The organism is Nostoc sp. 'Peltigera membranacea cyanobiont' 213, assembly GCF_002245975.1.
In the GTDB taxonomy this organism is placed as follows: Bacteria; Cyanobacteriota; Cyanobacteriia; order Cyanobacteriales; family Nostocaceae; genus Nostoc.
Genome location: NZ_NOLI01000070.1, coordinates 1 through 40741, shown reverse-complemented (window position 1 = coordinate 40741; position 40741 = coordinate 1). Strand labels below are relative to the sequence as shown.

30 protein-coding genes are annotated in these 40741 nt (G+C 41.8%); 12 read left to right on the top strand and 18 right to left on the bottom strand.

Going from position 1 to position 40741, the window contains the following annotated elements; translation table 11 throughout:
* Positions 1 to 131 precede the first annotated feature (131 nt).
* The 5 genes from CDG77_RS19270 to CDG77_RS19250 all read right to left on the bottom strand — a co-directional run bounded on the left by CDG77_RS19270 (position 132) and on the right by CDG77_RS19250 (position 7443).
* Positions 132 to 2414, bottom strand: coding sequence for an EAL domain-containing protein (locus tag CDG77_RS19270; RefSeq protein WP_094330948.1), 2283 nt, complete (start codon positions 2412 to 2414; stop codon positions 132 to 134).
* A 254-nt stretch (positions 2415 to 2668) separates the two neighbouring features.
* Positions 2669 to 3247 (bottom strand): tetratricopeptide repeat protein, encoded by a 579-nt coding sequence (locus CDG77_RS19265; protein WP_094330947.1) that lies wholly within the window; start codon positions 3245 to 3247, stop codon positions 2669 to 2671.
* Positions 3248 to 3809: 562 nt separating this feature from the next.
* On the bottom strand, positions 3810 to 4115 hold the full coding sequence (locus CDG77_RS19260) for a hypothetical protein (protein ID WP_094330946.1): 306 nt from the start codon (positions 4113 to 4115) through the stop codon (positions 3810 to 3812).
* Positions 4116 to 4401: 286 nt separating this feature from the next.
* Positions 4402 to 6624: a CHASE2 domain-containing protein gene (locus CDG77_RS19255; RefSeq protein WP_094330945.1), complete on the bottom strand. Its 2223-nt coding sequence runs from the start codon at positions 6622 to 6624 to the stop codon at positions 4402 to 4404.
* Positions 6625 to 6675: 51 nt separating this feature from the next.
* Complete coding sequence (locus tag CDG77_RS19250; RefSeq protein ID WP_094330944.1) at positions 6676 to 7443, bottom strand: DUF928 domain-containing protein; 768 nt, start codon at positions 7441 to 7443, stop codon at positions 6676 to 6678.
* Positions 7444 to 7673: 230 nt separating this feature from the next.
* On the opposite strand from CDG77_RS19250, the gene aroA reads away from it, so the two are divergent.
* From aroA to CDG77_RS19235, 3 genes are all read left to right on the top strand, one after another.
* Positions 7674 to 8954 (top strand): 3-phosphoshikimate 1-carboxyvinyltransferase, encoded by a 1281-nt coding sequence (gene aroA / locus CDG77_RS19245; protein ID WP_094330943.1) that lies wholly within the window; start codon positions 7674 to 7676, stop codon positions 8952 to 8954.
* Between the two features lie 382 nt (positions 8955 to 9336).
* Positions 9337 to 9888, top strand: a complete 552-nt coding sequence (locus CDG77_RS19240; RefSeq protein WP_223269879.1) for a PEP-CTERM sorting domain-containing protein — start codon at positions 9337 to 9339, stop codon at positions 9886 to 9888.
* 225 nt (positions 9889 to 10113) lie between these two features.
* The gene (locus tag CDG77_RS19235; protein ID WP_094330941.1) at positions 10114 to 11691 is read left to right on the top strand and encodes an alkaline phosphatase D family protein; all 1578 of its coding nucleotides are present in this window, start codon (positions 10114 to 10116) and stop codon (positions 11689 to 11691) included.
* Positions 11692 to 12022: 331 nt separating this feature from the next.
* On the opposite strand, the gene CDG77_RS19225 is transcribed toward CDG77_RS19235, so the two are convergent.
* The 5 genes from CDG77_RS19225 to CDG77_RS19205 form a co-directional block, all read right to left on the bottom strand.
* Complete coding sequence (locus tag CDG77_RS19225) at positions 12023 to 13543, bottom strand: NB-ARC domain-containing protein (protein WP_094330939.1); 1521 nt, start codon at positions 13541 to 13543, stop codon at positions 12023 to 12025.
* 202 nt (positions 13544 to 13745) lie between these two features.
* Complete coding sequence (locus CDG77_RS19220) at positions 13746 to 13952, bottom strand: hypothetical protein (protein WP_094330938.1); 207 nt, start codon at positions 13950 to 13952, stop codon at positions 13746 to 13748.
* Positions 13953 to 14100: 148 nt separating this feature from the next.
* Positions 14101 to 14550, bottom strand: a complete 450-nt coding sequence (locus CDG77_RS19215) for an HNH endonuclease (RefSeq protein ID WP_094330937.1) — start codon at positions 14548 to 14550, stop codon at positions 14101 to 14103.
* 11 nt (positions 14551 to 14561) lie between these two features.
* Entirely contained in the window at positions 14562 to 15002 is a 441-nt protein-coding gene (locus CDG77_RS19210; RefSeq protein WP_190234007.1) for a hypothetical protein, read from the bottom strand.
* A gap of 11 nt (positions 15003 to 15013) precedes the next feature.
* Entirely contained in the window at positions 15014 to 15547 is a 534-nt protein-coding gene (locus CDG77_RS19205) for a hypothetical protein (protein ID WP_094330936.1), read from the bottom strand.
* 212 nt (positions 15548 to 15759) lie between these two features.
* On the opposite strand from CDG77_RS19205, the gene CDG77_RS19200 reads away from it, so the two are divergent.
* A complete protein-coding gene (locus CDG77_RS19200) occupies positions 15760 to 18204 on the top strand; it encodes a VIT domain-containing protein (protein ID WP_094330935.1) in 2445 nt (814 codons plus the stop codon).
* Positions 18205 to 18257: 53 nt separating this feature from the next.
* On the opposite strand, the gene CDG77_RS19195 is transcribed toward CDG77_RS19200, so the two are convergent.
* The 4 genes from CDG77_RS19195 to CDG77_RS19180 form a co-directional block, all read right to left on the bottom strand.
* Entirely contained in the window at positions 18258 to 20321 is a 2064-nt protein-coding gene (locus CDG77_RS19195; protein ID WP_094330934.1) for a VWA domain-containing protein, read from the bottom strand.
* A 271-nt stretch (positions 20322 to 20592) separates the two neighbouring features.
* On the bottom strand, positions 20593 to 21015 hold the full coding sequence (locus CDG77_RS19190; RefSeq protein WP_094330933.1) for a hypothetical protein: 423 nt from the start codon (positions 21013 to 21015) through the stop codon (positions 20593 to 20595).
* Between the two features lie 133 nt (positions 21016 to 21148).
* Positions 21149 to 22834 (bottom strand): DUF262 domain-containing protein, encoded by a 1686-nt coding sequence (locus CDG77_RS19185; protein ID WP_094330932.1) that lies wholly within the window; start codon positions 22832 to 22834, stop codon positions 21149 to 21151.
* Positions 22835 to 23303: 469 nt separating this feature from the next.
* On the bottom strand, positions 23304 to 24380 hold the full coding sequence (locus tag CDG77_RS19180) for an alpha/beta hydrolase (protein ID WP_094330950.1): 1077 nt from the start codon (positions 24378 to 24380) through the stop codon (positions 23304 to 23306).
* 241 nt (positions 24381 to 24621) lie between these two features.
* On the opposite strand from CDG77_RS19180, the gene CDG77_RS19175 reads away from it, so the two are divergent.
* The 3 genes from CDG77_RS19175 to CDG77_RS19165 all read left to right on the top strand — a co-directional run bounded on the left by CDG77_RS19175 (position 24622) and on the right by CDG77_RS19165 (position 28394).
* Entirely contained in the window at positions 24622 to 25545 is a 924-nt protein-coding gene (locus CDG77_RS19175; protein ID WP_094330931.1) for an AraC family transcriptional regulator, read from the top strand.
* A gap of 207 nt (positions 25546 to 25752) precedes the next feature.
* Positions 25753 to 25932 carry a chlorophyll a/b-binding protein gene (locus CDG77_RS19170; RefSeq protein ID WP_094330930.1) on the top strand — a complete coding sequence of 60 codons (180 nt, stop codon included), beginning with the start codon at positions 25753 to 25755 and terminating at the stop codon, positions 25930 to 25932.
* Between the two features lie 185 nt (positions 25933 to 26117).
* The gene (locus CDG77_RS19165) at positions 26118 to 28394 is read left to right on the top strand and encodes an FUSC family protein (RefSeq protein WP_094330929.1); all 2277 of its coding nucleotides are present in this window, start codon (positions 26118 to 26120) and stop codon (positions 28392 to 28394) included.
* Positions 28395 to 28942: 548 nt separating this feature from the next.
* Here CDG77_RS19165 and CDG77_RS19160 read toward each other — a convergent pair.
* A complete protein-coding gene (locus tag CDG77_RS19160; protein ID WP_094330928.1) occupies positions 28943 to 29350 on the bottom strand; it encodes a peptidoglycan-binding domain-containing protein in 408 nt (135 codons plus the stop codon).
* Between the two features lie 257 nt (positions 29351 to 29607).
* Entirely contained in the window at positions 29608 to 31125 is a 1518-nt protein-coding gene (locus CDG77_RS19155) for a DUF3131 domain-containing protein (protein ID WP_190234006.1), read from the bottom strand.
* A 149-nt stretch (positions 31126 to 31274) separates the two neighbouring features.
* On the opposite strand from CDG77_RS19155, the gene CDG77_RS19150 reads away from it, so the two are divergent.
* Entirely contained in the window at positions 31275 to 31850 is a 576-nt protein-coding gene (locus CDG77_RS19150; protein WP_094330927.1) for a TIGR04376 family protein, read from the top strand.
* A 309-nt stretch (positions 31851 to 32159) separates the two neighbouring features.
* Here the strand turns inward: CDG77_RS19150 and CDG77_RS19145 are convergent, their stop codons facing one another.
* Positions 32160 to 32942 (bottom strand): hypothetical protein, encoded by a 783-nt coding sequence (locus tag CDG77_RS19145; RefSeq protein ID WP_094330926.1) that lies wholly within the window; start codon positions 32940 to 32942, stop codon positions 32160 to 32162.
* Positions 32943 to 34048: 1106 nt separating this feature from the next.
* On the opposite strand from CDG77_RS19145, the gene CDG77_RS19140 reads away from it, so the two are divergent.
* On the top strand, positions 34049 to 34609 hold the full coding sequence (locus CDG77_RS19140; RefSeq protein ID WP_094330925.1) for a nitrate transporter: 561 nt from the start codon (positions 34049 to 34051) through the stop codon (positions 34607 to 34609).
* 3 nt (positions 34610 to 34612) lie between these two features.
* Here the strand turns inward: CDG77_RS19140 and CDG77_RS19135 are convergent, their stop codons facing one another.
* Positions 34613 to 36010, bottom strand: a complete 1398-nt coding sequence (locus CDG77_RS19135; protein WP_094330924.1) for a hypothetical protein — start codon at positions 36008 to 36010, stop codon at positions 34613 to 34615.
* A gap of 632 nt (positions 36011 to 36642) precedes the next feature.
* Between CDG77_RS19135 and CDG77_RS19130 the strand changes: the two genes are divergently transcribed.
* Genes CDG77_RS19130 through CDG77_RS19120 form a run of 3 tightly spaced genes read left to right on the top strand, consistent with a single transcriptional unit; the run spans position 36643 to position 40446 of the window.
* Positions 36643 to 37266 (top strand): (2Fe-2S)-binding protein, encoded by a 624-nt coding sequence (locus CDG77_RS19130; protein WP_094330923.1) that lies wholly within the window; start codon positions 36643 to 36645, stop codon positions 37264 to 37266.
* Entirely contained in the window at positions 37253 to 38236 is a 984-nt protein-coding gene (locus CDG77_RS19125) for an FAD binding domain-containing protein (protein WP_094330922.1), read from the top strand. The genes CDG77_RS19130 and CDG77_RS19125 overlap by 14 nt, the downstream gene beginning before the upstream one ends.
* Positions 38233 to 40446, top strand: a complete 2214-nt coding sequence (locus CDG77_RS19120) for a xanthine dehydrogenase family protein molybdopterin-binding subunit (protein WP_094330921.1) — start codon at positions 38233 to 38235, stop codon at positions 40444 to 40446. Before CDG77_RS19125 ends, CDG77_RS19120 begins: the two co-directional genes overlap by 4 nt.
* Positions 40447 to 40741: the final 295 nt, after the last annotated feature.

Below are 40741 nucleotides of genomic sequence, written 5' to 3'. Positions count from 1 at the left end.
GGCTGGGGGTGGGGTGCAATGACTGTGGAAATCATAGGTTTAGTAAGTAATCAAGCGGACATGATATTAAAGGTTTTTTCTTTCCCCTCGCCCCTTATCCCCAGAAGGGGCCCCACCTTCCCCTTTTCCCCTTAACCGACAAGTATTGACCCCAATGGGCGAGGCATTCCAATGCCATATCCCTGTGCGTAATCAATTCCTAGTGCCGTAATTCGCTCTAAAATTGCGTCATTTTCTACAAACTCAGCAATCGTCTTAATACCCATCACATTGCTAATGTGTGTGATTGCTGTCACGATCGCATTATCCACAGGATTCTCGATCATGTTACGAATAAAGCTCCCGTCAATTTTGAGGTAATCTACAGGCAGAGACTTGAGATAAGCAAACGACGACATCCCCACCCCAAAATCGTCTAACGCAAAGCGACAGCCCATCTGTTGAAGTGACTGAATGAACTGTCTGGCTTTGCTCAAGTTGGCGATCGCCACAGTCTCGGTAATTTCAAAGCAAATGCACTGGGGTGAGATGGAGTGTAGGGTAAACTGCTCATACAGAAAGTCAATAAACCGATCGTCGTTGATGCTAGAGCCAGAAAGGTTAATCGCATAGATGCTTTGTTTATCGCCAACAATCCTTGTCCAATTACTGAACAGAGTCCGAATTACCCATCGATCGATCAGGTGCATCAAGTGGTAACGTTCTGCTGCTGGAATAAACGTCATCGGCAGCACTAAATTTCCCTGCTCATCGTGGAGCCGCAGCAGCACTTCATAATAGTCGCCGTTTTCAGCCACCGGAGTGGTAGAGGCAATGGGTTGAACATAGAGACAAAACCAATCACTTTCCAAGGCATGAGAAATGCAGTTAGCCCACTCCATCTCCCCGCGCTGTTGCAGTCGCTCCCGATCGTCAGTCTGAGCAAAGTACACGCGATTGCGCCCCCGGTTCTTCGCGGTATAGCAAGCTGCGTCAGCCGTCTTGATAATCTCTGCAAGGCTCTCGCTATTCGCGTCAATACCCACTAAGCCGATACTTACTCCAATTGAGAATACATGCTCTTGCCAAACAAACCGGAACTCTTGAATACATTCAAGCAGATCGTTGGCAACTCGTAAAGCTTGCTCCGGCAGACACTGACTGAGCAATAGGCCAAATTCATCGCCCCCTAACCGTGCCAGTGTGTCAGTTTTCCGAATCTTCTCCTGCAATAGGATAGTAATTTGACGCAGTAATTCGTCTCCAGCCAGATGGCCACAGGTATCATTTACAATTTTGAAGTGATCGAGATCCAAATAGCACAGCGCATGAATCTGGTAGTCAAATTTGGCAAGATGCAATGCTTGTTCAATTTGCTGCTCAAACTCCTGGCGATTCACCAATCCGGTTAAGGCATCATGACTTGCCTGCCAGGATAGCTGACGCGAAAGCAAGCGGTTCTGAGTCACGTCCCGAAACACCATAACCGCGCCAATCACTTCTCCCTGACGATTGCGAATGGGCGCGGCTGAATCTTGAATCGCAATTTCTTGATTGTTCTGATTAATTAAGACGGTATGGTTTGCTAAACTCACGGTTTGATTTTCCTTTAATGCTTGCTCAATTGGGTTCTTAACTGTCTCCCGTGTCGCTTCATGGACAATTCCAAAGACTTCTTCTAACGGCAACCCTTCTGCGGATGTTTCACTACATCCAAGCAGAGATTTTGCAACCGGATTGAGGTATTTAATCCTGCCAAACCCATCTGTGGTAAGAACTGCATCTCCGATCGATTGCAACGTCACCTGGGCTAATTCTTTTTCTTGAAAAAGTGTTTCTTCAATTTGCTTGAATTCTGTGATATCGTATCCCACCGATTGAAATTCCAGAAAGCATCCTTGCTCGTCAAATATCATTCGGTTATGCCACTTAGTCCAACGCACCTCACCTGCCACAACCACGCGATTCTCAATAATCACAACGGGATTATCAGCACTAATTAAAGCTACAAATTCAGCAACTCGCTCCCGATCTGCCTCCAAGATAATCGGCCGATCGTGGCTGCCGAGCAGTTCATCTGGCGATCGCCCAAAATAAAGCGCAAAAGCTTTGTTGAAAAACGTGAGTCTGCCGTCTGGTAAATATCGGGCAATCATTTCAGTCTGATCTTCTACAATGGCACGGTAGCGAATCTCGCTTTGTTCGATCGCAATTTCTTCCTGCTTGAGCAAGCGATCGCGTAGCGTCTCGTAGAGAAGTTCGTCGTAGACATCGCTAATTTCCCGCTTCAGTTTTCGGTTGGCTGCCGCCAGTCGTGCAGAACTGAAGAGAGTAAGTGCCTTTAGTATCAACTCTCTCAACGCAATATCTGTGTACAGTGTTCTTAAAGCCGTGATGGCTTTGAGCCAACTACTTAGCCAATGTTTATAAGCCAATATCTTTGCCCAAAAAAAGTATGAAGAGAGAGGGCTAAACCTAATACTGCTCGGTTAAGGGGAAAAGGTGAAGGGGAAAGTGGCAAGAAAAAACTTTTACCCTAAACCCAGTAACCTTTTCCCAAAACCCGATTCCGAATTAAAAATGCTTAACCGAGAAGTATTGGGGCTGAACCTGACTATACCGCTTGACTAGTCCCCTGCATGGATTAGAAGTTTTCTCTATCTTTGCAATTCGGGAACTTCAGACTAAATTAACATTCTGGATAAGTCTCCAGCAGGTGTTTAAACACTGCTAAAGCTTGCAGATACAGCCGCTCGGCTTCGTCGTAGCGTTTTTGAAAATCATAAAGTGACGCTAGGTTGTTCAGGTTGGTGACGATAGAAGGATGTTCTTCTCCTAGCAGCCGTTTTTTCTCTCCTAAAGCTTCCACTAACAACTCTTCCTCCTGGTCAGAGCATCCTTGAGAATGGTATACTATGTTGTTCGGGCTGGCGACGATAGAAGGATGTTCTTCTCCTAGTAGCCGTTTTTTCTCTCCTAAAGCTTCCACTAACAACTCTTCCTCCTGGTCATAGCGTCCTTGAGAATAGTAGACTGCTAGGTTGTTTCGCCTGGTGGTGACAAAAGGATGTTTTTTTTTCAGCAGCCGTTTTTTCTGTTCTAAAGCTTCCACTAACAATTCTTCGGCTTGGTCATAACGTCCTTGATAATAGTAGAGTCTTGCTAGCTCCTTTAGGCTGGCGACGATAGAAGGATGTTTTTCTTCCAGAAGCCATTTTCTCTGTCCTAAAGCTTGCAGAAAAAGTACTCCGCGGTTATGCCTGGTCATGGTTATAGCTTCCCCAATAATAGTAAGTAGGCTGCTAGCTTCTTCAGGCTGGAGGCAAGAGAGGAATATTCTTCTCTGAAAGGGGTTTGCAGTGTTATAAATTGTGCTTAGGGAACTCCAAGAAATAAATTATCCAATATTGTGGGGTGGGCATCTTGCCCGCCATATAGACTGGGCGGGCGAGATGCCCACCCCACAGGAGTTAATTGGATATTTTTTTATTTGGAAGTCCCTTATCCCAAACTGCTACGATCGGCGCTTAAGTCACATACGCATACAGTTATCTACTTGCCCTTAAGTCCTATCATTGAGATGTATAATTTTGAGTATATAAAGTTTGAGTTAATTACAAATAGTTAAAAATCTTAGAATACTTTAACTTTGTTTACGGTGGGCTAACTGCTATGTATCGTTCTATATAATTAATAAAAGAAGGGATTAATTCTTTCTTATTTTTCTTTCAACAGATAATATTTTATAAATCTTTAAAGCAGTGGTTGAAATAAAAATCCCTGCCACAGATAGTTGACAGGGATAGCAGTTTTTAGCTATGGCTTGTCTCTTAGCTAACAAAATCTTTGTGGGCAGCGACAAGCATTTGAGCTTGTCTTAAAACGTTTCCGAATAAATAAAAAGGAATTTGCCAAGCTGCAACGGTAACTTCTTTGACTATATCTTGTACGCTAATTGCAATTAATTCATGCTCTGGCGGTTCTCCCTCAACAGTACCAGACCAAGTAAAAGCTAATAAGAAATCATCGTCTCCAGGCAAGGTTGCAATCAAACATTCTTCTGGTGTTGGTTCGCAAATAATTCCATAATCATTTGCAAGTTCGACTAATCTTTGAAATTTGTTTCCGTTTGTCATTTGTTCTTGGATGTAATTGAATCTCAGTTTTAGAAGAAATCATATTTTTAACTCCAGAACTCAAGTGAGTTGCTTCATAGCAGAACTTACGAATTATTAATTATTCGTTGAAAATTATGAGTTATTGGAGTTATATCGGGCTTAAGTCCAAAATCTTACCGCGATCGCCTGGTTCTATCAGCAACAATTGTTACTGTTTTAGAAAAAACTAGACTACCTAATTTTTCGGTTTACTCTATTTACATCCACCTCCCTTTGTTACCATTTCAAGATTGATGCCTTAATCTCACCCCAGCTGACGCAGTGCATTGAGAATTGCGATCGCTTTTGGGGGAACAGCTGTAAACCGAAGCAAGAAAAGATGCTCGTCAACTTTAGACTGTTGGATCGTCTTGGCATAGATATGTTCTTCTTCTGTAGCTAGTTCTGTTTCAATCAATAGCTTGAGTTTGAGATTACTCAAGAGTTCTAAAGAATGTGGCGATCGCAATTGCGCCCCTTTTTCTGAGAGGCTAATCAATGCTCCGATAAATACTGTTCCCACTGCATGTTTTCCCTGCAAAATGGTATATTCCACAGGTACTTCTTGAGGGAGAATGACTATTTTTTCATCATCTTGAGGCAAGAATAAATTATATTTTCCGCCAATGCCACGAATTTCACAAATTGTCACAGGATATTTAATTCCTTTCGGTTCTATTCTTATTTGTCCAGCAATTTGGAGGTCAATATTGGCATCTTTACAGGTATTTTCGGAAATTAAAATCTGTCCTCCCACGGTATAAGACTCAATTCGGGCAGCCAAATTAACATGGCTGCCAATAACTGTATATTGAGCGCGTTTTTGAGAACCAACATTTCCAGCCACAACTTCACCCGTATTCATCCCAATTCCCATTTCGAGAATTGGAAAATTCATTTGCCGATTTTGTTCGTTTACTTGTTGCATTGCCAATTGCATGGCAATAGCACAGGCGATCGCTCTTTGAGAATCATCTATGCGACTAATTGGCGCACCAAATATCACAAAAATGCCATCACCCATAAACTCATTAATCGTGCCTTTATACTGGTTAATTACATCTGTCATTGTTCCCAGATAAAGATTCAAAATTTTGACTACTTCTTCCGGGGGCAATTGTTCAGAAATAGCCGAGAATCCTCTTAAATCAGACACGAGAACCGTAACTTTTCGGCGTTCTCCCCCTAGCTTTAACCCAGAAGGAGTTTCGAGGATATTGGCGACAATTTCATCAGTTAAATAGCGGCCGAGGGTTTTTCGCATCTCGGTAGCACTTTGAGCAATATACTGAGTAAGTGCGATCGCAGAACCTGCAAATGCCATCAATGAAGGAACAACAGGAATCCACCAACCAGCCAAAAATGCCAAAAAACTACCACCAATTAAACCGCCACCCGCGATAAAAATGCTAACAGCCATGAGAGTTTTCTGGTTGCTACTGTGGCGTTGCAGCCAACACAAACTAGCACCAATAATTGACCAAATTAAAATTGATAGCCATTCTACCGGATCGGGTAAACACTTGAGCAACGGGCGACCTTCCATTGCTGTACTTAAAACTTGACTAATTAAATTAGCGTGAATTGTCACACCCGCCATCCGTTCCGGCTCAGTCAAGACATTACTGCTGTAAGGCGTATAGAATAAATCCTTTAAACTCTCGGCGGTAGCACCAATTAATACCACCTTGTCTCGCATTAAGTCTGGTGGAATGAGGTTCTCTTGCACTTGGGAGAGAGAGACTTTAGTAAACTGCTGTATCCGTCCTCGATAGTTCAACAGCACTTGATAACTCCCCGCATCTGCTCGGACATAACCCCCATCATTAGGTTCAAAAATCGGGAAAATACCCCGATTTAACTGCAAAAAATTAGAGTTAGTTGTTGCTGGTTTGGCAGTAATACCTTCAGGTTTCAAGTACAACAATGCTAGTTTTAGAGCAAAGCTTTCGAGAACATCGCCATTATTTAAATTTACGTACAATAATGCTCGCCGAATTTTGCCATCCCCATCTATAGGTAAATCATTCGATCCAATTTGATTAAGTTTCTTCAATTCTGGAGATGAATCAACCGCAGAACTATCAACAGTATCAGAAATTTTTTGTACTCCAATCAAATTGGGAGTAGAATTAAAAACTTTAAGTAAAGCTTGATGACCGGGATTGACAGGTAAATCACGATAAATATCTAAACCAATGGCTCTGGGTTTTTGCTGTTTGATTTTCTCTAGCAAACTGGCAAGTTTTCCATCAGGAATAGGCCATTGTCCCTGCTTGCGGATATCTGCCTCATTAATCTCAACGATAACGATGCGGGTATCAGCCGCCTCTCGTGGACGAAGGAGAAAAAATTGATCGAGTGCTGCCAATTCCAACAATTGCAGTAATCCAGTAAAGCGGATTGCAATTATCAGGGCTGTAATATTGGGAACAGCAAGTAAAACACCACGCCATTGCCAGATTTGCGGTTTCAGCTTTGCCCACATAAGATTTAGTGAGGAGTTAGGAGTTAAGAGTTAGGGGTTGGAAATTTTTCCTCATCTCAATGACCCATGCCTTTCTCTTCTAGATGTGCAACAATCGAGCAATGGTTCTGATGCGATCGCACTCAAACCTACAGACTTGAAAAATTGTCTCCAATCCAGCCTCGCTTTAAAATTATTCGGCTCAGTCTGGCGTAGCTGCACCAAACTAGTCAGCGCTTCATGCCAAATCCCAGCTTCTGCATAGATGGTGGGCAATTTGTACAAATTTGCCTTTGCTAAAGCCTCCGATAAGGATGCTCCTGGTTGAGTGCGTTCCACCCAACCATCTACAGTCGGATTTCCACTGGAGTCTTGAGCATTACAAACAACTGTTAGATACCAATGATAAGTTTTACCTACAGTAAGTGCAGGGGAACTCTCAGGAAGTTTGAAGCTAATAATTCCGGGTTTATCGGGAAGTGTAAAAGATGTTTCATAAAATATGTCTTGGTCTTCAGCTAGCAGCACAAACTTAGCTGTTTTAACTTGAGATGGAGGCACATACCAGAAAAATGTTGGACGTTGAGCAAATGTCAGCCCTAATTTATCTGGAGGTATTAAGGAAGTTATTAATTTTTTTCCTATTAAGCAAGAGCCGCCGCGAGTAGAACCACCAGCACTTGCAGGAGGTTTTCCCCGTTGTGGGGGCTTAAATGTTTGACTAATTTGCCAAGTTTTGTTGGGATACGATTGAGCTTGTACCTGTGCTGTTAAAGCAGAAAGCAAACCTAAAGGTAAGGAAAAGGCTAAAAAATATAGGGATGGTTGAATCCACTTCATATTGATAATGCCTGGGTTCTAGATTAGTCAGGTGAATAAATCAAGTATTCCCAAAAGCAGAATTAGATTTTGCACTCAAGAACTATTGGGTATGGGGAATTGGGAATTGAGCATGGGGGACAATTAAAAATTACCTCTTTCCCCCTGCTCCCCTCATCTTCCTTTGCCCCTTTTGGTCACAATATGGCAATATATAAAGTTGTAGCTAACCGCCTACGTAGAGGTTTAACGTGGATACCATTGCAATTCCTGCTCTAAATCGGCCAGTGGATGCCACGGTAGAAATTCCTGGTTCTAAAAGTCTTACTAATCGGGCGTTGCTTGTGGCTGCTTTGGCACAAGGTGACTCCATTTTAGAAAATGCCTTATTTAGTGAAGACAGCGAATATTTTGTCAAATGCGTAGAGCAATTGGGCATTCCCATTACTTTGAATCCTCATCAGGCAGTAATCCAAGTGGCGGGAAGAGGAGGCGACATTCCCGCTAAACAGGCAGATTTATTTGTGGGTTTGGCAGGCACAGCAGCACGGTTTATTTCGGCGCTGGTAGCACTGGGTAACGGTGAATATCGTCTAGATGGCGTTCCCCGGATGCGAGAACGACCAATGGGTGACATGTTGACGGTGCTGCAAACGGGGGGAGCAACCGTTAACTTTGAGGGAAACTCTGGGTTTATGCCCTATACCGTCTATAGTCAAGGATTCGCTGGCGGAAATTTTAGTTTGAAAGCGAACCAAACAAGTCAGCAACTTTCGGCATTGCTGATGATTGCGCCTTACGCTCAACAAGATACGAGTATTGAAGTTGAAGGAACGTTAGTTTCTCAATCTTACGTTAAGATGACCTGCCGTTTGATGGCAGATTTTGGCGTTGAGGTGAATCAAATCGGCGATAATCAATTTCAAATTAAAGCGGGTCAACGTTACCAAGGCAGAAATTACACAGTAGAACCCGATGCGTCAAATGCTTCTTACTTTTTTGCCGCCGCCGCCGTTACAGGTGGACGGGTGCGCGTCAAACATTTGACGAAACAATCTTGTCAGGGTGATATTCTCTGGCTGAATGTCTTAGAACAGATGGGTTGTGAGATTAAAGATTCGGATGATTACACCGAAGTGACGGGGCCGAAGCAATTGCAAGGCATCGACATTGATATGAATGATATATCAGATTTGGTGCAAACATTAGCTGCGATCGCGCCCTTTGCCAGTTCACCGATTACTATTCGTAATGTGGAACATATTCGATATAAGGAAACCGACCGAATTCGAGCAGTTGTAACAGAGTTACGTCGGCTAGGGGTTCAGGTTGAAGAATTTCCCGATAGACTAAAAATTGAGCCTGGCCCTATTACCCCGGCAGAGATTGAAACCTATCACGATCATCGCATGGCAATGGCTTTTGCTGTCACTGGTTTGAAGGTTCCAGGAATTGTTATTAAAGATCCTGGCTGTACAGCGAAAACCTTTCCAGATTACTTTACTCGATTCTTCAAAATGTTAGAAGAATAAGAGATTGAGCAAATATACCAGGCCATTAGAAATCGCGGCTACACAAACGAAGTCCGCCTGCGCGGACTCTAAGAATTTGAAACCCACGGAAGTAGGTTTTGTTTGTATAGCCGCGTTCGCCTTTGGCGTGCCGGAGGCATCATTAATTTAATGTTATTTTACCTCTAATTAAAGTCTGCTTAAACTCACGATTTTAATATAAGGTGCATCCAATTATTTGGAGGCTTATTTCTCTTTATTAAAAATGGAGAAATCATTGATTTATATCACTGTTCTAATCAGGGATAAATCCTTGTTGGGGAAATAAGGGAGTTAGGCACAAACTATTTCTATAACTTTGAGTGTGCATTGCTTACAAAAGTTTATTGTGAGGGAAATTGAGATGAAAATAGGTTCAAAATTAGCGCTTGCTGCTGCTAGTCTAACTTTAGGTTTTGCTATTGTAGATGCACAATCTGTATCTGCTGCAATTATTAATTACGCTTTCACAGTTGATAGTTCTGCAACTAAGGGGAATGGCTTTTTTAGCTTTGATGACTCAACTTTGAGTAACGATTATACCCCCGAAGCTACGATTAAGTCACTCTCTTTCCAATTTGACGGTGATTCTACCGTCTACACAGAACAAGATGACAACAACTATCCAGACTTCCCTGTTGTATTTCAAACCACATCTTTAACAGGACAAACATCTTTTGCATTAGATTATCTCTTCAACGATAAATCTAATTCTGGCAGTTCTCTAAGTTACGAAATCGTCGGTGAAGATTTTACAGTTTTCTCTGGAACTTCTTCAGATGTTGTACCCATCTCAGGTAGTGTTTCATATAGACAAGTACCTGAATCTACGCCTTTAGTTGGCGCTCTCTTTGCTTGTGGTTTGGGCTTGATGATGAAGCGAAAAGTAGCATCAATCAAAAAGGTTGAAGTCTAACTTAGTTAAGTTGATATTAACGCTTTCTTTGCCAAGAATTAATCTATTCTTAGTAGACTTTTCTGTATAAACATGACATCTAACACATTGATACCAAGAGAAAAGTTAGGAATTAAAACCTGATTGTGGTAAGGAAATTAATTACTAATTTTGCCTACGATTACCTTGCCTTCTTTGTGTTAGCTGTTGCTGTGCTTTAACTTACCTGTTACTCAGGAGAGAAAAATGGTAGATTATCGGAATTTTGAGCGCTTCCTGCATAGTCGAATAAAACGACGCAACTTAATTATCGGTGCTGGAGCATTGTCTGGTTTAGCGATCGCTAACCAATTTTCTCATCAAACAGCGATCGCCAAAACTAGATTTTCTAATTATCCTTTTACTTTAGGTGTCGCATCGGGCGATCCCGATTCTAGCAGCGTAGTGATTTGGACTCGTCTCGCTCCCGAACCCTTAGAGGGAGGTGGAATGCCACCTGTGAATGTACCAATTCGCTGGGAAGTAGCAACCGATCCTGATATGAGGCGCATTGTCTCTAGAGGTACAGTACTTGCAACCCCAGAATTAGCTCACTCAGTGCGAGTTGTAGTAGAAGGATTGCAATCTAATACTTTGTACTGGTATCGCTTTCTTGTTGGTCAAGATGCTAGCCCTATTGGTCGCACTCGTACAGCACCTTTAGCAAATAGCTATTTGAACAAATTGAACTTTGCCCTTGTTTCTTGCCAAAACTATCAGCAGGGATTCTTTACCGCCTACAAATATCTAGCACAGGACGACCTCGATTTAGTAGTGCATGTTGGCGATTACATCTATGAAGGCGGAGTCTCAACCACTAGTCCCAGACAACACAATAGTTCAGAAATTCTCACTTTAGAAGATTACCGCAATCGTCACGCCCTTTATAAAACTGATACCAATCTGCAAGCAGCCCATGCAGCATTTCCTTGGATTGTTACCTGGGATGACCACGAAGTAGAAAACAACTACGCCAACGATATTTCAGAAATTGATACTGAACCAGATCGAGATCCGGCAATCTTCCTCCAACGGCGGGCTGTTGCTTATCAGGCTTACTACGAACACATGCCACTGCGCCCCTTCTCGCGTCCTGTTGGCCCCGATATGCAACTTTACCGTCGGCTCTCCTTTGGTAACTTAGCCACCTTCCATGTCTTAGATACCCGCCAATATCGCACCGATCAGCCATGTGGTGATGGTACTAAAGCACGTCCTTGTGGAGAAGATCCGAATGGAACCATTACTGGTAAAGCACAGGAGGATTGGCTATATAATGGCTTAGATAAATCACAGGCTAAGTGGAACGTTTTAGCTCAACAAGTTATAGTTGCTCAGATAGACAGAACTGAAGGGCCAGGCGCAACCTATAGTATGGATAAGTGGGATGGTTATGTGGCTTCGCGCGATCGCCTCATGCGTTTCTTAGAACAGCGCAAACCATCTAATCCAGTAGTATTATCAGGCGATGTCCATTCCAACTGGGCAATAAATTTAAAGGCTGACTTTAATAACCCAGAATCTGCTACGGTGGGCAGTGAATTCGTCTGTACCTCAATAACCTCTGGAGGAAATGGCTCAGACACTATCCCCAATTACATATCAGAGAACCCACAGGTTAAATTTTACAACAATAGACGGGGATATGTTCGCTGTGCTGTGACTCCCACAACCTGGAAGACAGATTATCTTGTGATGTCAGAGGTGGAAACTCCATTTGGCACCATTAGCAAAAAGGCTTCATTTGTAGTTACAGATGGTAATCCAGAAATACAACCAGCCTAATCGTTTAATTCCCAGGTATCGACACTAGAAAATCACAGATAGAAATAGATAAATCATTAGTGTTTGTCTATTTCTATCTGAAAATGGCGAATATCATTATTCTGCACAACTTGATATAGCGTTTCTTAATCACATGAGTTACATCATAGCCCCCTCCTCGCTTGCGGGGAGGGGGTTGGGGGTGGGGTTCTTGTATCTCACCAGACTGGGAAACGCTATAAATCTCTTGAGCAGTATGTTTCACTAATTCATCTGTTACCCCAAGTGGCTCAAATTGCTGTTTGAGAATCACACGCAAGCGATCGCACTTACAGCCGCCATTGCGGAAAATTTATTCTTTGGAAGTCTCTAACGAGTCTATTCCTGAAAGGATGGCTAAATTACCGCCGATGTAACCCATTGCCAAAGGAGATTGATCCTTTAATAACAACAGAATCTGATTAAGCATTTGTGGAAGAGTTGCACCATACAACTGCCAGAGCTTTTTCCAAAGTTGAGTTAAAATGCGATCGCCTGCAATATCGTCAGTACCCGGTCGTAGCAACCAATGGGTTCGCAATATTTGAAAATGACGAATATCATGACTCTGCACAACTCGATGAATCTCTTGAGCAGTATGTTCTACCAATTCATCTGTAACCACTTTCATTATCAGGGGTTGCAATGTAAATGAGGCTTCATAATTGCCGATCCATTTTTCTAAAAGCGATCGCCTTTCTAACGCTACAATGCCCTCTAAAACCATCGCTGGATCGACAGATATCAGCAAATGGGTTTGCAATCGAGAGAATGAGACAGGTTCCTGCCAAATAGCCAACCAGTAGAGAATATCTTGCTCTAAGCCGGAAAGTTGCTCAAATTGCTGTTTGAGAATTACACGCAAGCGATCGCCTACAATTAGAGTATGCTGACTCAAAAAAGCAGCAACATTCCCAGCAAATACAGACTGAATCAATGGTGTTACCAGTTTCAGCGCCAAGGGATTACCGCGATAAAGTTGAATTAAAACTGATAACCCCAGTTCTTTGCCTGTCAATCCCCTTGATTGTAATAATTCTACAGCCTCTGTTTTTTGCAATCCTTTGAGATTTAAACAGCGAAATGTTTTGCTATTAATTTCACCAGTGTTTATCTGTTCGCGGCTGCTAATCAGAATACAACTTTGATGCCGTTCTCGACTTAGTTGTTGGATAAACTGACTATAGCTGAGGTTCTCTGACTGTGAGAAAATAGCCTCTAATCCATCCAATACCAACAGACAGCGACGTTTTTGTAACTGCTGTATAAGCTGTGCCGTACCTTGTTGAATATTCTGCACAACGCTTTGCTCAAAGGAGTTTAGCAAGCTATTCAGCAGGGAAATGAGAGATGGGGAAGTTTGCAGAGACTTCCAAATTAAACAATCAAATTTTGACTGAATGCGGTCTACTAAAGCTAGTGCTAGGGTGGTTTTGCCAATACCAGCAATACCGTTAATGGTGATTAATTTACAGTTTTGGCTAGTTATCCATTCTTCTAACTGCGCCAATTCCTGATTTCGTCCATAGAAGCTTTCGATATCAGGTGCTTCATTGTAGTCTAAGTAAGGCGTAGTGATATCTGCAATAGATTCTAAGTCTGCGTTGGGTAGTTCTGCGATCGCTTCCCAGTTGACAATACCAACAGCTTGACAGATAGCGATGAAGATTTCTCGCTGAATGCGATCGCCTTGCCAAAATCGGCGTAAAGTAGCTTTAGAGGTATGGGCATCTTGCCACCAACGCGCCGTGCTAGTTTTTGTCCAACCTAAACGTTGACGGGATTTGTCTACAATTGCTAGTCCTGCTGTTGATGCTTTCAGCGAGTTTGACATACATCTATGGTTTAGATTCCGACTTATGAGATAAGTAAGGTATCTGGGAATGAGTTTCAAACAATTCTAATAAACCAATTGTACCTACAAAGAAGTATAAATCCGATATTGGAGCGGCAAATAATTTTTCTTTAATATAATTTAATTTCATTTTATTTTATTTTTTCAAATATTTTGCTTTAGCATAGTATTCTTATTTTTATTAAAATGGATTTTCATAACGGTAAGGCTGTGTATCGTGCAAAGGATAAAGATTTGTATCTGATTGAGATTCTAGGGATACTTGGTTATCTGGAGTTTTTGCTTCCAGAATAATCACTTCCACAGCATTCCCTGCATGAAAAGGTAAACCCTGTAGCGTCAGAGTTCCATCTTCAGTTAACACAATTTCTATCTTGTGAGCATTCATATTTAAACTCCTAAATTATTTTAAATAATTATAATAACCCAATTGTAGCTACAAAAAAAGCATAAATTCCATATTGGATTGGCTGATGCTTTTTCGCAGGTACATAACAAGTAGCAATTATTTATTCAACGAAATCAGCCGAGGTTTTTTACTCTTTGAGAGACTGAAGCAAGTGACTAGGACGTGCAACTTTTACACCAATATAAAAATTAGGATAGCGAACAAATATATAATGCTCATACTCATACCAATGCATCTCGCCCTTTTGTTGGTTACACATCAGACAAATTACCCAAAAATTCTTGAATTCCATTGATAACCAGGGATACTGGGATCTAGGAAGCTTATGATCTATTGTTTTACCACCCTTTTCAGAATACTTGTCCCCACAAATTGGACAGTAATAGTCTGAATTATCTCTCACCCAAGTTTTACTTTCTTGTGTTGTACCGCACTCATAATCACCATTAACATATCGCCAGTAATCGAATTTTCTATAATTTTCAAAATCTTGATGAGTTAGTTTATGATAACGCTTGCTGCCAATTTTATCTGCAATTTTAAATAATTCATTTAGTTCTTTTTCTTCAAGGTTCATTGGACTTTCCTCTAATATTTGACAGTTCTGTATGACTTTTGATTATTTTGCTTCCTATATGTCTTTTTTGTTTTATTACTAAAATCAATAAATTCTATTTCTGTATCAGGAAACTGCTTATCGATCTCTTCTGCAATTTCATTCACTTCTTTAGCTAACCTCTGATTACTTTCTTGTGTTTCTTGAGCAGTAAGATATTTATTTCCAATTCGGTCTGCTTCTAAAAATAATTCTTCAAGTGTCAAATCATCGAATTGATATTTATCTAAAAAATCCTTTATTTTATGATAGAGGCTGATAACGTTGTTCCATCCAACATTCTTGTAACCTTCTGTTTTTAGCAAGTGTATATCTTCTTGCTTCAGTTTGGTTCTATTTTTTGAGTTAACACGTTGAGTATCGCGGTAGCTCATACCATTGAAGATTGTTTTTTTAGTTTTATGCTCAGTCATAGACTTGTTTTTTAACCTAGTGTAGATTTAAATAAGTGAATGACTGCTTTCCGAATTTCGCTGTCTTCATACTGGATAATTTTCTTGGTATTTATAGCTAATTTCAGTCTGATTTCATCAATTAAATTTTTTAAGGTTTTATTGTCTTTCATTAGTTGCTCATTTACAACTATCAAATCTTTATTTTGAGAGGTTATAGCTTTGAGCCTATCTTCTACAAGATTACTTTTGCCGTATAAGTTTTGAATTTCAGCTTCGCGTTTATCCTTTTCCTCTCTTTGAGAATTTATAAGCCGATCAATTTTCGCAGCATATTCTTTTTCTTTCCGCTCAAGCTCGTTTGTTTTCTTCGTTACCAAACCTTTCTGAGCAGCTTGAAGACGCTGACGATTGATTAATTCAGAACCAGCAAAATGTGAAATAGCTCTACGAATAGTAATTTCGTCAGGATTAATATTAAAGTCAATTTTTTCTAATGCACGTTTAGCATCTGCTGTTGTCCATCCTTCACCTTCAAGTAGCTTAATAGCCTGTGACTTATTCACTGTTATAAATTTATAAGGTATGGTTAATGTAATTTAGGTTACTTTTTATTAGTATAAAACACGTATACAGTAACTAGACTGGCAATTTTACCGAAAATCATTATTTACAAGTGAACCTACTACTGAGCATCAAGTGAGCATAAAACTGAGCATATCTCTCAGAAAAACACACCTACGCTAGAGACAGCAAACAAAAGCGTCAGGTAAATATTATGACTCAAACCCTAGAACAACAAACCAGTGGCTTATATCTGCAAAACTCTAGCCAACAGATTGCTTTTCCCCTCAAACACACCGAAGTAAAAGCCAAAATTGCCGGCAACATCTCACGTGTGGAAGTTACCCAAAGCTTTGAAAATCCCTTTACCACAACCCTAGAAGCCCTTTATATCTTCCCCTTACCCGATGAAGCCGCCGTTGATGATATGCTGATTCGTATAGGCGATCGCACAATTCAAGGCAGCATCAAAAAACGTCAAGAAGCTTTAGCCATCTACGAACAAGCCAGAAAACAAGGACAGACAGCCGGACTTCTCGAACAAGAACGAGACAATATCTTCACCCAATCTCTGGCAAACATCAAACCAGGCGAACAAATCGATGTGATTATTCGCTACAGCGACAGCCTAAAATTTGAGGGGGGAAATTATGAATTTGTTTTCCCAATGGTTGTTGGCCCCCGTTACATTCCCGGAATCACCATCGAAGAAAATGCTGTCGGGGGTGGTTCAGCCATTGCACCCATGACTTTAAATCAAGATACCGATTTAGTTCCAGATGCTTCCCGTTTAAACGCTCCCATTTTGCCAGGAGGAATGCGATCGCGTCATGATATTAATGTCACTATAGAAATTAATGCTGGCGTTGAAATTCAAGATATTAATTCACCCTCTCACCAAATCCAAATCATCCGTGAAGGACAGTTAGTGAATGCCAAGTTAGGTGGTGGAGACACAATACCCAACAAAGACCTAATTTTACGCTACCAAGTTAGCAGTAATAACATCCAAACAACTACGCTGACTCAAGCCGATGAACGGGGTGGACACTTTGCACTATACCTGATTCCCGCCTTTGAATATCGTCCTGATGAGATTGTCGCCAAAGATATGGTGTTTCTCATCGACTCCTCCGGTTCTCAAAGTGGCGAACCACTGATGCAATGTCAGGAATTGATGCGTCGTTTTATCAATGAACTCAATCCCGATGACACCTTTAGCATTATTGATTTTTCCGATACCACACAGCAACTTTCACCCGTTCCTCTTCCTAATACTTCCCAAAATCGTTTATTAGCAATCAACTATATCAATCGGTTAAATGCTGGTGGCGGAACAGAGATGTTAGGTGGTATTCGCACCGTCTTAAATTTAAAAGCCACAAATCCGGGACGCTTACGAAATATTGTTTTGCTAACTGATGGCTATATCGGCAACGAAAACCAAATTTTAGCAGAAGTTAAACAGCGTCTCCAGCCAGGAACCCGCCTCCATAGCTTTGGTGCAGGTAGTTCGGTGAATCGGTTCTTACTCAATCGGATTGCAGAATTAGGACGGGGTATTGCTCGGATTATTCGCCACGATGAACCTGTAGATGAAGTGGTAGAAAAATTCTTCCGCCAAATCAATAATCCAGTCCTCGCCAATATTCAATTGCAATGGGAAGGTGATGGTGAATCTCCAATCATGTATCCCTCGACACCACCAGATTTATTTGCAGAGCAGCCGTTAGTGCTATTTGGACGCAAACCAGACGCGCATTCTGGAAAGTTGCACGTTACTGGCATTGCTGCGGGTGGTAGGCGTTATCAGCAGAGTTTTCATCTGGATTTTCCCCAAACAGGTAATCCTGCGATTGCTCAAATTTGGGGACGTTCCCGCATCAAGGATTTAATGAATCAAATGGTTAGTGGCGACACAAAGGGAGGTGTAGAAGCGGTGACAGATACGGCTCTGACTTATCAACTGTTATCGCAATATACCGCTTTTGTTGCCGTCAGTGATGATATCAGAGTCAATCCCAACCAGGATTTTATATCTGTGCAAGTACCTGTGGAAATACCTGAAGCTATCAGCCATGAGGGTATTTTTAGTAACGTTTCTTTTGGTGCGGCTCCTAGGGGTGGAATGGCAAGGAGTCGCCAGGAATCAAAGAAACAATCTGCACCATCTCCAATGTCTGTATTACCACCACCATCCCCAATGTCTGCGCCAGCAAAACCAATGCAACGGTTTGAAGAGATGGAGTCATTGTCAGAAATTGAACTTGGATATGCTGATGATTTTAGTAATCTTGATAGCCTGTTATCAGTTTCCGAAAGCTCAATGCCACAATTGGAAGATTTAAAAGCCTTACGGAAAAAAGAATCCTCTGTCCCTCATTTACAGGTTGTGAGCGTGACGGGATTGAATCAGCAGATGATTTCTCTGCTGACTCAATACTTGCAAGCAATTCAACTCCCTAGAGGTTTCGGTGGTGATTTGGTGTTTGAATTCCAACTGAACCAGGGACGGGTGAGACAGTTGCTGCTGGATGAACAGGCTTCATCCTTGAAGGAACAGACTGTGATTGAATTAGTTAAGCGATCGCTTTTAACTTGGCTACCCTCCCAGACTCTCACTAGTACGGTGGTGTTAACACTTCGAATTCAACCGTAATAGCTCCTTTAAGCGATCGCCTGCGGTATACTGTTGGCGATCGCTCTTTAAAATTATTTCCTCGTAATCAACCCCCTAGATTGTTCCACCAAGCGAATAAACTCATCCCGATAGCCCTCTTGGTCTTCTCCCTTCGCCTGAGTAGCCAATTTCATCACCAAATCATAGTTAGCATTCCCCTTATACTCAGAGTCACGCAGCACCATCCCAAAAGTAGCCACCGCAGCAGCAAATCTCAGGTTTGTAGAGGGTATCTGGTCGCTTCTCAAATCATCATCTTGAATGGTTTGGGTAATTAATTGACTGGTGCTATCCTGGGGCAATTTATAGCGTAGTTTCACCTGCATCAACTCATTGCCAGCAGCATCAAGCGCAGTTTCACCAGAACGCTGATACCGCAACGGGTCTACCTCCGGTAGTTTCACATCACTCTTCGTCCCAGTAGGAATTATTTCATAAAGCGCTGTCACAGAATGACCAGCCCCAATATCTCCTGCATCTTTCTTATCGTCATTGAAATCCTGGTTTTGCAGCAGGCGGTTTTCGTAGCCAATCAAGCGATATGCCTGAACTTTCGCCGGATTAAACTCCACCTGAATTTTCACATCTTTGGCAATGGTAAATAGAGTTCCCCTCAAATCGTTAACTAAAACCTTTTTGGCTTCCAATAGGGTATCGATGTAAGCGTAATTGCCGTTACCCTTATCAGCCAACTGTTCCATTTTCCCGTCCTTATAATTACCAGTGCCAAATCCCAACACCGTCAGGAAAATTCCCTGTTCTCGCTTCTGTTCAATTAATCGCGTCAGTTCGCCATCGCTGGAAACCCCGACATTAAAATCTCCATCGGTAGCTAAAATTACTCTATTATTACCAGACTTGAGGAAGTTTTGTTTAGCTATCTTGTAAGCTAGTTCAATGCCCTGACCCCCAGCAGTTGAGCCTCCAGCCTCCAAGCGGTCAATCGCTGCCAGAATTTTGGATTTCTGACTACCAGGTGTAGCAGGTAACACCACTCCAGCATTCCCAGCATAGACTACTAAACTTACCCGATCTTCAGGACGCAGTTTATTTACCAGCAATTTCAGTGACTGTTGCACCAACGGCAATTTGTTGGGGTCATTCATAGAACCGGAGACATCAATCAGAAATACTAGATTACTGGGTGGTAAGGTTTCACTCTCTAGGCGTTTACCTTGCAAACCCACCTGTACCAGCTTGTGTTGAGGATTCCAGGGAGCAGCAGCAACTTCAGTGGTGACAGAAAAAGGGCGTTGACCTTTTGGTTGGGGATAATTATAGGTAAAATAGTTAATAAGTTCTTCAATTCGCACTGCATCCTTGGGTGGTAATTGCCCTTGAGTAATAAATCGTCGCATGTTGCTGTAGGATGCTGTATCTACATCAATGGAAAAGGTGGAAAGAGGGTCATTACCAACGCGATGGAAGGGATTATCCTCAATCGGGTTGTAGTTCTCCGTATTGAATCTGCGATCGGTTTGTGGCTCAGGGGCAATCCTTCCACTAGTTCCACCAGCTTGTCGGATTTTAGGGGTATATGCACGGTCAACAACTTGATTCTGCACAGATGAACCAGACGGAATACTAAGGGATGGAGCCGTAGGTAAGGGTTGAGTCTTTCGGGTAGACTCGGCTTGAGTACGTTCTCTGGGAGCCTGAGTCGGAGTAGAATCTTGCAATTCATCTATCTGACTTCTTAGGGTTGCTAACTCTGGTGCGAATTCGGACTGCAACCGTTGCAGAGTTTTCATATCCGCTTCGGTCACTATCTTGGGGTCAGTCGCTATTAGCTCATTGCTCCGATTCATACAGGCATTCAAGACTGTGGCAAACTCAGTCCGGGTTATCGGAACAGTACCAAAGTTTTGAACGGAGACGACACAACTATACTTTTGTACCAATGCCTGGAGTGCTTTGTAGTCAGGGTGATTGGGTAAAATGGAGGTTGTTGGAGTAGAACTGAGAAGAGTCTGATTGCCTGGAACCGCAACTGTAGCAGACTGACGTAAAACAGCAATTCCTACTGACGGTATTAATAATAACAGTGTTACAATACTGACTCGTTGCCACATTTTGGACGGAATCGGGTAAGACATGGCTAAATCCTCACACTAAATTTGTGTATCAGTTCAAAACCTTTTGGTATGTGTGGAAGCCCTGTCTCTTCAGACGGGGTTGCTAACATTTGAAGTTTCCACTTACCCAGAATAGTCTTGAACAGCCTCGGATCTCATGACTGTTGCAGTTTTGGTAACTGTAGCGGATACAATACTAAACATTCCTGTCTAGCATTTAAGGAATATTGGGAGTTACAAAAATACAATATCTTAACCCGAACTCAGGTTAAGTTAAGTCCCTAATAGGGTTTCAAGAGAAATGATACAAAACATTTCCCTCTTCATTGACTTCAAAAGCAGCATTAAGTTCCTTGGCTTTATCATCTAAATATTGTTTAGCTAACTGGGTTGATATTTCAGCATTTTTCGCCAGTTGCAATACCGTTACTCTGCCACTATTTTGCTCAATCAATTCTAATAACGCTAACTGAAGACGCTTTTGTTCTGATTCTATAAGTAATGCTTTTTCCTTTCGATTCTGCTGCACTAAAGACCAACTCAACCAGCCTCCTACAATGGTTGAAGGAATAGTAAAAATAGTTAAGGCAGTCACATAATTTTCCTTTTCTTTAGCGGGAGTTTTGGGACTAAGAAGTTCTAGAATTATCACCGCAGACAATGGAATGCCAAATAATAGAAAACATACTGCTAAAAATTTTTTAACTAGTTTCATATAGCCTTGTTCAACTCTTAAAAAATAATTTGAAAACCCTATTATACAGTGTATAATAACGTTCGGGATAAGGAAAGGGACAGGTAGTAAGCTTAAAATAACTTCAAATTCAGCACCTGTCCAGCGATCGCACTTACAGCCGCCATATTTTTCTCAGGCTTTCCAAACAATCCTTTTGTCGCTGTTCAATAACTGCTGGAGTCCATTCAGATTGTTGTAAAACTTGGGTTGTCAATACAAAAGGCACAATATTTGTATTGCTAACAAAATACTTTTTTTTCTTTTTATCAAAGTCGTAGTTTTGCGCCTCTGCATTCTTCTTTCGAGAAAGCAGTACTAAATTACCTATTCTATGCACATACTGAAGACGCTCTTCATCATTAGGAAACCACTTAAGCCATGTACTTCCTTGGCTTGGATTTTGAGGAAGGACATGCTCAACCGTAATAACTGGATAATCATAAGTCCCTTCTGCTTCTGAAAGTGCAGAGTCAAGGCGTAGAAGAACATATTGTCTAATTCGCTTGATTGGATATAAATCTCCGTCAATGGTTATAATGATTCTATTTATTTCGTCAGGTGTTAATTGTAAGGGCGAGTCAAATGAGTATAAATTAACATCTTTTTCAATAGCAGTAAGAAGTTTTGCATATCTTCGGATACGCTCATTTATATCTGCCCGTAAAATCATTAAACCTGCGGCTAACCTCTCTAGATCAATCAAAAAACTCTTTAATTTATCAGGGGTGTGTCTATTTTTAGAGAAATAGAGTATTGCTGCTGGAATCCAATCAATGTTGTCTATTTTATTCAACCATTTAAACAAATAATTAATATTCTTTTTTGCATTATTATCGGTATAGTAATTTGCTGTTTTGATAATCTCTAAAGCATCAGAATAGGGCTTTATTATCTCATTAATAAATTTTTGGGGATCTCTCTTAGGAAGTATATATTTGCGAAATTCATTTAGGGCAGTTTCACTGAGTTTTGCCTTACGCTCAATCATGCGGATATGGGCAAATAGTTCTTGAAACGTCTCTCGACCTAAATTTTCTTCTTCATTTTCCCAAATTCTTGTGTATTTCTCCTGTTCAGACGAAAGGATTCCTCCAATAATCTCTGATTTAAGAAAATCACTGAGCGAGAGGTCTAGACCACGCGCATTTAATATAGAAAATATGCGATAAGCTGAGTCAATATCGGGCGTAGAAACAAGTACTAAGAAGCACCGTGTCATTAAATAATGAGAAAACCGCTCTCGCTCCTGCTCAGAAAGTTTACGTAATTCTCCATAAAAATAACTAGCGTTTTCTTGAATATTTCTTTGGCTATCAGTTAACTGCGAAGCATCAAGTTTTAAAACATTGTCTAATCCAGTTTCACATTGTATGTATTGACGAAAGAAATCTTCATCTCGTTCTCGTAATTTCAGGCGATAACAATCAGATGTTCCTTCGATCTTGTCGCCTTCCTGATAAATATATTTTGTCATTTTTGATGCATTTTTTTCACTCAGTAAACTTCGTAAAACAGCTAGAAGAATTGTGAGAGTTGTCAAACGCTGCTGTCCATCAACTACATCGGCTTTAGGATCATCTTCACCTTTAATCAAAACTATACTCCCCAAAAAATAAGAGTTAGTATCGGCTATAGCTTCTGAATCATCCCCTAAAAAAGACAATAAATCATTTAACAACTCACCTGCTTGGTCTTTCGTCCACGCATAAGGACGCTGATAAGCCGGTATGGAAAAGGCAAAGTCGTTACTAAAAACCTTGAATAGTGCTTTTTCTGTGGCGTGAATGGATACTGACATAAATTTCAAGTACTACTTAAGTATAATCTGATGCAATTTTCCCTGATCAAACGCAGTTTAACTCACCATTACTGCGATCGCCAGACTGAATCAACTCAAGTTATATACAATGAGTGAACCTACGGTTTTGCGGTTTATTTTGGGAATTTTAAATCTGATGACCTACCAAAACCGCAGATATACATGACTAAATTTAAGATATGTGACTCAAGACAATGGCAATTTTTACCATTTGTAACAGGTCGCACTATTATTATTTTTACCAGCATTTTGCTATTTTCAGAATCAAATCTGGCAACTGCTAGGCAGTAATGACGCAGACAAATACTGCAACTCAGGCTGCGGCTGATGTTGCATATAAACAGGGAAAGGAATTATATGAGCGTTGAAATTACTTGAAAAGAAACCGTCGTTGTATCTCAAACGACAGTTTCTTCAATAATTATTCGGTTCTTATGCCAAACTCACGTTACTTTAAATGTTCGGTAAAAAATGACGTGAGTTTATCAAAGGGAATTAACTCAACTCTGTCATATAAATCAACGTGTCCTGCTTTCGGAATGATATACAATTCTTTGGGTTCGGCTGCACGTTTGTAGGCATCCTCACTAAACTCTCTTGAGTGAGCTTTATCGCCCGTGATGAAAAGCATAGGACGAGGGGAAATCGTTTCTATATCATTAAACGGATAAAAATTCATAAACTTAACGTTACTACTTAGCGTCGGGTGCGTTGTGAGTTCCGGCGATCCTCCTTTAGGCGTGTATTCACCTCTCGGTGTACGGTAGAAATCATAAAACTCACGCTGGATAGGGTGTGTGTTTTCATCTAACTTATGTACAGTTCCACCCGTGTATTTGGTTTCACCATTGGTAAACTCTACATAACGTTGCTTTGCAGCCTCCGACTGGATTTTCTTTCTCTGCTCAAGGGTCAGCGAATGGTTAAGTGCATTTCGGTTGGCTGCTCCCATATCGTACATGCTGACAGTTGCGATCGCTTTCATTCGCGGATCAATTTTAGCGGCACTGATCACAAAGCTGCCGCTACCACAAATTCCAATTATTCCGATTCGGTTTCTGTCAACAAATGGACGCGTCCCAAGAAAATCAACTGCTGCACTGAAATCTTCAGAATAAATATCAGGCGCAACAGCGTTGCGTGGTTCGCCCTCACTTTCACCCCAGAAAGACAAGTCAAGAGATAAAGTCACAAACCCTCGTTCAGCCATATTTGCAGCATACACGTTGGCACTTTGTTCTTTTACTGCTCCCATAGGATGCCCAACAACGATCGCCGAATGTTTTTTACTTTGATCTAAATTCTTGGGAATAAATAGATGTCCCGCAACATTCATTTTGTATTGGTTTTTAAAAGTAACCTTATACATCGTAACGTTGTCGCTTACCTTAAAAGTTGTATATCCTTGTGGTGTTATTTGTTCCATTTCTTTTGTTGCTTTTGATTGTTCTTTTTGTTCTGCTTGTGTGTAAGAATGCCCGCTTATCATAAGAGTCATCATCCCTAGAATTAATATATGTTTCATATAATTTTTCTCCTTTTCATTATCAGATTTATAGATTGAAATTATTGCTCTATTAATCTTAAATTTCTCCAAATATTAATCTGCTTTTTATCAGCAGCGTTTCTATCGTTTGCTGTATGAGTTCAATTGTACGGGCGTGAAAACGGATAGTGTAAGGACGTTCATCGAAAAAAACCGGACAATTCTCCAAAAATCCGCCGCGTCACGTGCTGAAGAGAAACAAAGCATTTAAGATGAATTTATGAACCAAAAAGAAGCCGAATTTGAAAAGCGGAAGATGCAGATCAATCGGGAGGATTTGATCGAAAGAATGATTCGTCTCGCTCTCCAAAACAGCCTTTTGGAAGTGTTTCCGGGCATTTTCATATATCAATCTTCGAAACCGACCGAGAGCCAGATATCCGTATTAAAGCCCGCCTTCTGCGTCATCGCGCAGGGCAGCAAGGATGTGCTTTTGAACGGTGAATTATTTCACTATGATTCCGGTCATTACTTAATCTCGACGCTTGATTTGCCGATTATGAGTAATGTCGTCGAAGCATCCGAGGAAAAACCTTATTTGAATCTTCGGATAGACCTCGATCCGGCACTTGTTGCTGCGGTGATGATTGAATCCGGCATCGAAACAAAAAAAAGCGATGCCGGAGTCAAGGCGATGGATGTCAGCCCAGTTGATGCCGATTTACTCGATGCAGTCGTCAAATTGGTGAAACTATTTGACACGCCGGACGAAATGAAGTTTCTCGCGCCGCTCATCATCCGCGAGATCGTCTACCGGCTTTTAAAGGGAAAACAGAGCGCACGGCTGGGTCAGTTGATCGCTACCGAAGGCGACGCGCAGCGCATCTCCAGGGTGGTCAAGCAAATCCGCGAGAACATCGATCGGCCGTTGAAAATCGAAGATACAGCCCGCGAACTCGGCATGAGCGTATCAGGCTTTCACTCTCATTTCAAGTCTGTTACGGCGATGAGTCCTTTGCAGTTCCAGAAACAAATACGGCTTCAGGAAGCACGCCGTCTGATGCTCGGCGAAAACATGGACGTGGCGAGCGCCAGCTTTCGCGTCGGTTACGATGACGCATCTTATTTCAGCCGGGAATATAAAAAACTATTTGGTATTCCCCCGCATCGTGACATCGCCAAGCTGCGAAGCAATTTAGGGTAATACTGTTCGGTTAAGGTAAGAGACGCGATAAATCGCCGTCTCTACAAAGGACTGATTATTGTAGAGACAGCGATTTATCGCGTCTTTAGGATCGTATTATTTTCAGCTTTTCTTTATTGACTCAATGTTGCATTTTTTCAAACATCTGTTACATTACTTTACAGACAGTTACAACTGCTACAAAATTTGAACTTTGGAGTTTTACTGATGACAGGTTTTAAGAATTCTGCGCCTATTGTTTCAGAAGATCCTAATGCAGTGCGTTTTGGCTTCACTCCTCAGAGTGAAAATTGGAACGGTCGGCTTGCAATGATTGGTTTTCTATCTGCAATTTTGATTGAAGCTTTTTCTGGTCAAGGTTTACTCCATTTTTGGGGCATCCTCTAAATTAACGTGAAATAGACGGTTAGAAACCGCGTTTATACTTGCCTTGGCAGGTTTAAAACAAGGGGATTTTACCCCTTGTTTCTCTGCATTGATACACCAGTGAACGGGAAAGTTAATATAGATGTGATTTTGTTTAAAATGCTGTAGGAGGCGATCTGGTTTGTTTATAGTCGCCAGCTTAAATAATGCAATCTACAGATAAACGTCCTCTCAGTTGGTTGTTGCAGCAGTTTCAACTCAAGCCAGGTAAGCCCGCCATTTTATCAGGATTGCGTAGCCTTTTCATCTTGGGTGTCCCCATTGGAATTGGCATCATGACTAATCATGCGGCTGAAAGTGCGATCGCTACAATGGCTGCTTGGTTTGTTGGAATGGTAAATGTTGACGGAGCCTATCGCCAGAGAGCGACTGCTATGATAGCAGCTACGATTGGGGTAACTCTAATGTTCCTAATCGCCAGTTTGGTTAGTAATAATCTCTGGTTAGCTATCCCGACAACTTTCTTAGTAATATTTATCGCAGGTTTAGCAAGTCTTTATGGGAATGTGGCTGCATCTGTCAGCTTGATTACATCGATCATGTTTGTCATCTCCCTTGCTAAATTTGCTTCATTTTCTAATTGGTCTACTCTTATCCTGCACTGTGCCCTATGTCTAGCTGGTGGCGCGTGGACAAGTTTTTTGTTATTAGGGTTATGGGCGGTGCGTCCCGATGTGCCGGCAATGCAGATAGTTGCTAACTGTTATCTCTCGTTGAGTCAATTTGTAAACTTGGCAAGCCAGAGAGGAGTAAACCCAGATGAGCGTCAGGAGTGGACACGGCAATTTTTACAAGCTCAAGATACCGTCATCCAGGATTTGACATCTGCTCGTAGTGTCTGGACAACTATTTGGACTAGGCAGAGAGGAGCTACCCTGCGGGGAAATCAGTTACTCGTGTTAATTGAGGATGTCAATCAACTTGTCAATTCGATTGTGGCACTGAGCGAACTGTTAGCGATCGCATCCGAACATCAACTATTTTATCGATTGCAGGAAGAAATTCAGCAAGTGATAGAACAGTTGGCAATTGCTCTACAAATGTTATCAGAAGCGATATATAAAGGAAAAAACTCAGTTCATTTAGGGGATCTAGATCGGACAGTTGAAGCACTAGAGTACCGATGGGAAGTTCTCCGCGCTCAAGTCTTCAATCAAACGATAAATCTTCAGATAGATGAATATCCCGATGTAGTCAACATTAGGAAGATTACAGCCAGCCTGACAAAGTTAGCACAGCAAGTTCATACTGATGCTGATGTTGTAACAGATTTAATCCAGGGAAAACAGAGCAGTATTACCCAGCGAGATATTTCTCCTCCAGCCCAGTCAGAGCCTATTGCAATTATTGATACATTGCGGCAGAACTTCACTTTTGAGTCAGTCCTCTTTCGTCATGCGTTGCGCCTCGCGCTGATCGTCACCTTCGCTGAATTACTTGCCTCAATATTGCCACTACCTAGAGGTTACTGGATAACGCTAACGGCTTTAGTTGCACTCAAACCAAACTTTGGGGGAACGTCTGAGACGACAGTACAAAGAGTTATTGGGACTATTTTGGGTGGAATTATAGGTATTAGTTTGATTTTACTGCTTAAGAATACATTAGCAATTGCGGTTTGTTTTTTGTTACTAGTGTTTGTTGCGATGGCGGTGCGATCGTTAAGTTACAGCATATTTATTATTTTGCTAACTCCTGCCATTATCTTACTACTCAACTTAATTAGTGAGGGTGGCTGGGAAATTGGAGTATTGCGGATCGTCGATAGCTTAATTGGGGGTGTCTTAGCATTGCTTGGCAGCTATTTACTTTTTCCCAGTTGGGAACGACAACAACTTCCCGCACAACTGGAAAAGACAATTCGAGCCAATCTTGCCTACTTTCAACAGGTTATTGCTAATTATCTGCATCTACAACCGGATGCATCTATAAATATGCTACGCCATCAAGCGGCACTAGAAAACGTCAACGCTAACGCAGCTGCTCAACGATTGTTCAGCGAACCGCGTCACATTCAGGGAGAAATTGAACCTGTAATGACGCTGATAACATATATTCGTGGCTTTTTCAGTTCAGTTACAACTCTGGCAGAACATAAGCGGGAATTTAGCGGCGAGTACCAATTTACAGAACTCAAGCTACTTACCGATAGCATTATCCAAATTTTGGAAAACTTAGCAGATGCCCTTGGGCAAGGACAGTCACCCCAACCGTTACCAGCGCTGGATAGCTATCTCGAAGTAATTCACAACCAAATTGAGCAGCTACATACCGCTCGATTATCAGAGATTGCAAGAAATTCCCAGACTTTAACTTCGACATTACAAGCCGTTCGAGAACAAACTCCCTTATCCACAGAACTGGATCGAATCGTTAATGAAATTAAAGTTATGCACTGTGTAATTGCTCGTCTACAAGAATAAAGTAAGAACTTTTTCATAAGGTAAAAAGCTTTTATTTTTAATCCAAGATTTTCTGGTAGGGACAATTCATGAATTACCCCTACTAATAGGATTACTATTTGATTTTTGAACAAAATTATCTATTGTAGGGTGTGTTAGAACGGAGTTCGTAACGCACCACGATCTATGGTTAGGTGCGTTACGCTATCGCCAACACACCCTACATATTTTTTCAGCAATCAAACCGGATTCCTATATTATATGGAGTTTTCCATATTATCACGGGTTTGATGCGTTACGCTGTCGCTAACACATCCTACGTATATTTTCATAATATCAAACCGGATTCCTATATATGTAGTTTTGCATAAGTTATAAAAATATTAAAATGCCTACGAGATAGTCGTAGACAATATCCAGATAAAAAAGGTTGATTTAATATGCTCCATGCCCAAAAACTCCATCCCGCAAGTGGGTGGAGTTTTTGATCGTTCTTTTATGACCTGTATCAAAGTTGGCGTTGTTTAGTAGTTTTACTTAACTCTAGTAAACAAGTTAAGTAAATCATCTTATTTGAGAGCAGCCAAAGTCCGGTGTCCAAGTATGCCGTCTGCTCTTAATCCTTTAGACTTCTGAAATTTGATCACTGCTGAACGTGTCTTATTATCAAAGACACCATTCACATTTGCAGTATAGAATCCTTGTTGTTTTAAAGCATTCTGAGCAGTTTTGACTGCTTCTCCCCTGCTACCTACTGTGAGTGCGGTACTATGGTTTGCCATAGCTCTACTATGGTTTACCATACCATTAGACTTGTGCATAGCATTAGGCTTTTTCATCATATTGCCTTGCTGAGGATTTTGTGCCACTTGAGTCGCAGCAATCCGATTGTGGCTTTTATTATTAGTTAAAGAGTAAGCAGGTACAGCAGTAGCTAAAGTCAAAACAGGGATCAAAGCAAGCAGTTTCCAATTCATCTTTTTGTTCCTTCTAAACTATAATTTTGCAATTTTGATTTGAAGATTCATGCTATGAGGACTTGTATCTGATAGCGATTCTTTTCGCTCGATTCTGGTGTGTGGATTTGCTATGGGGCTAGTCTATTTTTTAACCCAGAGCTTTACTATCGCACGGCATATTGACAGAGGCATTACAAAACTGTGACGAAACCATGAATAATTTATACTTCTATGCAAGGTCAGCTTTTTCATGGTCTTATAATCTCATCTGTAGCTTACGGTGTTCTAATAGCCCTCTGGGTTAACTTCTGACTTTTAACCCCTGCCCAAACGGTAAGTGGTTGTCCGACCTGTTTATACAGTAAGCTTTCTAAAATCACACCATTATTGTTAGCAGTGAGAGTTTTATTCGGCTGACGCAGGGATTCATAAAAGCCGTTGTACCAACCATCTTTAGAGTTAAGGTTAGCTTGGACAAAATTAAATAACTGGCTTGTGTAAGTAGTGTTGTAAAGTACATGCCAACCGATCGCAGCTTTGGCACTGAGAAATCGCAAATTGTTGTGTTTTTGTTGGGTATCTGTGATTGTTGCCCAAGGTTCCCCGTTCACAAACAAGCTGCTGTAAACAAAGTATGGCGGACGATCTAAGTTGTCTTCGGTAACTGCGGTTAATTGTTGTGTGGCTTCATAACGCCCTTCTTGAGCAGCTAAAATCCGATCGGCATAAGCTTTTGGCAAAGCTTGAAATCCAGTTTCGATGCCATCTAAAATGTAGGGTTCGCTGAGAACATAGTTATTAGCTCCAGAGTTTTTAAAGTCGCGGCGATCGTAAGGAATTCCCTGTCCGTAAAGATCGACAAAGGCAGCATTGGACTGATAATCCAATGCTTGTGTAACATTCAAGCCCCAAAGCTTTAAACCATAAGCAGCATAATTCTCATAGCCCAAGCGCCCTTCTTGGTTATATTGTTCTTTACCTTTAATAACGGCAGTACCGTACATTTGCCCATTTTTGGTAAGACGCTTGACTTGCCAATTTTTCCAAACTGCTTCTGTTTCTAGTCGCATTTCTGGATACTTTGCCCCGACAATCTTCAACCAGATTGCCATCCTTCCTAAATCGATGGCCGACCAACCAATTTCTTGGCGTTTTTCTAGTTGACCATAATTAACGGGTACAAGAGTTTTGGCATTGTAAACCTTGTTGGGTAGTTCACCTTTGTATAAAGGCATTGATGCCAGTGTTTTCAACATTTTGCTCATTTTGGCTTCAAATTCAGCCGCAGGCACGATCTTGAGTTCTCTGGCACTGACCAAAGCTGCGATCGCGCCTGTCTGATCCCACATACTGACAGAGGCAAAGCCATCAACGGAATTGACCAAGCCAGTTTCATCATTCCAGTTGCGCTGGAAGTATGACCAAGCAATACGTGCAGTTTTCGTTTCCTCTGAAGTCAGTTTTCCCACTCCCGGAGCAACATATGGAATTATCGCTACTGTTAGTTGGTTCTTAGGAATGGATTGACCTGGCAAAACTACAGATTTAGCATCAAGGCTAGCAACTATTTCGGTTGCTTTAGCACCAGAGACAGCGCTTTCGGGTTTCTTTGGTTGTACCAACTGGCGTGAAGCGGTTTCGGATGTTGAGACTTCAGGTTTTTCTATCGAAGCCTTAGAAAGTTGCTTAGACCAAACATTCAAAATTGCGATCGCTATTACAGCCGTAACTACTCCTCCTACAGTAGCTAGCATGGACAAGTTCTTAGGTGGCGGTTGAAAATCTGAACTCATACTTATTAAAGCCTTATTTTATAAGTCAGCGTTGTTTGCGTAGTTTCACCAAATACATTCTTCCCAACTTTGAAATATAACTAACACCCGAAAGTCCACCGGACTACTACAATAAAATAGTCACGCACCCGATCTCTGGAGTTCTAGCAGTGGGCTTATTTGATGATTTGAGTCGGTTTTTAGAAAACCGTTTAGAAGAATTCTTGCGTAACAATCCACATTTGGAGTTAGAGGCGCTGCTAGAACAGCTGCGTGAGCAAGAAGAAGACACGTTAAAGCTGATCGCAGATTTACAATTACAAGAGAAGCGATCGCAAGAAGAAATTCTCTGCACCGCTCAAGAAATTCAGCGTTGGCATATCCGCGTTCAAAAAGCCAAAAATGCTAATAGAGAAGACTTGGCAAGTGCTGCGGGTGAGCGAGAAGCAGCCCTATTGCGCGAAGGGAATCAGCGTTGGGGACACATGCAAGGGCTGAAAGAACGCATTAACCAATCTCAAGAACTACTGCACAAAATTCAGCAACGCCGACAGGAGGTGCAAGCCAAAGCCGCCGAAGCACAGACAGCCCGCGACAACGCGCAAACTCAGCAGCGTTTTGAAACCAGTGGTTGGTCAAATAAAACTAGTAGTTCTTCTAGTGGTTTTGATGACTTAGAAGAGCAGTTCCGTAGCTGGGAAACTCAAGATGAGTTAGAACAAATGAAGCGCAATCTAGGGAAATAATCGTACAGGCATATTTATTTATAGCACTAGCCCTTTCAAGGTAGGTAAAAATCTTACTCGATAAATTCTTCTGTAACCTCTTAAACCCGGTTATCTGTGCCTCTATAGTTCAATAAAAATTTTTTGACCGTAGAGACGCAGAGGGTGCAGAGATAAAAAAGAAATTGTACAAGTTACCTTGAAAGGGCTAGTCCTAAATACTATTAATTTGTTGCAACAATTCACAAATCTTTTTCAGAAATTGCCCCACTTAATTATACGTTGGCACAAATGCAAGCATTATCAAGTGGGAGCAAAATTCAAAAGCTTTTATTGACCAGAACCGCTTTTAGTAGTATCACTTGTGGTAGAAGAACCACCATTAGATGTACTATTTGACTGGTCTGCTCCTTGAGGTGGAGTAGTTTTAGAGGCATCATTTTTCGTACTTGGGGTTACAGTATTAGTAGAAGTACTGCCCTCATTTTGCAAAGTAGAAGTATTACTTGTTGGACTTTGTGTCGCTTTAGGGGTTGGCTGGGTTACAGAAGGCGCTTTTTCTGCCGCAGGCTGCTGGGGTGGAATAGTAATATTAATATTTGGTTGGCGAGGTGCAGGCGGTACAACCTGCTGTTGTGGTACAGGTACAGGTACAGCTACAGGTACACGTACAGGTACAGGTACTTCCCTAGTTCTTTCGATTATTGTCGTTTGTGGTTGAGGAGATGCAGAGGCGCTAGGGGTTGGACTGCTGCTATTACTCGGTACAGGAACCAAAACCGGTACAGTATTGTCAACTGCTGCCTTATTACTCTGGTTGAAGTACCAGACCCCACCTATAATCAAACCAAGCAGAGAAGTAACGATAATACCCAACAACAAACCACCACTAGCATTCTTCTCGTCACGCTCGGCTAAATCGGCTTGCTGGTATGTACGCTCACTATTCCGACCTTCTACATAACCGTTTTGGTAAGAATTGGGATTAGTTGTGCTCTTGTTAACCGTTTCACTGCTTCGTGTCAGATTGGTCTGAGTATTACCATTAGTGTCAGTGTAAGATTCTTGCTTGACTTCACTGTTTTTGATTTCGCGTTCGTTTGGAATAGACATAGCTGTTGATTTCACTCCTGAATATGATATTTAGAAACTAAAACTTTGTAAAAACAAGAGGTTTTAATGAGTTGAAAGATATATGTTGCTGATAAATATTGAGTTTTATTTGCTACCCAACTGTTGGTAATCATTAGAATAACCTCTGAGATCGGCAACCGGCTCTATCTCTAGAGAGTTAATACTTAATCTAAAGAAAGAGTATCCCAAAGATGGATGTTATTACAGTGTTACCTAATGGCTAGTACCGCAAGGCGGAATTCAAAATCCAAAATTAATGCAGCGTAAGCGTTTCGTTTATTTGGAATGGTCTGTTTATTTCCACCATGTTGTACTAGCTGTAACACACCCTAACTTTTTATTTACTTTATAAATAGGCTCTAATATTTAGGATTAGCCCCTTTAAGTTGTTGTGTAATAGTCCTAATTTATTTATGTACTTGGTTTATCCCTGCTCCTCTCATTTTTGAATAAAAAAAGAAGCGCTGATATCTGTCAGATAACTGTAAAATATTTTCTAATAATTCTGTATTGCTAATAACAAATTTTGCTACTTATTTAATATTAAAAGTTTTATATATTCATCTTGTTAACGATTACATCTAAGAGGTTGTTTGAAAAGTGGTCGGCTGTGATATTAGGCACTTATCGATCCCCCTTAAAAAGGGGGGGACGGAATCAAAGTCCCCCTTTTTAAGGGGGATTTAGGGGGATCTAAAAGTATTTGATACATCACCAAGGACTTTTCAAACATCCTCTAAGATTTATCCCAACGACAAGGGGCAAAATCTGAAGTCTTACCAAGCTAGATTTGGTAAGATTTCACAAATAAGTTAAATCTGGAAATTGTATTTAATTTACTAATCAGGATTTATTTTTCTGATAAAGTTTACTAAAGTCAAGTTTTACCTCTTCTTTGTATTACTACTCGCACATCGTAATAATACTTAAGTGATTTTGATTAATCGTCAACGACGGGAAGATATAAAAATCTTGGACTTTTCAACGATAACGTGTAATTTAGCACATTTTTCTCTCTACTATTTGGTGTTGTTGCCGCAGTGTTTTCTAAATTTTTTCCATGAGAACTGAGGCAGAGATAATATATGTTTTTAGACATTTTAGCTAGCCTACAACGGTTATTTGTGGGTTATATTCCAGCTGCCGTTTTGGGTAGTTTTATCGGATATCTAGTAGGGATGAATAGCATGATTTATCAGCTATTTCGGCTGATATTTCAGATACCACATAGTATCCCTCCTATAGCTTTGCTACCTATTGCTTTAATAGTCTTTCAAGAGAGCGAATCGGCTGCTACTTCAGTAGTTTTTGTCGGAACTCTCTGGACGATGATTATTAATACCGCAATCGGTATGCGACATTTTCATAGGCAGAATAATAATTTTCGAGTAGCTATCTTCCATATATTTCATGCCTTGAAAGTTAGTATTTGGGTAGCCTGGTTTATAGTTATTTCTATAGAGATGTTAACAGGTCCAAAGGGACTTGGCTTTACCCTCTGGGAAGCTTATAAAGCGGGGAATGCTGATTATATAATCCAGGTGATTCTCTATATTGGTATCATTGGCTTTTTGCTGGATCAGTTATTAGATTTCGCAGCTTATATTCTGTCACAAATGGTTTCAGATGGGAAAAAATCTTCCTAAATTTTATCTGGGCTTGCGGATTGCACCCTGCCAGCTAATAGTTTGCTTGGCAGAACGTATTCCTAAAGAACGAGTTGCTACGACTTCAATATCAACGTTGACACCAGGGCGTAAAGCTTCGTCAGGAATTTTGAGTTTACCCAAGGCTAGAGTAAAACGGTTGTAGTCACGAGTCACAAGTTCGTTGGGAATATCTCCTTCATATTCAGTTTTATAGCTAGAAGAACCGTACAAGTTATCCTTTGCTAAGAATTTGATGCGAAACTGAGTATTAATCGCATCAGATTTGGCTGCCAAATCAACTATTTTTAAGTTGAGGTTTTGTCCAGCTTCGGCAAACTCTGCTACAGCTAACCGGGTGACATCTTTCTTAGGAATGGCATGGTTAACGGTAAATGTTGTTAAGTTAGCTTCATTTTTGGTATTACCATCAACCCATAAGTCCTCGGCAAAAGTTACTTCTACTTGTTTGTTGTCAGTTAAATTCAGTGTGACAGCTTGATTGCCAAAGCTGGTGATGGGTTGTCTTTCTTGCCAAACTATTTGAAAAGTCTCTTCTAGACGCTGTTCAAACTCTCGATAATCATCTGCGATCGCAGAACCAGGCGCAAGTACAGAAGCTGCTCCAATGCGTTGATTCCACTTGTTCTTTGAGAGGTTTACTGGTTTGTTTGTCAGTTCCGAAATTGCTAGCTGTACTGTTGGAGTATCAGCGGCCAAAGCTTCCTTGCCATTCACAATACTTAAAGTTCCTAAGCGCCCTTGGCTACCATCGCTACCATCACTACCATCTCGTCCATCGTTACCGTCGCTACATCGATAAGTCTTATCTGTACATTTGTAATCAGAGCTACCAGGCGTTCCTGTACAAGTTTTCACTTCCCAACTTCGCCTGTGACAGTGACAACCTTCTGTACCGTTTCCACCTCTACCCCCGCGTCCGCCTTCCCCGCCAGTTGCGCGGATAGAAATGTTTCGTAAGTCTGCCAAATTGCTGTAATACACTGTGAGGGAACCACCATTTCCCCCATCTCCTCCCCTACCACCGTTACCGCCATTGCCACCATTTGGTGCATTTATATCATGGCTGACGCGGGCATCGCGTTGATAACCACAGTCAGGGCGATCGCCATGTTCGCCATCTTCCCCGTCTTCACCATCTTTACCTGATAAGTCAAGATTTACGGGTGAACCATTGACAACAATATTTTGGTTTTCACCGCTTCTACCCGATCGCCCATCGGTTCCTATGCGTCCATCTCTGCCATCATTTCTGGCTACTTTATAGTATTCGTCAGAGGCAACGGCTGGACATAGAACTGAATCAGAAGCAGGTAAAAAGCTCGTAAATAAGCAGAATGTCAGCAGTAGTGGCAGCTTACTCCTAAAACCATTGTGCATCTAGTTATACCTAAAACTTTAGTTGAATTATCTACTATTGACGCTGACTTTCAACAATTTGCTCCCTTTTGTCCACAGAATTCTCGGTCAAGGGAAAGTACAAAGACATAGCTTGAAATAGGGAAGAGTTCACTCTTGATGAAAAGAGGTTTTTATGCCCTCCTTATGAACTACTCTCTGTAGATGTCTAGCGTGGAAATTTTAAAAATAAATGATTGTGTTAACAGTAATTGCTTCAAAAATAGTAAGGCTAATTAATTAAATTAAATATTTTTAATAATAATTCTGAAATCTTCTTAAATCATCCGCCACTGGTACATAATTTATGCTGAATTGTGACTCCTGACTCCTGACTCCTGAATTCTGGTTTGATAAAATTTAACTGTTATATCGAATGAAAACATTGTTAATTCCAGAACAGGATAATAATTGATGATACTTATGGCATAAATCTTTTGATAGAGAGACGAGAACAAGATGAAATTGTATTCTGTTAACAATGTCATTTTGAGGAAAACGCTTGCTTGTAAGAAAGAGTTGTTTTTACAAACAATTTAAGCTATGAAAATTACTCAATATTATTACCAAGAAAAATAGAATTATTACCAACAAAAACAGAATGGAGTCAAAAGATGAAGTTTAGGCTAAAACGCCGCAGGCTGGGTCAATTAATGTTCGTCAGCACAGTAGCGGCTACGACCAGTAATTTTGTGGAAAAAAGTGTAGCACAAACTCCGGTCAAAAAAACCACTCCAATGCTGAAAAGTTCGATACCTGAAACTATGAAGGTGACGCTAAAAGTGAACGGAACAGCACATAGTTTGCAGATTGAACCGCGTGTTACTTTACTTGATGCACTACGGGAATACATTGGGCTAACTGGTAGTAAAAAAGGTTGCGACCACGGTCAATGCGGTGCTTGTACGGTGCTGGTTGATGGGCGGCGTGTTAACTCATGCCTGACTTTTGCCATTATGCACACAGATGCTGCCATCACAACTATTGAGGGACTGGAGCAAGGAAATAATTTGCACCCGATGCAAGCTGCGTTTGTTGCCCGCGATGCATTTCAGTGCGGCTACTGCACACCGGGACAAATTTGTTCGGCAGTGGGTTTAGTCAAGGAAGGACACGCTAAATCAGATGCCGATATTCGGGAATTGATGAGCGGTAATATTTGCCGTTGCGGTGCTTATCCAAATATCGTGGCTGCTGTCCGCGATGTCTTAGAAGGAAAAAAAGATGCAGCCGTTTAACTATAAAAAAGCGGGAGAAGCTGAGAATGCTGTGGCTTTGGTGGCTCCCGATGCCGAAACTTCGTATCTTGCAGGTGGTACTAGCCTAATCGATTTGATGAAGCTGAATGTTCAGATGCCAAAAGAGTTGGTTGACATTAACCCACTCCCACTAAGCAAGATAGAAATGCAAGGTAACAGTCTGCGGATTGGAGCAATGGCACGCAATAGTGACGTTGCTTATGATGCAATAATTCAACAGCGTTACCCTGTGCTGTCAGAAGCGTTGTTGTCTGGGGCATCACCGCAACTACGAAACATGGCAACAGTGGGCGGAAATTTGCTACAACGTACCCGTTGCTACTACTTCCGCGATACTTCAATGCCCTGTAACAAGCGCGTTCCCGGTTCTGGTTGTGCGGCAATCGAGGGTTACAACCGGATTCACGCGATTCTCGGCGGTAGCGATCGCTGTATTGCCACTCATCCTTCCGATATGGCGGTGGCAATGGTGGCACTTGATGCAGTTGTGCAAACACGCTCTCCCAATGGAGAGCGCAGTATTCCCCTTGTAGATTTTCATCTCTTACCTGGCGAGACACCCGAACGGGAGACAGTTCTCCAACACGGAGAGTTAATTGTTGCCGTTGACTTGCCCGCTTCAAACTTTGCGAAGCGATCGCACTATCTAAAAGTCCGCGATCGCGCCTCCTATGCCTTTGCAATGGCATCAGTAGCGGCGGCGTTGGATATTCAAAATGGGATCATTCGCTCGGCACGCATTGCCCTTGGTGGGGTAGGAACAAAGCCTTGGCGTGCTTACGATGCGGAAAAAGCGCTTTTGAATAAGCCAGCAAACCAGGCAACATTTCAAGCAGCAGCAAATGCCGGCGTTGCTGGAGCTAAACCTCAAAAATACAACGCATTTAAGGTCGAACTGACTAGACGCACCATTGTTAAGGCGCTGGAAACGGTAGGAGGGATGGCATGAATACAGGCGATAAAAATACAGTTGTTGGCAAACCCCTGAATCGAGTTGATGGGCATTTGAAGGTGACAGGAGTAGCACGCTATGCGGCTGAGTTTCCGGTAGCAAAAATGACTTATGGCGTGACAATTCAAAGCACGATCGCTAAAGGTAAGATTGCCCAAATCGATACCAAGGCAGCCGAGCAAGTACCGGGTGTATTAGCAGTTATTACTCACCTCAACGCGCCCAAAGCTGATGGAGAAAAGGGCGGCGGTAGCAAGCTGCAAGTGCTGCAAGATAACCTTGTGCTTTATAGCGGTCAGCACATTGGTGTCGTGGTTGCCGATACCTTTGAACGAGCAATGTATGCTGCCTCGCTGGTGCAAGTCCGCTATGACGAAGAAAAACCGACCATTAATATGGGGGAGAATCTCGCTAAGGCATACTTACCTAAAGGTAAAATCCCTAGAGAAGAATCGCCCGATTCAGCGCACGGCAATGTCAACCAGGGACTAGCGAATGCGGCTGTCCGCGTCGAGCAAACCTATACTACACCAATCGAAAATCACAATCCGATGGAGCCTCATGCCACAACAGCAGTTTGGCAAGGCGATCGATTGTTGCTATATGACGCAACTCAGGGAATCTTTTCGGCTCAACAAAAAGTTGCGGGGGTATTAGGAATTGAGCCAGAGAAAGTCCGCGTTATGTCTTACTTTGTTGGCGGTGGCTTTGGTTGCAAAGGGTCGGCTTGGTCGCACGTACCTCTAGCGGCGATCGCAGCCCGACAGGTTAATCGCCCAGTAAAATTAGTTCTGGGACGAATACAAATGTATGGGCCTGTGGGCTTTCGACCAGAGACAATTCAACAAGTTTCTCTAGGTGCAACCCGCGACGGAAAATTGACCGCGCTGCGACACTCTGGCACTTCCCAGACTTCAACCTTCGATGAATTTATCGAACCTGTTGGTAAAAGCGCCCGGATGCTTTACGCTTGCCCGAATATCGAAACTAGCCATCGTCTAGTTCAGATCGATCAGGGAACACCAACCTATATGCGGGCCCCAGGCGAAGCTTCTGGGTCCTTCGCCTTAGAATCGGCAATGGACGAACTAGCTTATGCACTCAATATCGATCCGGTAGAACTGCGTGTGCGTAACCATGCGGATGTCGATCCTACTAAAGGACTGCCTTGGTCGAGCAAGTCACTCATCCAATGCTACAAGCTAGGAGCAGAAAAGTTTGGCTGGCAAAAGCGCAATCCTAAACCCCGTTCGATGCGAGACGGCAATTATTTGATTGGTTGGGGGATGGCGACAGCTACTTATCCTACCAATCGTTCTCCGGCATCGGCGATCGCTCAAATTATGGCGGACGGCACAGCAGTTGTGCAAAGCGGTTCTCAAGATATTGGTACGGGAACTTATACTGTCATGACTCAAGTTGCAGCTGAGGCGCTTGGTCTACCAGTTGAGAAAGTTCGCTTTGAACTAGGCGATACTAAGATGCCAAAAACCCCTGTTTCCGGTGGTTCACAAACCGCCGCTAGTGTAAGTTCGGCTGTACATTTAGCGGGAAATCAAGTTCGTAGTAAGCTTTTGCAACTAGCACTTGCCGATCAAAAATCACCGCTTTATAGTTCAAAGGCTGAGGATGTGATTGCCGAAAATGGCAGCTTTTTCTTAAAAAATAAATCCTCCGCAACCGAAACATATCAAGCAATCTTGGCACGACATGGAATGAAAGGGATCGAAGCGCGTGCAGATGCCAAACCTGGAGACGAACAAAAGAAGTTCTCAATGCACTCATTTGGATCGCAATTTGCCGAAGTTCGCGTTAACCCTGATTCCGGCGAAGTGCGAGTAACGCGCTGGGTGGGAAGCTTTGGTGTTGGACGCATACTCAACGCTAAAACAGCCAACAGTCAACTCATCGGTGGAATTGTCTACGGTATCGGTATGGCACTGATGGAACATACGGTAATAGACCCGAACTTTGGACGGGTTGTTAACCATGATTTAGCTGAATATCACGTACCAGTGAATGCAGACGTTCCCGATATTGAGGTGTTGTTTGTCGATGAACGCGATCCACATATCAACCCGCTTGGTGTTAAGGGGATTGGTGAAATTGGCATTACCGGTACTGCGGCGGCGATCGCCAACGCCGTTTATCATGCCACAGGCAAGCGCGTTCGTGATTTGCCAATCACATTAGATAAACTGCTGTAGATATAGCGATCGCTCGTTTTGAAATTCCATCAAAATTGATTAACTGGCGATCGCTTCTAGCGGGCGGTTACACCATCGCAACTGCCTTTTTACGAGAAGGACGCTTGCGGTCTAATTTTTTCTTCTGGTATCTTGGTACATTAAATGTATCCATTGGAACTCAACAACTATCAGTAATATAAACTTTTAAAATTGATCGAGCTTTAATAAGGGACTTCCAAATAAAAAAATATCCCAAATTTTCTTGTGGGATGGGCATCTTGCCCGTCCTAATATTGGGGACGGGCAAGATGCC

What these genes read in the sequence shown, in the direction of transcription:
- CDG77_RS19265 (WP_094330947.1), bottom strand. Translation starts at nt 3,247, where the DNA reads ATGACCAGGCATAACCGCGGAGTACTTTTTCTGCAAGCTTTAGGACAG.
- CDG77_RS19260 (WP_094330946.1), bottom strand. Translation starts at nt 4,115, where the DNA reads ATGACAAACGGAAACAAATTTCAAAGATTAGTCGAACTTGCAAATGAT.
- CDG77_RS19255 (WP_094330945.1), bottom strand. Translation starts at nt 6,624, where the DNA reads ATGTGGGCAAAGCTGAAACCGCAAATCTGGCAATGGCGTGGTGTTTTA.
- CDG77_RS19250 (WP_094330944.1), bottom strand. Translation starts at nt 7,443, where the DNA reads ATGAAGTGGATTCAACCATCCCTATATTTTTTAGCCTTTTCCTTACCT.
- CDG77_RS19240 (WP_223269879.1), top strand. Translation starts at nt 9,337, where the DNA reads ATGAAAATAGGTTCAAAATTAGCGCTTGCTGCTGCTAGTCTAACTTTA.
- CDG77_RS19235 (WP_094330941.1), top strand. Translation starts at nt 10,114, where the DNA reads ATGGTAGATTATCGGAATTTTGAGCGCTTCCTGCATAGTCGAATAAAA.
- CDG77_RS19225 (WP_094330939.1), bottom strand. Translation starts at nt 13,543, where the DNA reads ATGTCAAACTCGCTGAAAGCATCAACAGCAGGACTAGCAATTGTAGAC.
- CDG77_RS19220 (WP_094330938.1), bottom strand. Translation starts at nt 13,952, where the DNA reads ATGAATGCTCACAAGATAGAAATTGTGTTAACTGAAGATGGAACTCTG.
- CDG77_RS19215 (WP_094330937.1), bottom strand. Translation starts at nt 14,550, where the DNA reads ATGAACCTTGAAGAAAAAGAACTAAATGAATTATTTAAAATTGCAGAT.
- CDG77_RS19210 (WP_190234007.1), bottom strand. Translation starts at nt 15,002, where the DNA reads ATGACTGAGCATAAAACTAAAAAAACAATCTTCAATGGTATGAGCTAC.
- CDG77_RS19200 (WP_094330935.1), top strand. Translation starts at nt 15,760, where the DNA reads ATGACTCAAACCCTAGAACAACAAACCAGTGGCTTATATCTGCAAAAC.
- CDG77_RS19195 (WP_094330934.1), bottom strand. Translation starts at nt 20,321, where the DNA reads ATGTCTTACCCGATTCCGTCCAAAATGTGGCAACGAGTCAGTATTGTA.
- CDG77_RS19190 (WP_094330933.1), bottom strand. Translation starts at nt 21,015, where the DNA reads ATGAAACTAGTTAAAAAATTTTTAGCAGTATGTTTTCTATTATTTGGC.
- CDG77_RS19185 (WP_094330932.1), bottom strand. Translation starts at nt 22,834, where the DNA reads ATGTCAGTATCCATTCACGCCACAGAAAAAGCACTATTCAAGGTTTTT.
- CDG77_RS19180 (WP_094330950.1), bottom strand. Translation starts at nt 24,380, where the DNA reads ATGAAACATATATTAATTCTAGGGATGATGACTCTTATGATAAGCGGG.
- CDG77_RS19175 (WP_094330931.1), top strand. Translation starts at nt 24,622, where the DNA reads ATGAACCAAAAAGAAGCCGAATTTGAAAAGCGGAAGATGCAGATCAAT.
- CDG77_RS19170 (WP_094330930.1), top strand. Translation starts at nt 25,753, where the DNA reads ATGACAGGTTTTAAGAATTCTGCGCCTATTGTTTCAGAAGATCCTAAT.
- CDG77_RS19165 (WP_094330929.1), top strand. Translation starts at nt 26,118, where the DNA reads ATGCAATCTACAGATAAACGTCCTCTCAGTTGGTTGTTGCAGCAGTTT.
- CDG77_RS19160 (WP_094330928.1), bottom strand. Translation starts at nt 29,350, where the DNA reads ATGAATTGGAAACTGCTTGCTTTGATCCCTGTTTTGACTTTAGCTACT.
- CDG77_RS19155 (WP_190234006.1), bottom strand. Translation starts at nt 31,125, where the DNA reads ATGAGTTCAGATTTTCAACCGCCACCTAAGAACTTGTCCATGCTAGCT.
- CDG77_RS19145 (WP_094330926.1), bottom strand. Translation starts at nt 32,942, where the DNA reads ATGTCTATTCCAAACGAACGCGAAATCAAAAACAGTGAAGTCAAGCAA.
- CDG77_RS19140 (WP_094330925.1), top strand. Translation starts at nt 34,049, where the DNA reads ATGTTTTTAGACATTTTAGCTAGCCTACAACGGTTATTTGTGGGTTAT.
- CDG77_RS19135 (WP_094330924.1), bottom strand. Translation starts at nt 36,010, where the DNA reads ATGCACAATGGTTTTAGGAGTAAGCTGCCACTACTGCTGACATTCTGC.
- CDG77_RS19130 (WP_094330923.1), top strand. Translation starts at nt 36,643, where the DNA reads ATGAAGTTTAGGCTAAAACGCCGCAGGCTGGGTCAATTAATGTTCGTC.
- CDG77_RS19125 (WP_094330922.1), top strand. Translation starts at nt 37,253, where the DNA reads ATGCAGCCGTTTAACTATAAAAAAGCGGGAGAAGCTGAGAATGCTGTG.
- CDG77_RS19120 (WP_094330921.1), top strand. Translation starts at nt 38,233, where the DNA reads ATGAATACAGGCGATAAAAATACAGTTGTTGGCAAACCCCTGAATCGA.